This window comes from Paenibacillus sp. FSL P2-0173 (genome assembly GCF_038008045.1).
Taxonomy (GTDB): Bacteria; Bacillota; Bacilli; order Paenibacillales; family Paenibacillaceae; genus Paenibacillus; species Paenibacillus polymyxa_B.
Window position 1 is genome coordinate 173014 of sequence record NZ_JBBOYK010000007.1, and the last position, 51955, is coordinate 224968.

Below are 51955 nucleotides of genomic sequence, written 5' to 3' on the forward strand. Positions count from 1 at the left end.
GAACCTGATTCAGGGAGCATTGCAGCCTGATGAAGGTAGCGTCACTGTCGCAGGGATTCCCGTATATACAGGTGGAGCATACTCCAGTTTATTTGCGGTGCTAAACCAGCAGCCGTATTTATTCGATACAACGGTAGCGAACAATATTCGGCTGGGACGACCCGATGCTACGCTGGATGAGGTTCGTGCAGTAACAGAGCAGGTAGGGCTTGGAACTCTAATTGATTCTTTGCCGGAGGGCTACGATACCCGAATGCAGGAGACGGGGCTTCGTTTTTCCGGTGGAGAAAAACAGCGAATTGCACTGGCGCGGATTTTGCTGCAAAATCACCCGATTGTTTTGCTGGATGAGCCAACAGTGGGACTTGACCCACTGACAGAGCATGAACTCATGCAGACGATGTTTCGTGTGCTGAAAGGCAAAACATTGATCTGGATCACGCATCATCTGACAGGAATGGAGCATATGGACGAGGTGATTTTTATGGAAAAAGGGGTCATTTCCATGCGGGGCAGTCATGAAAAGCTTTGGCAGGAGCAGCCCCGATACCGCAACCTGTATGAGCTGGATCATCCGAGCCTGTGAACTAGGAATAGATTGACCTAAGCAAACAATAGCCCTCAACACATTTTGTGTTGGGGGCTATTGTTGTGTCTCGTTCATTTCAATGCTATAAATAATTCAATCTCATTGTCTGAACTTTCTGGATTATATTTCTCACCCCAAATTTCAAAATCGTAATCCTTCGGTTCATTTCCGGTATCTTTAATCCATTGGCCATATATGTAGTCATACGAATGATCAAGCTCCGATTCAAGCCCCTTATGTGTGAAAGTTACATACTTACTTTCATTTACAGTATGACTTATCATATTTAATGGAACCTCACCTAGTTTACTTATTTCATAACAGATTATATTTGTAAACTTATCTACCTGAGGATTAAAATCAGGCTTCATGGGATAAATTTGCATTAAAATTACATTCTCATTTTTCCTGTCCCGAATTTCATCTTTTCTTTCAATTAATGAATGATAGATGCTCTTGCCAAGACCAGACTCAAATTCATTAATATTGGCTTCGATTCTGTAACCTGCAACATGAAAAAGAGGTAATATTATTACGTTAGTTTCCATAAAGTCTCCTCCATCCAATAAGTTTGTCAAGTTTGATTATAATGTAAACCCCAATACAATTTTAGTCATCTTTCACTATAGGATCGATTTTGTTTGGAATCCGCAAAAAAGTTATGCTTGGAAGGCATAGAGACCCCTCATATATCTAATTTTGAACTGATTTTTCTCCTAATTCGTCGGGTACCCGCTTCCAAGCCAGCAAAGTATGATAATAGTATCTAGAGATGAGGAGGAGCTTGTTATGGAATCTTCAACTGAAACCGCTTCCAATAATGGTGCTGTGATTCCTGAATCCAACCGGGGAAGACCGCGCAAGGCTCGCGGACCGAAGCCTGAACGTGGTAGAAAAGGCTTGTGGGACAGTGTGAAGCAGCAAAAGTATCTTTATTTTATGTCCATTCCTTTCGTCATATGGGTGTTTGTTTTCAGCTATCTGCCGCTCTGGGGCTGGACGATGGCGTTTCAAAATTATAAGCCAGCTAAATCCTTTACGGACCAGAAATGGGTAGGGCTGAATAACTTTATTGAGTTATTTCAGGACGAACGATTTTATCTAGTATTACGTAATACACTGGCGATGAGCCTGATGGGGATTATATTTGGTTTTGTCGTACCGATCTTTTTTGCAATTCTGTTAAACGAGTTGCGGGGAATGCTGTTCAAACGGTTTGTGCAGACGATATCCTACCTCCCGCATTTTGTATCCTGGGTAGTTGTGGCTGGATTGGTCACGAAAATGCTGTCCATTGATGGAGGCATTGTCAACGATATATTGGTAGCGCTTCATATTGTGGATGAGCCGATTCAGTTCATGGCAAAGGGGAGCTGGTTCTGGTACATTGTAACCGCTTCCGACATATGGAAAGAGACAGGTTGGAATACGATTATTTATTTAGCTGCAATCACCGGAATTGATCAAGAACAGTATGAAGCATCGCGCGTGGATGGAGCGAGCCGCTGGAGACAGATGTGGCATATTACACTGCCGGGTATCCGCTCGACGATTGCCGTTCTGTTCATTATGGCGATTGGGCATCTGGTGAGCAATGGTTTTGAAAAGCAGTTCTTGCTTGGCAATAGTCTCGTGACGGATTATTCCGAGGTGTTGGATCTGTACGCGCTCAATTACGGGATTAATTTGGGTCGCTTCTCTTATGGGACGGCAATTGGTATTTTCAACTCACTGGTTAGCATTTTGCTGTTGTTTACGGCGAACGGTATATTCAAAAAACTGACCAAAGAAAGCATCATGTAGGGAGGGAGAAGCGAAATGACGAATAAGGCATTTAATGCTACCCGGTCTGAGAAGCTGTTTGACCTGTTCAATTATATCCTCATGGCTCTGATCGTGGTGTTGACGCTGTACCCGTTTCTGAACGTACTTGCGATTTCCCTGAACAATTCAACGGACACGGTTCGCGGTGGAATTTATATATGGCCCCGCCAATTTACGCTCGAAAATTACAAAACGATTTTCCAGTACGATGGCCTTCTTCAGGGACTGGAAATATCTATTCTTCGTACTTTGGTCGGAACAGTACTCGGATTGATTTGCGCGTCTATGCTTGCTTTTACATTGAGTCGGGTCGAGTTTCGCGCTCGTAAGTTTATTTCTACGTTTTTGGCGTTGACGATGTATTTTTCTGGCGGGATGGTGCCCGTGTTTATTTTGATGCGTGATCTGCATCTGCTGGGTTCGTTTTGGGTGTACATTTTTCCAGGCTTAATTAGCGCTTTTAACGTGTTTGTTATTCGTTCCTTTATGGATGGTTTGCCATATGCGCTACAGGAGTCTGCCAAACTCGATGGGGCGAATGATTTTACGATTTACTGGAGAATTATTTTGCCGCTATGCAAACCAGTATTGGCAACGATTGCTCTTTTTCTGGCAGTAGGTCAGTGGAATGCTTGGTTTGATACGTATTTGTATAATGGTGGGGCGCCGCAATGGACGACGCTACAGTATGAGCTGATGAAGATACTGCAAAGTACGCAGCAAGGTGGCTCCAGTATGACGAATAGTAACGATATGGCTAAGCAAATGGCTCAAATTTCACCAGAGTCGATAAAAATGGCAATTACAATTACGGTTACACTTCCCATTCTGATGGTATATCCGTTCCTGCAAAAGTATTTTGTAGGTGGTATGACACTGGGGGCAGTGAAATCATAAAAACCGGGATTCCGGTAGTGAAATAGCAGTTATTTGCAGGAGAAGTCATCATAGGAATATAGGAGGATTTATACATGAAAAAACACTGGTCCAGATTTGCACTGATTCCCTTGCTCGCGGTGTCCCTTACCGCACTCGCAGGTTGTGGGGGAAGCGATAAAGCAGCGAAGGAAGGCACATCCAGCGGCACAGACCCGATTACGTTTAGCTTTTTCGGAGCAGATACAAGCCCACAATGGAATGGAATGAAGGATGAAATAGGCAAGGAAATCACCAAGAAAACAGGTGTAACCTTGAATGCGGAATTTGATGTCAGCGGTGGAGGTGGAGATGACCGAATTGCTTTGATGGCAGCAAGTGGAGAATACCCGGACTTGGTTTCTCCTAAAGCGAATATTAACAAGCTTGTGGATGCGGGGGCCATGATTGATCTGACAGATCTGATCAACGATCATGCACCCAATCTCAAAAAGCTATATGGACCCTATATGGATCGTTTGAAATACAGTAATAAAGATCAATCCATCTATGTCCTTCCTACGTATGCAGGTGTGGGACAGGAGAGTTTTGACGCGACGGGGGGATTTGAAATTCAGCATAAGGTGCTCAAGGAGCTAGGATATCCAAAGGTAAGAACGCTACAGGATTATGAAAACGTACTCAAAACCTATGCAGCCAAACATCCGACGATCAATGGCAAAAAAACGATCCCACTCACGTTGGATGCAGACGACTGGAGAATTATGATTACCGTAACGAATCCTGCCTTCCAGACGACTGGAGCGCCGGATGATGGTGAATATTTTATTGATCCCAAAACATTTGAAGCGAAGCTTCATTACAAACGTCCGGAAGAAAAGGAATATTTCCGTTGGTTGAACCACATGTACAATGAAGGACTGCTCGATAAAGATTCATTTGTGCAAAAAAGTGATCAATACAAATCCAAAATTGCCAGCGGCCGTGTCCTCGGTCTGATCGACCAGGAGTGGGGTTATCAGGATGCCGAAAATGCGTTAAAAGCGTCAGGTAAATCCGAATCCAGCTACGCGCATTTTCCAGTTACACTTTCGGAGGAATACAAGGATCGTTCCTTTCAGGATACGGGCTTCACGTCCGGTTATGGAGTAGGTATTACAGAGAATTGCAAGGACCCGGTGCGGGCTATTAAATTCCTTGATTATTTAGCTTCCGATGAAGGACAGGTGCTAGTGAACTGGGGGATCGAAGGCAAGCATTATGAAATTAAAGACGGCAAACGTGTCATTCCTGCTGATGTACTGGAACAAAAAACGAACAATACAACCAACTTCAATAAATCTACGGGTATAGATTTGTACACGCTCATCAGCGGACACTATGGTGACGGCGTGAAGGACCCTACAGGTAACTACTATACTGCCAAATTCCCGGAACAAATTATCGCGGCTTATTCGAAGCCGGAGAAAGAATCACTTAAAGCGTATGGCGTAAAAACGTGGAAAGATCTGTTCCCGGACAAGAAAGAATTTGATGTAAAGCCTTGGGGCGCAGCCTATAACCTGACAACAGACAATGAATCCAGCTATAACGTTACATTCAAAAAAACGACAGACATTATCCGCAAACGTATACCGGAAGCTATTTTAGCACCGGCTTCCAATTTTGATACGGTATACGACAACATGATTAAAGAACTGGATGCCGCCGGAGCTGTCCAAATGGAACAGCAATACACGCAACTGGTGAAGGACAGAGTGGAGTTATGGAGTGGCAAGGCTTCTAAATAGCTGACTGCTTTTAACGAAATTTTGAATGCCGGAATGACAGAGCGCTTGTCCTTGTGGTCCATACGGGATTAGCGCTCTGTTTGATCTTGATAGGGGAGGGTTTGATGTGACGAAAAGCGAAAGACCACAGTCCCTGCGTTTATGGTATCGCCAGCCTGCTGAGGTATGGGAGGAAGCATTGCCAGTCGGCAATGGAAGACTGGGAGCTATGGTATTTGGCGGAATCAGAGAGGAGCATTTGCAATTAAACGAGGATACGCTCTGGTCCGGATTTCCCAGAGACGGCGTTCAGTATGATGCATTGCGATATTTGCAGCCTGTCAGAAAGCTGATTGCAGATGGAAAATACAAGGAAGCGGAACAACTGATTAATGCGAATATGCTAGGTCGCGATACGGAAGCCTATCAGCCTTTGGGAGATTTGTGGATTACGCAGGAGGGTCTAGGGGAAATAGCGCATTATGAACGGGAACTGGATTTGCTGACCGGAACGGCAGCGGTCACTTTTCAGAGTGATGGAGTCTGCTATACCCGTGAAGTTATCGCCAGTGCGCCAGATGGAGTCATGATGGTGTCACTGACTGCGAATAAGCTTGGGAAGATCCATGCATCCGTGCGCATCACTTCCCTCCATCCTTGTGAAGACGAGGTTGGAGAGGATATACATTTTGGTGATTCATCCAAATGGGATAGCGATAAGGAGGACGCTCCATCCGAGGAGCCGTCCGGGGACTTTATTACGTTGACTGGACGAGCGCCCAGTCATGTGGAATCTAATTATCACGGCGATCATCCACAGTCTGTTGTTTATGAAAATGATTTGGGGATGGCTTTTGCAGTTCAGGCGAGGGTTATTCCCGAGGGAGGAACCTTGACGAAGGGTGCTGATGGAGCACTGATCATCTCAGGCGCGGATAAAATCACGGTGTATTTGGCAGCAGCTACCGGATTTCAGGGATTTCATGCTATGCCGAATAGTGATGCAACGGAGTCAGCAGAAGCATGTCAAGTCATTTTAGACGGAGCAATTTCGCTGGGAAGTGAGCAGGTGCGGCAACGCCATGAACAGGATCACCGAAAGCTGTTTGACCGCGTTGTATTAGAACTGAGAGGTGATACTTTAACCGACGACTCCGTTCTACCGACCGATCTGCGATTAGAACGTTATCAGAAAGGTCAGGACGACCCGGGGCTGGAGGTGCTGTTATTTCAGTATGGCCGCTATTTGCTCATGGGCAGCTCGCGTCCGGGGAGTCAGCCTGCCAATCTTCAGGGCATCTGGAATGACCGGGTGCAGCCGCCATGGAACAGTAATTATACAACCAATATTAATACTCAGATGAACTATTGGCCCGCAGAGGTATGCAATCTTGCCGAGTGCCATGAACCATTGCTGCACATGATTGGAGAAGTTGCTCGCACGGGACGGAGGGTAGCCTCCATCCATTATGGTGCTCAAGGGTGGGCAGCTCATCACAATGTAGATGTGTGGAGATACGCTGGACCTTCAGGGGGCCATGCCAGTTGGGCGTTTTGGCCGCTTGGGGGTGTATGGCTGACCGCCCATCTATGGGAGCGCTATCTGTTTACCCTGGATACAGCCTATTTGGCAGAACAAGCTTATCCACTCATGAAGGGGGCGGCAGCCTTTTGCATGGACTGGCTCGTGGAAGGCCCGGAGGGTTGGCTTGTGACATCCCCATCCACATCACCTGAAAATAAATTCAAAACGCCGGACGGCGAGGAATGCAGTATATCTATGGGCTCCACCATGGATATGACGCTAATTCGGGAGCTGTTGGGTAACTGCATTCAAGCTGCGGACCTGCTGGAATTAGACGATGAGTTCCGCAACCGCTGCGAGGAGACACGGGACAGGTTAATGCCCTATCAAATTGGCCGTCACGGTCAGTTACAGGAATGGTTTGTCGATTTTGAGGAAGCGGAGCCTGGGCATCGGCATGTCTCGCATCTATATGGGTTGTACCCCGGTCGACAAATTCACATCCGTGATACCCCGGAGCTGGCTGAGGCGGCCCGTATATCGCTGCGTCGACGGCTTGATCACGGTGGTGGGCACACCGGATGGAGCTGTGCCTGGTTGATTAACCTGTATGCTCGACTGGAAGATGGCGATGCCGCACATCGGTATGTTCGCACGTTGCTGTCGCGATCGACCTATCCTAATTTATTCGACGCTCACCCGCCTTTTCAGATCGACGGTAATTTTGGTGCGGCGGCGGGGATCGCAGAAATGCTGCTACAAAGCCGTCCGGGAGAGCTGACGTTACTGCCTGCCCTGCCAACGGCATGGGCGGAGGGACGGGTCAGTGGATTGAAGGGACATGGCGGGATGACGGTCGGTATGGAATGGTCCGGTTCCCGGCTTGTCCGTGCTGAACTGGCCACATCCATCTCAGCAGGAAGCTGCACGATTCGCAGTGCACATCCGTTTAGCGCTGATGCCCGTCAGGCTCTGCCTGATCCTGAGCATGGAGGATTCATTTTGTCATGGATTTTTACCAAAGAGCAGGAAATAACGAACGGACATACGATTATAATTAAAGGAGAGGAAGAGACATTATGACCATTTTTCAATTTCCGCAGGACTTCATGTGGGGGACCGCGACGGCAGCCTATCAAATCGAGGGAGCTTATGAGGAGGATGGGAGAGGTTTGTCGATCTGGGATACCTTTGCCCATACGCCTGGCAAAGTATTCAACGGTGATAACGGCAATGTAGCTTGTGACAGCTATCATCGCTACGAGGAAGATATCCGCCTAATGAAGGAGCTGGGCATTCGTACATACCGTTTTTCAGTGTCCTGGCCGCGTATATTTCCCAATGGTGACGGTGAAGTCAATCAAGAAGGATTGGACTATTATCATCGCGTAGTCGATTTGTTGAACGAAAATGGGATTGAACCGTTTTGTACACTGTACCATTGGGATCTGCCTCAAGCGCTTCAGGATGCTGGAGGCTGGGAGAATCGTCGCACGATTCAAGCATTTGTCCAGTTTGCAGAAACGATGTTCCGCGAATTTCACGGTAAAATACACCATTGGCTAACATTCAATGAACCGTGGTGCATCGCCTTTTTATCCAATATGCTGGGTGTTCATGCCCCGGGTCTGACCAATCTTCAGACAGCCATTGATGTAGGACATCATTTGCTAGTTGCGCATGGTCTTTCTGTGCGCCGCTTCCGCGAGCTGGGCACCAGTGGCCAGATCGGTATCGCTCCCAATGTCTCCTGGGCTGTTCCTTACAGCACATCTGAGGAAGATAAAGCCGCTTGTGCGCGCACCATTTCCCTGCACAGTGACTGGTTTCTTCAACCTATTTATCAAGGCTCGTATCCTCAGTTTTTGGTAGACTGGTTTGCGGAGCAGGGAGCCACCGTGCCTATTCAGGATGGGGATATGGATATTATCGGCGAGTCTATTGATATGATCGGTATCAATTACTATGCTATGTCAGTTAATCGTTTTAATCCTGAAGCCGGGTTTCTTCAATCTGAAGAAATCAATATGGGGCTACCTGTAACGGATATCGGTTGGCCAGTGGAGTCGCGTGGGCTGTACGAGGTACTGCATTATTTGCAAAAATACGGTAACCTCGATATTTATATCACAGAGAATGGGGCTTGCATCAACGATGATGTCGTGAATGGCAAGGTTCAGGATGACCGTCGGATTTCGTATATGCAGCAGCATTTGGTGCAGGTACACCGGGCTATTCATGACGGCCTTCATGTCAAAGGATATATGGCATGGTCACTTATGGACAATTTTGAGTGGGCAGAGGGATATAATATGAGATTTGGCATGATTCATGTCGATTTCCGCACACAGGTCCGCACCCCGAAGGAAAGTTACTATTGGTATCGAAATGTAGTAAGTAATAACTGGTTGGAGACCAGACGTTAAACGAAGAGATGTTTTGAAAATAAAGCAGATTTACGCCTGTCTCTGCTCCCTTTTGTTTGAATAGGAGGCCCTCTGGGGTAATAATAACCAAGATGAATGCAGGTTGTTTCAAGTATGTAGAGACAGCAGGAATAAAAAAATAAGAAGTGTGCATACTGAAAAAAATACCTGACGAGGGCGTTTTAAACCATTTTAAACCAGAGGGAGTGGAGGGTATGGCTTCGAATGTTAGGAAATCAGGATCAAATGATAACCAAATGAGCCGCACGGTATCTGTTATCGCTTGGATCGCCTGTATTGCAGGAATTATCCTTATTTTGCTTGATATAGGTAATTTAACTGATCGAAATATATATTTAATGACAGGTATTGGCTGCGTTGTTGCCGGGATTTTTATTTTTCTAGTTGGGAAATCATTTGTCATTGCACGCAAGAAGGAAGACCAGGAAAACGGCCGCAGTTAATACAATTTAAAAATGATTTAAAGCAATATATACCGAAAACAACAATGTGGGGCTTCGAGCAGTGTAGGATGATAACTGTAAGGAGTCCCCTTTTTTCTTTAATATAACTTCTTTAAGATACACAAATAACGTTTTTATTATGTCATCTTTGTATTAATAAGAAATTTTGAATTTGCAAGAGAAATTTTATTTTTAGAGATGTTTTTCACAAAAAACGGACAAATAATCGACAATTCTGTTAACAATAAAAAAAGTGGCCGCTTTTCTGCTATCTTATATAAGGGCAACATTACAGGAGTTCGTAAGTTTTGAGTAATTTATTATTTAAGGAGAGGGGAACAACATGAACAAAAAACCAAAAGCGATTATTGCGTTGGTTTTGACCGTGCTCACGGTAGCATTGCTCATTTGGACGTGTTTTTATGCTGGCGGAAAATACGTTGTTTTCGATCCAAAAGGACCTATTGGGCAAGCACAAAAAGAGCTGATCATTCTTTCAACGTCTATGGCTGCACTGCTGATTGTACCGGTCATGATTTTGACTTTTTTCATCATTTGGCGATATCGCGACGCACCGGATAACAAAGCCAAGTACCAACCTCATTGGGATGACAGCAAAAAGCTGGAGACCGTATGGTGGGCTATTCCAATCATCGTTATCTGCATTCTTGCGGTTATAACTGCGAGATATACCTACTTGCTGGAGCCTTCCAAGCCGTTGGCAAGTACACAAAAGCCAGTAACCATTCAAGTGACTTCACTGGACTGGAAATGGCTCTTTATGTACCCTGAAGAAGGTATTGCTACAGTCAATGAAATTCACATTCCTAAAGGTGTTCCAGTCCGTTTTGAACTGACTGCCGACGCCCCGATGAACTCGTTCTGGATTCCGCAATTGGGCGGTCAGATCTACACCATGTCAGGCATGGCAATGAAACTGCATTTGCAGGCCGACCACGAAGGAACATACTTTGGTTCGGGTGCAAACTTTAGCGGTGAGCATTTTGGACAAATGCGTTTTGATGTAGAGGTTCAGTCGGATGAAGAGTACAAAAACTGGGTCGCTAACATCAAGAAGCAGTCTAAGCCGCTGACGAAAGACGGCTATTTGGCGCTTGCAAAACCAGGTTTGTCCCAACCTGATGAGTATTCTTCAATTCCAGATGGCTTGTTCCAAGACATTGTAAGCAAGTATGTAGTGGATGGTGCTTCTAACCCGCATGCTGGACATGGCGGACACACATCCACAGAAGGTTCTTCCAAGTCCGATACAGAAGATGAAGCTGCAATGGACATGAGTCATATGAATATGAGCGGACACCATTAAATGATTACAGGGAAGGAGGCCCCCAATGCTTGACAAAATAAAAGAGTTTGCATCCACTTTCTTCGTTACTGGAGACCCGATGATCTATGGAGCGGACGTTTCCATCGCACTAGCAACGATCGGGATCGTGTTTGTGCTCACTTATTTCAAAAAATGGGGCTGGCTTTGGAAAAACTGGTTGACTACCGTTGACCATAAAAAAGTCGGTATTATGTATATTCTTGCGGCCATCTTGATGTTATTCCGCGGAGGCGTGGATGCATTATTGATGCGTGTTCAACTTGCTACACCGGATGTTACACTACTGCATCCTGAGCATTACAACCAGATTTTCACAACACATGGCACGATCATGATCTTGTTTATGGCGATGCCGTTGATGTTTGGTTTGTTTAACATTGCCGTACCACTTCAAATTGGTGCGCGCGACGTTGCGTTCCCTTTCCTGAACGCATTGAGCTTCTGGCTTTTCTTTATGGGAGCGATGTTGTTCAACCTGTCCTTCGTTATCGGCGGTTCGCCAGATGCAGGTTGGTTGAGTTATCCACCGCTTTCAGAAATGCAATTTAGTCCCGGCGTTGGTCAGAACTTCTATATCTGGGGTATTCAGATTTCGGGTATAGGTTCATTGGCTACAGGGATCAACTTTATTGTTACTATCATTAAAATGCGTGCACCTGGTATGACTTGGATGAAGATTCCTGTCTTTACGTGGTCCGTATTTTCATCATGTGTTATTATCATTTTCGCGTTTCCAATTCTGACGGTTACTTTAGCCTTGCTATTCCTTGACCGCTTTGGAGGAGGACACTTCTTTACGCTTGATTTCGGCGGTAATCCGATGATGTATATCAACTTGATCTGGATGTGGGGTCACCCTGAGGTATACATTGTAGTTTTGCCGGCTTTCGGTATTTATTCCGAGGTCATCAGTGTATTCTCCAAAAAGAAATTGTTTGGATACAAGTCCATGGTTTACGCCATGTTCATTATTGCGATCTTGTCCTTCTTCACCTGGGCGCATCACTTCTTCACGATGGGATCAGGCGCAGATGTTAATGCATTCTTTGCGATTTCGACGATGGTTATCGCAATACCAACAGGGGTTAAAGTATTTAACTGGTTGTTCACGATGTATCGGGGTAAGATTACATTCAAGACCCCTATGATGTGGTCAATTGCTTTTATTCCTAACTTCTTGATTGCTGGTTTGACGGGCGTCATGTTGTCTGTAGCGCCTGCTGACTTCCAGTTCCATAACAGTTACTTCCTGATCGCTCACTTTCACTCCGCTCTGATTGGTGGTGTAGTGTTCGGTTACTTGGCAGGTCTGTACTATTGGTGGCCTAAAATGTTCGGTTTCACATTACCTGAAACGCCTGGTAAATGGGCTTTCTGGTTCTGGAACATCGGTTTCTATGTATGTTTTATTCCACAATATTCTCTGGGTCTGATGGGTATGACGCGTCGTCTGAGCACTTATGGCTGGGATACCGGCTGGCAGCCGCTTAACCTCGTTTCGACCGTTGGGGCATTCTTGATGGGGATTGGTTTCTTGTTCCAGGTTCTTCAAATTCTTCTGGGCATCAAGAATTACCGCAAGCTGAAGGATACAACAGGCGACCCTTGGGGTGGCCATACGTTGGAATGGTCGATTCCTTCACCTGCACCGGAGTACAATTTTGCTACCATTCCACAAGTAGAAGAACGGGATGACTGGTGGGCAGAAAAAGATAAACGTGCAAAAGGTATTTTCAGAAAGCAGCCGCCAATTGAAGCGATTCATATGCCGAAGAACTCGGCGATTCCATTCATTATGTCGGTATTCTTTTTCATTGCAGGTTTCGGGTTCGTATTCGGATGGTCGTTCTTCTATATTCCAGGGTTGATCGGTGTGGCAATTTGTATGATTTGCCGTTCGTTCTTCTCCTATGATGGCGACTACTATATCCCTGCGGATGAAGTAAAACGCACGGAAGCGGCAATAAGGGGGTCTGTATAATGGCACAAGCAGCAGCACACCAAAGCCATGATCATGACCACGGGCATCACGATCCGCAAGAATTGAAGATGCTTGGTTTTTGGATCTTCCTCGTAACGGACGTGATCCTGTTCAGTACCTTGTTCGCAACCTTCGTCGTCCTTCGGAACAACACAGCCGGAGGACCGGGTGGCGCAGAGCTGTTTAACATGACGGGCGTTATTATTGAAACGTTCCTCTTGCTCACGAGCAGCTTCACAAGTGGTCTGGCTGTGTTGGCCATGAACAAAGGAAGCATGAAGGGATTAATTAACTGGTTAATCGTGACGGCGATCCTGGGTCTTGGTTTTATCGGTTTTGAGGTTTACGAGTTTGTTGAGTTGGTACACGAAGGAGCCAATTTTGGAACCAGCGCGTTCTTGTCGGCATTCTTCACTTTAGTCGGAACGCATGGACTTCACGTTTCGTTAGGTCTGGTTTGGATGATTGGACTCATGTTCCAGTTGAAGAAACGCGGGCTTACACCAGAGACGAAGGGCAAAGTTTCGGCATTGAGCTTGTACTGGCACTTTTTGGACGCTGTCTGGATCTTCTTGCTGACAGTCGTCTATTTGATGGGGGTGATGTAGATGGCACAGCATCAAACAGGAGCGGGTTCGCATGGTCATGATGATTCTCACGGTTCAGTGAAATCCTATGTTATCGGGTTTATTCTGTCCATCGTACTGACCATCATTCCTCTCGGTGTGGTTATGAATCATATGTTGAGCCGCACTTCGACCATGGTTGTTATTTTAGCCGCGGCAGTGCTGCAATTTCTGGTTCAGCTTTTCTTCTTCATGCACATTCGTGAAAGCAATGGACCACGCTGGAATGTCATGACTTTGATTTTCGGGGTAGTTATCCTGTTGACCATTGTTGGTGGTTCTGTATGGATTATGGAATACAACATGGTAGCACACTAATAAGTCAGGATTTTTGCAAAATCACTCAAGTACAAACGAATTAGGAAAGAAGAAGCGGACTTAGAGCCGCTTCTTCTTTTTTTGTGTAGCTTATTAAAATTAAAACTGTGGCTTCTTGAACTCAAGTTTACATATGTGTAAAATGGAATTGTATAACAGTAGAGTGAAAACGATAATACTAGTGGAGAGCGGAGGAAAAATTAATGAACACAGAATTACTGTTTAAACCTTTTAAGGCAGGTAATTTATCTCTTCCCAATCGGATTGTTATGGCGCCTATGACACGGAATTTTTCTCCTCAAGGTATTCCAGGGCCTGAAGTGGCCGCGTATTATCGTCGCCGTGCGGAAAATGCAGTTGGATTGATTATTACGGAGGGCACTGCTATTAATCATCCTGCAGCTGTGGAGCACACAAGCATTCCTAATTTTTATGGAGAGGGATTAGAGGGATGGGCCAAGGTAGTTGAGGAGGTTCATGCGGTAGGTGGCAAGATTATACCGCAGCTCTGGCATGTGGGTACGGCCCGTAAAATAGGTGCAGATAATCAACCGAATCCCGAGGCATTGCCTGTCGGTCCGTCCGGTATTTCTCCCGCTGGTGAAAAGGTAGTCGAGCCATTGACGGAGGCTGAGATTGCGGATATTATCTCCGCTTATGCTCAGGCCGCTGCCGATGCCCAGCGAGTGGGGTTTGACGGTATTGAGCTTCATGGAGCACACGGCTATTTAATCGATCAATTTTTCTGGGACAAAACGAATAAGCGTACCGATCAATACGGAGGCAATTTGGTCCAGCGTACTCGGTTTGCGGTGGAGGTCATTGAGGCTTGCCGTCGTGCAGTGGGGCCGAATTTCCCAATAGTACTGCGATTCTCCCAGTGGAAGATGTATCACTATGAAGAAAAGCTGGCACAGACACCACAGGAACTTGAACAGTTTCTCACTCCATTAGTGAAGGCCGGGGTGGATATATTCCATTGCTCAAGCCGCCGTTTTTGGGAACCGGAATTTGAAGGGTCTGATCTAAACCTGGCAGCTTGGACCAAAAAGATAACAGGCAAGCCAGTGATTACTGTGGGCTCGATTGGTTTGGAGAAGGCCTTTTTGAGTGATTTGGAAAAAAATAATAATCGTCAAACCGATCAATCCAGTAGTGTAAAGGCAAGATTAGAACAACTCGTAGGGCAAGTAGAACGAGAGGAAGCTGATCTGGTTGCGGTTGGGCGTGCTTTGTTGGTTGATCCAGCGTTTGCGGTGAAGTTACGTGATCAACAGATAGAAGAAATTATCCCTTACAGTGATGAAGTATTAAAGACGTTGAATTAAGCTTTATGTCGTGTAAAGCTATAGTGTTAGGCAAGCATTGAAACTTGGAAGTTTTCTGTTACAGGGCAAGCTGTAATATAAGCTATTCGTAAACTCTACGAATTTGCTATAATAGAAGCATCAAGTCGAAATACACGGGGTGAAAAGGATGAATTCTGAAACGGAAGCTTTGGATTGCGAGCCGGCTTGTCACGGTTCAGATCAGGAAATCGAGCGCATAAAATCTTCCCTTGTCGAGGATTCCATCGCATACAAAATGTCGGAGCTGTTTAAAGCACTGGGTGACCCGACACGGATTAAGCTGATTTATGCCCTGGCACAAAAAGAATTGTGTGTTCATGATCTGACCCAGGTGTTGAACATGGGACAATCTGCGGTATCCCACCAGCTTCGCTATTTGCGCAACCTGCGTATTGTCAAACGACGCAAGGAAGGCAAGACGGTGTTTTATTCACTGGATGATAATCATGTGGAGCAGATCTTTTTGCAAACCCATCAGCACATATCACATCAATGATTTTTTGGAATAAAACAACAGTAGGGCGCCAAGTGATTGGCGCTCTTTTGGCGTTTGTCCGTTGAAGTCGATTTTTTTGTTAAAAAGGGGCTAGAGTCATTGACTTTTGACCCTGATCCTGAATATAATGGCCTTAACAAATAATATATGAACAGTTGCTCATATATAGTTAATTGGAGGCCGATGGATTATGGATGCTCTAAAAAGAACGGAACGGCATGAATGGATTTTGGAAGGTTTGGATTGCGCCAACTGTGCTCTAAAGATTGAAAATGGAGTCAGTAAAATAGAAGGGGTCCTGGATTGCTCGGTCAATTTTGTTACGAAAACGTTGACGATGACCACAAGTTCGGATCAAAAAGAAGAGGTTTTTCGCCAGACTGAACGGAAGGTTCACAGACTCGAGCCGCATGTTCGAATGGTTGTAAAAAATGCTCGTGGACGCTTGCGTGAAGACAGCCGAAGCAATGCTGGTGCAGTACAGTCAGACAGCACAGAGGATTGTGCATGCGGTCATGAGCATGATGGTGAAGGTGAAGGGCATACACACGAGGTCGGGCAACATGCGGCTCACAGCCACGCTGGTCATCATCATGGAGCACATGGCAAGCAAGCCCATACGCACGATGGACACAACCACGGCGATCATGGACACGAGCATCACAACCACCATGCAGAGCACGAACATGGTGAAGCCACCCACGCTCATTCACATTCGCATGGAGATGATGGCCACGCTGGACATACGCATGATCACGGTACGGACGGTATGCGCCGCATGATTGCGCGTTTGGCTATTGGTGCGGTCGTTGCGGCTGTTGCCTGGTGGTTACCTGTCGAAGGTGTAGGCAAGCTGGCCCTATTTTTACTGGCATATATCATCGTTGGCGGTGATGTTGTCTTGCAGGCTGCACGCAGTTTGGTGCGTGGAATGGCCTTTGACGAATACTTCCTGATGACGCTGGCTACTGTGGGTGCATTTGCGATTGGGGAATACCCGGAAGGCGTAGCTGTCATGTTCTTTTATCAAATCGGAGAGCTGTTTCAAGGCATTGCAGTTAACCGTTCACGTAAGTCCATCAGTGATCTGATGGATATTAGACCGGACTATGCCAACCTGAAGACGGCTGAGTCCGTACGGAGAGTGTCCCCAGAAGACGTTCGCATTGGGGATTTGATTGTAATTAAGCCGGGCGAGAAGATCCCGCTGGATGGTAAAGTTATAGATGGTAAATCGCATGTGGATACCTCTGCGTTGACTGGTGAATCGGTGCCTCGTACTGTAGAGCCGGGAAGCAGTGTGTTGAGTGGATTTATCAATACGAACGGACTTCTAACGGTAGAGGTTAGCAAAGAATTTAGTGAATCCGCGGTCTCTAAAATTTTGGAATTAGTGCAAAATGCGAGTGCCAAAAAAGCGCCGACTGAAAAGTTTATCACGAAATTTTCCAGATACTATACTCCAGTAGTGGTTATTGTAGCGCTGTTGTTGGCGGTTGTTCCACCGCTTGTTGTGCCAGGTGCACAATTTGCAGATTGGGTATACCGTGCGCTTGTTTTCCTCGTTATTTCTTGTCCTTGTGCGCTGGTAGTATCCATTCCACTGGGCTTCTTTGGGGGAATCGGGGCAGCCTCCCGTTCAGGTATTCTGATCAAGGGCGGGAACTATCTTGAAGCTCTGAATCATGTGAAATACGCTGTTTTCGATAAAACGGGCACACTCACCAAAGGTGTTTTCCGTGTAACAGGGATTTATCCTGCCGGAGATTTTACAAACGAAAGCTTGCTCGAAACCGCCGCTTTGGCGGAGCTGCATTCCACACACCCTATTGCTGCGTCTTTGCGTGAATCCTACGGTAAAGAACTCAGAGCAGAACGGGTTCAGCAATATAGTGAAATATCGGGTCACGGGATTCAGGCACAAATAGATGGTCGTCTGGTATCGGCCGGGAACGCCAAGCTGATGGAGCGGGAGCATGTGGCTTTTAACGCGGCGCAGCAAGCAGGGACGCTGGATGAAGGAACGGTCGTACATGTGGCTGTAGACGGAACGTATGCTGGGTGCATTCTGATTTCAGATGAGGTTAAGGAAGACGCAGCCCAAACGGTTGCTTCACTGAAAAAGTTGGGTGTGGTTAAAACCATCATGCTGACGGGTGACAATAGGACAGTTGCCGAGGCTGTAGGACGACAGCTCGGTTTGGATGAAGTACGGGCAGAGCTGTTACCTCAGCACAAAGCTGAAGCCATCGAGCAGTTGTCTACAAGTAAAAAAACGAGCGACAAAATTTTGTTCGTAGGCGATGGGATTAATGATACACCCGTACTGGCACTGGCAGATGTCGGTGTAGCGATGGGCGGTTTGGGATCGGATGCTGCGATTGAGGCGGCAGATATCGTAATCATGAACGACGAGCCTTCAAGGCTAGTTACGGCGATCCATATCGCTAAGCGCACACGTCGTATCGTATGGCAAAACATTATATTTGCGCTAGGCGTCAAAGCTGTGTTTCTTACGCTGGGAGCATTCGGTATTGCTACTATGTGGGAGGCTGTATTTTCCGATGTAGGTGTAACATTGCTAGCCGTATTGAATGTGATGCGTGTATTGAAGGTTCGTTCTTACGAATAAAAATAAACACCCCTGGGTTAGCATTGGATGTATAGGCATCCTGTGAAGACCGGGGGTGTTTATTTTATAGGTTCCTTTTTCGAGTGGTCTTGTGCCAGCAGTATAGAGATTTATTTTGGGATGTAGGGTGGTTGTGCCCAGATGTATAAATGTGTGGCGTGCCTAATACGTTAAGGTAGGGGCTTTACAGGTAAGGCCCATGTAAGATTCGGTTGCTCCATAATGAGTAAGCGTTTTCTTTGTTTGGAGGGGTACTCGAATTCGTGTGTGCCAACTTGCTGACGGAAGAAAGGATGGATTAATAGCATGGAGGCTAAACTGATGCATGTATTCGCAGAGCTGTTGGGTGGCAAAAACAGCCGGGATCTCAAAGTTCCAGAGTCGGGTACGGAGGCTGCTGCACAGAGGTTGGCTATGGAGACGCTAAGGGCAGGCAGCCATGAAGTATCTGCTACGCAGGAGGAAGATCCGTTGGGCTGGCTGGTTGGTTTAGCTGAGCAGGGCATAATCAGTCGAGCGGAGGCTTTGATGGCTGCGAATCCGGAATTACTTGGGAAAACGATGCTGAATAACAGCAACGATATTGGGCAAGCAATGGGCACACTCCTAAAATGGAGCGATGAATACAGGCGTACCTCCATACGGATTTATGCCGATGCTCCTGCAAGTTTGAGTCGCATCAGTACAGAGACAGCATCAGAAATAGGCAGTTTTGACGGTTATAGTCTTCTGCATGGTCCCTTGTCACAGGCATCTGGCCGCGTGGGGGAATTATGCTATGCCTATCTGGACGTAGCTGAGTCTGGACAGATGATTCATGCCCCTGACGGGGAGCCCGATCCCATCCTTATTCCCGGTTCTCGTGCATCTGACACGTACAAAACCTTTAACCAGGCATCTGGCCTGCCTGGATTGTGTGAGCATTTGTCCCGCCGAATTATCAGTTTGCTGGAAACAGAATATGAAGGCTTATTCGAGTCTTTGAACGGATCACCACTCACTATAGCTCTAATTGAGCAAAACAATGCAGTGGGTCTTGGAAGCCTGCAAGATATGCAGCTGGAGGCATTACTGCGTGCGGCGTTACGGAGCGTGCGGCAGGGGGGGGAACCCAAGCTGGAGATTATGGTGCGCAATCCGGCTGACGTGGACGAATTCCGGGCAACCCGAGACTGGATTGACGGCGTTGCGGAGCAGACCTTATGCGAACGTCTTCGGTGCATTCCATATCGGGTAGGCGTACTTTTGACAGTTGATCCGTCTTTGGTGCCTAACGTAAGCCAAACAGGGAACAGGCCAGCCGCACGGTCGGGGGAGTCAGCCAACCCCAATAACATGTCCGAAGTGGGCGCACGACAGATCAAGCAGGTGGCTCAAGCTGCAGATCTGGCACGCTTTGCCGATACGATCATTTTAGAAGTCATACCAACTCCATCCGATGACATTAGGGCTGAGAATCAGTTGATTCCATCCGGTGTCGATGGTCATGTGAATACTAGTGATACGATAAAATGCATAATGGAGGCTGTTCGGCGTGTAAAGCCCGAGCTTCCTTTATGGGTAGCAATAGATGAAATTAACCAGTCTCTGGAAGGGATTTCGATCTGGGAGAATGAGCTGACGGGGGTCATTTGCCCGGACACAGCAGTTCCCGCTGCACGCCTTGCGGCTGCGCGTTTGGAACTGCAACAGCCCGCAGATCGTCAGCACACTTCAGGAACTGCACACAACCATGCGTGGAAGTTTCCTTTAGCCTGAAGAAACCCCGAATTCATGTAATAGAGGATTTTGCAAAAATCCAATAAGCGACTTTCAATGAACAATATATAGATCGAAATGGTCTAGTTCGTCTATATATTGCACTTTGGAGCGACTGGAATCGAATTTTGCAAATCCTGAATAGGATGCTTTAAATAGGGAGGATACCTGCGGTGTTTGCGCGGGTATCTTTTTTTATTTAGGCCATTACTGGTTTACAAGTGGAAAAGAAAAGGTATATAATAAAACAAAAGTTTCACTAAACCAAAATAATTGTATAGATGCAAAAATGATTATCATTCTCATTGCCAAACATGCTGCTTCGGGCTTCCCGAAGCAGCATGTGCTATTTTAAGGCACTTAACAATGGATATCATTCTCAATGAGATGCTAGTACAAGGAACAAAATATGGAAAGGAACGTGACATGATGCAAGCTGCTCAACGATTACAAGATACATTGTCTTCCTCTAACCGAACCCTTTCAAAAAACAGTGGCAGCGGACGACCCGGTCCGAATCGCAAGCCGCAATTTCAGCTTAAAAGCATGCTGAAAAACAAGGAGATGCAAGCTGCTCTAGGTAGTGGATTGCTGATGCTAATGGCATGGGGGATTTCACATTGGTGGCAATGGCTATCGGTCATTCTGTATGTGGTGTCTTACGCCCTTGGGGGCTGGTCCAAAGCCAGAGAAGGGATCGAAACACTGATCCGAGAACATGATCTGGATGTTAATCTGCTCATGATCGCTGCCTCCCTAGGAGCTGCGGCCATTGGCTATTGGAATGAAGGAGCCATGCTGATCTTTATTTTTGCACTCAGCGGTGCGCTGGAGAGCTATACCACCGAGCGTAGTAGTAAGGATATTTCTGAGCTCATGGCGTTGAAGCCGGAAACGGCTTTGCGCTTGTCTCGCGAGGGGACGGAAACGGTCGGCATTGAGCAGCTGTTGCCAGGCGACCTGCTGCTGGTGAAGCCGGGCGAACTGATTCCGGCGGACGGGCGAATCTCCAAGGGCGTTTCGGCAGTGAATCAGGCATCTATTACCGGGGAATCTGTTCCGGTAAATAAGGTGGAAGGTGACGAAGTATATGCCGGCACCATTAATGGAGAAGGCGTGCTATATGTAGAGGTTAGTCAGTCCTCGGAGGACACTTTATTTTCAAAAATCATTCGTATGGTGGAAGAGGCTCAGACCGAAGTTCCTGATTCCCAGCGGTTTATTAAAACGTTCGAATCGGTGTACGCTCGAATTGTTGTTGCTGTCACGCTGATCGTCATTGCCGGTGCACCCATAGCATTAGGCTGGACGTGGGCAGCAGCGTTCTACAAGGCTATGGTGTTCCTCGTCGTGGCCTCACCCTGTGCGCTCGTGTCATCCATTATGCCAGTGATGCTATCGGCCATTTCCAACCGTGCCCGGCGGGGCATCCTGTTCAAAGGTGGCGCACATGTGGAGAATATGGCATTGACTTCTGTTGTTGCTTTTGACAAAACAGGCACGTTAACGATGGGGTCACCTGTCGTCACGGATTGGATTACCGCCGCAGAATACGATGCCGATGAGCTATTGCACATTGTCGCTACAATCGAAAGTTATTCTTTGCATCCGCTGGCGCGAGCGATTGTAGCCAAAGCCGAAGCTGAATGGGGACAGAGAGAGCTGCTCCCAACCGAGCAAGTGCAGGCACTCACCGGATGGGGGATGGAAGGCATCATAGGCGGGGTGAAGTGGAAAATCGGTCGTACAAATGTACTGGATGGACCTAGTCCTCTGGCAGAGCCACAGTGGATGGAGAGTCGGGCCCGGCTGGAAGCTGAGGGCAAAACCGTATCCATTATCCTCGCGGATGATCGGATTGCCGGGATGCTGGCACTACGCGACGAGCTGCGTCCGCAGGCCCAAGAGTCCGTGAAACGCCTGCAAGCGCAGGGGATCTGGGTCGTCATGCTGACCGGAGACCGCCCAGAAACGGCTGCTGTGATCGCGGAGCAGGCCGGAGTCGACGCCGTATATGCTGGCTTAATGCCGGAGGACAAAGTCAGCCATATTCGCATGCTGCGGGAGCAGTACGGGCATGTCGTCATGGTCGGCGACGGTGTGAATGACGCTCCAGCGTTGACTGCGGCAACCGTAGGACTAGGCATGGGGATGCATGGCAGCGGAGCAGCGCTAGAGGTCGCTGACGTGGTACTGATGAACGATGGAATCGAGGAGATTGCTCCGACGATAGCACTGGCGCGCAAGGCGCAGCGGGTGGTCAAACAAAATATGATCTTCGCGGTAAGTGTTATTTTGCTGCTTGTGATCAGCAACTTTGTGCAAGATATAGCCCTGCCATTTGGGGTTATTGGGCATGAAGGCAGCACATTACTTGTCATTTTGAATGGCCTGCGCTTATTGCGGTCATAGGACTAATAATTACAAGATGACAAACAGGAAGGAGCATTCATACCTCTTAAAATCCAGGGGGATGAATGCTCCTTCTTTTGCAGTGCCAGCCTATCTGTCTGAAAGGCAAGTTCATCTCATACCTCTAGTTCGCTAACGCTGTACGTCTATCTTCGTCGCGGTGTAGACCGTCGCAAGAACAGGGAAAACAATAGCCCTGCAAGTGCAATCCCTGTAGCAATGATGAAGGCATCATTAATGCCATGGATCGTCGATTCCGTAACGGCACTTCGGTACACCTGTTGTAGCGCCAATGCTGAACCACTTTCTGTTGAAACACCCGCCGTTTGCGCGAGGGTTTGTCCCAACTGTGCTACTCCTTCGGTTAAAGGAACATTGGCGGTGGTAGCGACATTCGCATAATCCGCTACATGAATCGTGGTCCGGCTGCTCATTACAGTAATGAGCCAAGCGGTACCGATAGACCCAGCGATTTGCCGTACTGTGTTGGACATGGCTGTACCGTGGCTACCGAGATGGGCAGGTAGCTGGTTTAGCCCTTCCGTCTGGACGGACATCATCAGCAATGACATTCCGAAGCTGCGAATCGTATAGATGATCATAATATGTCCGTAGGTGGTGGCATCGGTCAGCAGACTGAATTCCCATGTCGTGACTGCCGTAATGATCAGTCCAATGATCGCCAACGGCCTCGCGCCGATACGGTCAAATACTGCCCCTGATATCGGTGACATCACACCCATCAGCAGTGCACCCGGCAACAGCAGCAGACCGGATTGCAGCGGTGTAAAGCCGCGTATATTTTGCAAATAGATCGGCAGCAGCAGCATCCCGCCGAACATTGTCATGTTGACGGTAGCACCGACTAAGGTCGATACAGTGAAAATATCATATTTAAACACACGGAACTCCAGCATCGGTTGTATCATGTTCAGCTCACGTACGATAAACATTACAATAAACACAATCCCGGCAGCGAGTGTAAGTATTACCGTATTGCTACTCCAGCCTTTGTCTCCAGCTGAACTAAAGCCATACAGCAGAAAGCCAAAACCAAGGGTGGAAAAGATGGTTCCCAACAGGTCAAAGTTCGGTTTTGTTAGCTTGGATACATTTTTGAGCCAGCGTATGGCGAACAGAATATCAATGATCGCCAGCGGAATAACCAGCAAAAATAGCAGCCGCCAGCTGTAATGCTCCACAATCCAGCCAGATAAAGTCGGTCCAATCGCCGGGGCAAACATCATGGCGATCCCCATGGTACCCATGGCAGCGCCCCGTTTTTCCGGAGGAAACACAGTCAGGAACACGTTCATGACCACAGGCATGATGATGCCCGCTCCGCTGGCCTGGATAACGCGTCCAACCAGCATAGGCGCAAAGCCGGTACTGGCAGCACAGACGACAGACCCGGCAGTAAATAACCCCATCGCGGATATGAACAGCGCACGTGTTCCGAATGACTCAATCAGAAAAGCGGTGATTGGAATCAAAATCCCGTTGGTTAGCATATATCCGGTGGATAGCCATTGAACGGTCGTTGCAGATACATTGAAATCATTCATCAAGTGTGGAATGGCTACGTTAAGCAGCGTTTGATTCAAAATAGAAATGAAGGCGCCTAGCAGCAGCACGGACAGAATACGTCCGACGGACATTTTTTGATCCATGACAGCCTCCTACTTGTGAACTCTGATGGTCGCACTCATTCCCGGGATAATACCCAGCCCCTTGTAACCTTGAATGGAAATATTGACAGGCACGACCTGTGTTACCTTGGTATAGTTGGCAGTGGTATTGGAAGTGGGCAGTAGTGAAAAAGTCGATGCGGTCGCCAGGCCGATCTTTTCGAGTTTACCGCTCAGGGACGTATCCGGGTAAGCATCAATATATACATCTACGGTCTGTCCTACTTGAAGATCCTGTACAGCCGTTTCGTCTATATTGGCGGTAATCCATAAATTGTTTAGATCAAAAGCCTTCGCTAAAGGCGTGCCTGCCCCAACAATCGAGTTATTGACCGCAGATTGCTGCACGATGGTACCATCGGTTGGAATCGTAACGCTAATTCGACTTCCGCCTCCTTCTACATTCCCAAGCGTGCTTCCAGCGGTGTAGGTTTTACCAACTTCAGCATTCCAGCCTGTGAGCTTGCCCGCGCTTGGAGAGGCAACGGTAACCGCTTGTCCGCTCACTTGGGCATTATCGGTTTTTATGTAGTTGGCGGATTGATTATAGTAATAGGCGGCGGCTCCACCTCCTGCCAGAATAATGATAATAACTAGCAAGTTGACTAATATGGCGCGTGAATTCATGTGTAACATGCCTCCCTAGTTCTTGGATTTTCAAAGTATGCGTCAAACGATTCATAATATTCAGATGGATTTTGGGCAAGGTTAAGAGCGCATGCGAAAAGGATGATTTTGCTGACAAAGGATGATGCGCATAATGACGACCAGAATCATGATTGTATATGACAGTGAAAATGAGCATACCGAACGTCTCGCTCGCTCCATCGCAGAAGGCGCGCGCCTTGAGCACACGGAAGTGTTGCTAAAGCATGTGAACGAGGCCGATGTGAACGAGCTAGTGAATGTGGACGCGATCATATGGGGTTGCCCGGGCCATTTTGGTACCATTAGTAGCGGTCTGAAAAGCTGGATTGATAAGCTGGGGTATCTGTGGGCACAGGGCAAGCTGGTGGATAAAATCGGCGCTGTGTTTTGCACAACCGCTACTGTTCATGGTGGATTAGAATCCACACTTCTGAATTTGATTACTCCGATGCTTCATCAAGGCATGATTGTTGTAGGACTGCCAGCTAATATTACGGAAAATGCGTTATACGGCTCCTATTACGGCGTAGGGATAACATGTCCGGTGGAGACAGACCCCAATGGACCGCCTAATCTTCCAACGGGTGATGATCTTGCACTAGGTCGCTCTTTGGGCAAACGGGTCGCTGAGATAGCGAGACGGTACCGTAGCGCTGAAAGAGAATAGGAGGCCGCCGATGACCATTGCTTTTATCGTAGTAGCTGCGGTTGCCTTTATTTTTTTGCTGGTATTTAATACGAAGATGACGCGCAAGTCCTCTCCCAAGACTCACCCCACCGAAGAGGATACACGGCAAAGAAGCAAACGTCCTTATCCTGTGCAGGTGGAACCCGAGGTGCGTGAATTGACAGATCATACGCGAGAGATGCAGCATAAAAATCTCGACGTCGAAGAACACCATGCCGAGGAGCATCGCAATATGCCGGATATCCAGACGGATAAGAAGGTGGAAAAGGATCGCGAGAACATCAAAGGTGCTTACGGGGATCAGGATTATCGTGCGGCTTTACGTGGTTTTGCTGGAAAAGACGAAGAAAAGGATGAACGTTCCCAAATATCTGATAGAGAGAAGGAGACTCACAAAAGTGAGGATGAGCAGTACCGTGAAGCACTGCGCTCCATGAACCAAAAAAAATGAGGTACCTTCATGTGAACATGCCAAAAAGGCTGCTTATCTGTCTGGATTACAGGCAGAAGGCAGCTTTTTTGTGTTGCTCGGCTATAGCCATTCGGTTAGCCCAATCATCGTAATTAAGCCGAGAATAAAAGAGAATGTGGCGATCCGCTGGTTGCCATCCCCGTGACTCTCGGGAATCAGTTCCTTGTAGACGATAAACATCATGGCTCCGGCGGCAAAAGCAAGCCCGTAAGGTACCAGTCCGTTCACCCAGCTACTCAAATAAAACCCGATCAGACTCGTTATGATTTCCACGGCTCCGGTGAGGGTAGCAATGCCCAATGCCTTGAAACGGCCAATGTTTTGATTCACAAGGAATAATGCTACGATAAAGCCTTCCGGGGCATTTTGCAGGCCGATAGAGAAGGCGATCAGATTGCCGAGATTGTGAGTCTCACTTGCATAGCTGACTCCAACGGAAAGCCCTTCTGGCAAATTGTGCAATGTAATAGCTGCGATAATGAGAAAAGATTTGGACTCCAGATGAAAGGTCTTGGAGTCCGGGTCCTCCAAATCCGCATGGGGAATGTACATTTCCATCACCAGTAATACGAGACAGCCGAGCAGGATTCCCGCAGTCAACACGAACCAATTGGAATGCTCGATCGCTTCGGGAATGAGGTTATACACGGATGCAGAGGTCATAATTCCTGCGGCATAAGCCAACAAAACATCGCGAAGCCGATGCGTGATATTACGCATAAATAGTATGGGCACGGCGCCGAGTCCAGTGGACAGGGCAGAAATAAAGCTACCTACAAAAACGTCATTCATAATCGGGATAATCCCTCCATACCTAATTTATCTTTAAGCTTCGCTTCATGAAAACTTCATTTGACTGTTTACAGCTATTTCCGCATAATGAAATTAGGATTTAGAATCAGTCTAAGTCATAAGAACCTACAAAACAAGTGATTCGTTTTTGCAATATCCGGGTGTCCACATTTTGGGATAAGCTTCTGGTGGAATTACTTTTAGAGTATATGCAGCTGCCCAGCGCCCGGTGTCGAAAACTCGTTATATAATACTTATGATATTTTAGGAGGAACCAAGATATGTACAAGTCCATTATTATAGGTACCGGCCCTGCCGGTTTGACCGCTGCAATTTATCTGGCACGCGCTAACATGAGCCCACTGGTGATCGAAGGACCACAGCCAGGCGGACAATTAACCACGACTACGGAAGTCGAAAATTTCCCAGGTTTTCCTGAAGGAATCATGGGGCCCGATTTGATGGATAATATGCGTAAGCAAGCAGAGCGTTTTGGCGCTGAATTCCGCACAGGTTGGGTAAACAAGGTAGACACAACTGCTCGTCCATTTACATTGGATGTAGAAGGTTTGGGTGAACTGGTTACCGATACACTGATTATTTCCACAGGGGCGACTGCCAAATATCTGGGTATTCCCGGTGAACAGGATAATATCGGACGTGGCGTAAGCACTTGCGCAACATGCGACGGCTTCTTTTTCCGTGGCAAAGAAATTGTTGTCATCGGCGGTGGAGACTCTGCACTGGAGGAAGCCAATTTCCTGACTCGTTTTGCCTCCAAAGTAACGTTGGTGCATCGTCGTGAAGAAATGCGCGCCTCCAAAATTATGCAGGATCGTGCTCGTGCGAACAACAAAATTGAATGGGCGCTTAATCGTACTCCTGTAGAAGTGATCGCTGACGAGAACGGAGTCACTGGCTTGAAAGTGCTGAATAATGCAACAGGCGAAGAGGAGATCATTACAGTTAGCGGCGTATTCGTGGCGATTGGTCACCATCCGAATACAGGCTTCCTCGAGGGGCAAATTACAACGGATGCGAACGGTTATATCGTCGTAAATCCGGGGACTTCCGAAACAAACGTGCCAGGCGTATTCGCTTGTGGCGACGTACAGGATACACGCTACAGACAAGCAATTACCGCAGCAGGTAGTGGCTGCATGGCTGCTATGGACAGCGAGAAATACATCGAAAGCTTGGAGCACAGCGCACTGGCCCTGTAATGATCTTCGCAAGGTTGAATAAATATGATGTAACAAAATAAATGATGAGGTGATATTCATGGAAAAAGCAATTGTATACACATCTACAAACTGCCCGCATTGCCGTCAAGTAAAAAGCTATTTGAGTGAAAAAGGCGTGGAGTACGAAGAACGCAACATTGAAACCAATGAAGCTTTTGCTCAAGAGGTTTGGGATATGGGCATTCGTGCCGTTCCATTGACTTTGATCGGGGAAGAACGTATTTCCGGTATGAACAAAACCAAGTTTGAAAAAGTGTTGAACGCTTAATCCAACCTAACAGCAGATGACGGTCCTATGATCGTAATATGGTTTAAATAAGGCCCCCATTGCAGTTACAGCTGCGATGGAGGTCTTTTTACTTCTTTTTACAAAGAGAGAATTTTGTCGAAAAGTATTGCATCTGTAGATAATAGGTGCTATATTTTAATTGTAAGCGCTTAAAACCCGGGTTGCTTCTATGTAACAATTCATCAATGCACCATCAATTATGACTTCTAATTAACTAAATAGCACAATATCCAATAAAGGCGTGTTACTGTTCGGCAGGCAAGACCTAGATTGGGTAGGATATTTTTCCCTACCCTTTTTAGGTCTTTTTTTGTTCCTTATTTTAAGAAGGTAGGTGTAACTCATGAATTACAAAGATATCGCACAAGCCATTTTTAACAAAGTGGGCGGGAACGATAATATTAACAGTGTTATTCATTGCTCTACTCGATTACGGATGACGCTTCGTAAGCCGGAATTGGCACAAACAGATGAAATTAAAGCTTTGGACGGAGTTATGGGAGCCGTGAATAGCGGTGGACAATATCAGGTCATTATAGGAAATGATGTAGGCTATGTCTACAAAGAGCTAGTCAAATTGCTGGACCCGAATCAATCGTCTTCCGATGAAGCCGAAAAAGTGAAGATGGATCGAAGCTTTAAGGGATTGTTCAATAGTTTTGCGAGCATGATTGCAGGTATTTTCCAGCCCATTATTCCGGCCATTGCTGCATCAGGGATGTTAAAAGCACTGCTCTTGCTATGCACAGTAACCGGAATCATGAGCAAGGAAAGCCAAACGTATATGATCCTAAGTGTAATCTCGGATGCGGCATTTTATTTTCTGCCTATGCTGCTGGCTTTCTCCAGCGCGCAGAAATTCAAGACTAATCCATTCGTTTCCGTACTCCTAGGGGGTGTGCTACTTCATCCGAACTTAATCAGTTTGCTAGGAGGTGAGAAAGCTGTCACATTTGCGGGCCTGCCCGTAGCATCGGTACAATACGCTACCTCCGTTATTCCTATTATTTTGACCATATGGCTCATGTCATATATTGAGAAATTTGCTGATAAAATCTCTCCCGGACCTGTGAAAATATTTCTAAAACCATTAATCGTCATTCTGATTGTCGCACCTGTTTCTCTCATTGCCTTAGGACCTCTAGGTACGTATTTGGGCTTAGGTATGTCCAACGGTGTATTCTGGATTCAGGAACGAATCGGCTGGCTTACAGTCGTATTGATGTCTATCGTGATGCCGCTAATCGTCATGTTCGGCATGCACAAAGTATTCTATCCTATTATTTTTGCTGCGCTGGCTTCACCAGGATATGAAACATTGGTACTGGTTGCCATGTTGGCTTCCAATATGGCCCAAGGCGCGGGTGCATTTGCCGTCTCGCTGAAAACGAAAGATCCCAAGTTCAAACAAATTGCTTTGTCCGCAGGTATTTCAGGGGTATTCGGCATTACGGAACCCGCTTTGTATGGCGTACATTTACGCCTGAAAAAAACACTGTTCGCCTGTATGATTGGAGCCGGGGTTGCCGGATTGTTTGCAGGTCTTATGAATTTAAAAGCTTATGCAGCTGTGGGTCCAGGTTTTGCATCACTGCCGATGTTTATCAGTGAAGATCACTCTAACCTGGTATATGCGCTTATTACGATGGCCATTTCGATCATTGTGACGTTTATTGCAGTTTATATGATCGGCTTTCAAGATACGGTTACCGAACCGGCTAAAAAAGAAGCTCGTCCCGAGCCTGCTAAAGCACAAAGTATAAGTAAAAGCTTCAAATCTAAAACCGTTATTTTCGCACCTATGGAGGGCACCGTAATTCCCTTACAGCAGGTCAAAGATGAAGCATTCTCTCAGGAAGCAATGGGTAAAGGGATGGCTATTCAACCAAGTAGCGGAAAAGTGGTCGCACCTTTTGACGGCATCGTAGCAAATGTATTCCGCACCAAGCATTCCATAGCCTTAAAATCAGTTGAAGGCGTAGAACTGCTCATTCACATCGGTTTGGATACCGTTAAGCTGAAAGGCCAGCATTTTACTGTGCATGTACAGGAAGGGGACGAAATTAAGCATGGGCAACTTCTGATTGAATTTGAACTTGAAGCCATACAAAGGGCGGGGTATGATACGATAACTCCGATTATTGTGACCAACACGGCGGACTATCTGGAAATCATGGGTCATGAAAGTTCAGAAAAGACAGGGCCGGAGAAGCCTCTAATTACTGTACTTTAACAGTGTGTTTGTTGGGGGAATCAAGCCTGGAAAGTGAGATGTCGTTGGATATGAAAGTAATTAAAGTTCTCAATACGAGTATTGTTCTTGCCAAACGTGAGGATCACAAAGAAATTATCGTGATGGGGAAAGGGATCGGCTTTAAAAGCAAACCTGGTGACTTCGTCGATGAGAACGAGATTGAAAAGATATATGTTCTTGAAAATGAAAGCATGTCTTCTGATCTGACGGCGCTAATGAAGGAAACACCCAAAGAGTATTTGATTCTGGCAGACGAAATCATATCTTATGCCAAAAATACACTATCCAGTCACTTGAATGAGCATTTATATGTATCCCTGACAGACCATCTGTACATGGCAACCAAACGATTTAAAGAAAATATGAAGATTCAGAATCGGATGTTGTGGGAGGTCAAAAAGTTTTATCCGGAAGAGTTCGGTATTGGCTTGTATGCGCTCTCCTTGATTGAAAAGCGTATCGGTCTAGAACTGCCTGAAGAGGAAGCGGCGAATATCGCCTTTCATTTGGTTAATGCTCAACAAACCGATAACAATATGAACCAGGTTTTATTGATGACCAATACGGTCAAAGACATTTTGAACATCATTAAACTGCATTACCAAATCGAACTGGATACCCACAGCATCAACTATTCGCGTTTTCTAACGCACCTTCAATTTTTTGTTCAGAGATTACTTGAGCATAAAATGTTAGATTCTCAAGATCCAGAATTAATGAGCCAAATTGTGAACAAGTATCCTGAAGAAGAGAAGTGTGCATTATCGATTCAACAATATATTGAAGCCAAATTCGAACTTTTGATCCCGGATGAAGAACTCATGTATCTGATCATTCACTTAAAACGAGTCATAAGCAGAAATTAAGAGGAGGAGCTAGAGATGACAGAAATAAAAAGAACATTTCCGAAAGGCTTTTTATGGGGAGGAGCGATAGCCGCAAATCAGGTAGAGGGCGCCTGGAATGTCGATGGTAAAGGGATATCTACAGCAGATATGGCTATTTACAAAAAGAATGTGAGCAAAGCTGATTATAAAAAACACAATTCAATGACTGAGGAGCATATCCAAAAGGCGATGCAGGACACGTCAGATCATGATTATCCCAAACGTCAGGGAATTGATTTTTATCACCGCTATCCCGAAGATTTAGCATTGTTTGGTGAAATGGGATTTAAAACGTTGCGAGTTTCTATTGCTTGGACGCGTATTTTCCCCAACGGAGATGAGGACAAGCCCAACGAGGCTGGACTGCAATTTTATGATCGGCTGTTTGATGAAATGCATAAAAACGGGATAGAGCCACTTGTCACCCTGTCCCATTACGAAATGCCGATGTATCTTGTAAACCATTACGGGGGCTGGACCCAACGGAAAGTTGTAGATTTCTTTATCCATTTTTGTAAGACTGTATTTAAAAGATACCAAAATAAAGTAAAGCACTGGATCACTTTTAATGAAATAGATAGTATCGTGCGCCATCCGTTTACGAGCGGTGGTATTTTACCGGAGCGCTTTGAAAATGTAGAGCTAGCGGTTTATCAGGGTCTGCATCATCAATTTATAGCTAGTGCTCTAGCCGTAAAATACTGTCACGAAATCATTCCAGATTCTAAAATCGGCTGTATGTTAACCCGGCTAACGACGTATCCGCACACCTGTAATCCACAGGATATTCTGGCAGCGTTTAAAGATAATCAGTTCAACTATTTTTTCACGGATGTACAGGTTCGTGGAGCGTATCCCCATTATATGAAACGCTTCTTCCGTGAAAAGGAAATCGTGATTGAAAAGCTCGAGGGTGACGATGAAATTTTGAAGACGCATCCGGTGGATTTCATTTCCTTTAGTTACTATATGTCGTTGGTTGCTAGTGCGGATAGTGAAGGCATGGAAAAAGTCAGTGGGAATACGATTGGCGGCGTTAAAAATCCTTATCTGGAAACGAGTGATTGGGGCTGGCAGGTTGACCCAGTCGGCTTGAGACTCTCTCTGAATGAGCTGTACAGCCGCTATGAAGTACCATTGTTCATTGTAGAAAATGGTTTGGGGGCATACGACAAGGTGGAGGAAGATAGTAGTATTCAGGATGATTACCGTATTGATTACTTCCGTGCACATTTTGAACAAATGCATGAAGCGATTCTAGACGGGGTTGAACTCATGGGCTACACCAGCTGGGGAGCGATCGACTTGGTCAGTTATTCCTCATCTGAAATGGAAAAAAGATACGGATTTATATATGTGGACAAAGACAATGACGGTAATGGGACACTTGAAAGAAAACGAAAAAAGAGTTTCTACTGGTATAAGGATGTTATCTCCAATAACGGGTTGTAAGAAGAGGATTTTGCAAAATCCCGAGAAAAGTGGGCGTACAGGAACTTGAGTGTTCCCGTACGCTTTTTTTCTTATAAAGATACGCGCACACGCCCGAGAAAAGGAGCTGTTGCTGCATAGGCGGCACCTAGCATCGTCGAACGGCTGCCAAGCGTGGAGAAACGGATCTGTAGTTGCCGACGGTGATAGGGCAGAGCACGTTCGTCAATCACTTCACGCATACTTTGCTCCAACCAAGGTCTGGCTTCCGCCAGTGGACCGCCGATGATAAGCATTCCGGGGTTGAGGCTGTTCACAATGTTGGTAATACCCACACCCAAATATCGCCCAATATCACTAAGGACGCTTAATGTACTCGCTTCACCTTGCTGAGCAAACGGCAGTAATTCCGCTGTATTATGTGCAGGCAGTTTCAATGTGGATGCTACATACGCCTTCTCCGAAGCATACAGCTCCCAGCAGCCGCGACTACCGCAGGAGCAGAGCCGTCCGTTCCAATCAATGGTCATATGACCCGTCTCTCCGGCGTACCCCCAAGCTCCTTGATACGGTTTGCCGTCAATGATAATCCCGGCCCCGATCCCGGACCCTGCACTGATGTAGACCAGATCCCGCACCAGCTGTCGGTGATCACCGTCCATACCATAGTACAATTCGCCCTGCGCGCCGACGTTGGCTTCGTTATCCACTACGACGGGCAAACCTAGCTCAGCCTCAAGCTGCTGCCGCAGCGGAACCTCTTCCCAGCCCAGATTGGGTGCGAACAAAACGGTTCCGGTTTCATCCACCATACCCGGTACCCCCAGCCCAATGCCGACGATACCATGAGGGGAGGGAGGAGTGACCTGCATGAGCTCCTGAACGAGCTTTCGAATCTGTTCCATGATAAAGGCAGGATCATGCTGGGTTAGGGAAAAGGTAAGCTCTGTTTCAATGGTACCTGCCAGATCGGTTAGAGCGCCCTTGATGTACTGTACACTCACCTCAATACCGAGTACAAAGCCTGCACGGCTGTTGAACAGTAGCATCAAAGGCTTACGCCCGCCGCTGGATTCCCCTAATCCCGTCTCATACACAAGTCCATCGGTGATGAGCTCTGCCACCAGATTGGAAACGGTGGCCTTGTTTAATCCAGTTTGACTGGATAACTGTGCGCGGGATAGCGGAGCATGAAGGCGAATACGCTCCAGCACAATGGATTTATTCAGCTTTTTGACAAGCGCCTGATCGCCAGTGACATTCATGTTAATTCACTTCCTGTTGGTGTAATTCCTGATATTATATCATAAAAACAAACTTAGTTTAAGCAATAGACAAAGTCTTTTAGCTGTGCTAGAATCGTTTTTGTAAACGTTTACTATAAAGGAGGAACTTATAATGGCTTATTTCGAACAGGTATCTAAAATTAACTTTGAGGGCAAGCAATCCGACAATCCTTTTGCGTTCAAATTTTATAATCCACAGGAAATTGTAGCGGGAAAAACGATGGAGGAGCATTTGCGTTTTAGCATGGCCTATTGGCATACACTGGTTGCAGGCGGCTCTGATCCTTTTGGTGTAGAAACAGCGGAACGTCCATGGTCCAAGTTTACCGGGCTGGATTTGGCGAAGGCACGTGTAGAAGCTGCCTTTGAGCTACTGGATAAGCTGAATTTACCTTATTTTGCTTTCCACGATGTGGATATTGCACCAGAAGGCGCGTCATTGAAGGAATTTTACAGCAATTTGGATACCATCGTGGATCTGATTGAGGAACATATGAAAGCTACGGGGAAAAAACTGCTGTGGAATACGGCGAACATGTTTAGCCATCCACGTTATTTGCATGGAGCTGCCTCGACTTGCAATGCAGATGTATACGCACACGCAGCTGCTCAGATTAAAAAAGGGTTGGAAGTGGGCAAACGTCTGGGCGCGGATAACTATGTTTTCTGGGGAGGCCGTGAAGGCTACGAAACACTGCTGAACACGGATTTGAAGCTGGAGCAGGACAATTTGGGACGAATGTTCCATATGGCCGTAGACTATGCGCGTGAAATCGGCTTTGACGCTCAGTTCCTGATTGAGCCAAAACCGAAGGAGCCAACTAAGCATCAGTATGATTTTGATGCGGCGACGACGATTGCCTTCCTGCAAAAATATGATCTGGATCAGCATTTCAAGCTTAATCTGGAAGCTAATCATGCAACTTTGGCGGGGCATACTTTTGATCATGAAGTACGTGTAGCACGGATTAACGGCATGCTGGGATCACTGGATGCAAATCAGGGAGATTTGCTGCTGGGCTGGGATACGGACGAATTCCCGGTTGATCTGTATGATGCCACACTGACCATGTATGAAGTGCTGCAAAATGAAGGCTTGGGCCGTGGCGGTATCAACTTTGATGCCAAGGTGCGCAGAGCATCATTTGAGCCAGAAGACTTGTTCCTTGCGCACATCGCAGGTATGGATACGTATGCGAAGGGACTGAAGGTAGCCGCCAAACTGATCGAAGATCGTGTGTTTGAAAACTTTATTGAGAAGCGCTACAGCAGCTTTAAAGAAGGTATTGGAGCAGACATCGTATCCGGAAAGGCAACGCTTGCTTCTCTTGCTGAATATGCTTTGGCGAACGAAACACCACGCAAAAACGTATCCGGTCGTCAGGAATATCTGAAAGCAACATTAAATCAATACATTTTAGCTGACTAATGCCAGAACTTATAAGGGCAGTACGATAACAGGGAAGGAGGAACTCCAATGCAGGAGAAGCTAAATCAGGAGCAGGAACGCTATGTCATCGGCGTAGATTTGGGTACCAGCGCGGTCAAAACGGTGCTGGTTAACCGCAAGGGGCAGGTGTCTTATGAAACCTCCCAGTCTTATCCGCTCCATCAGCCGAAGGCGGGGTATAGCGAACAGCACCCTGAGGACTGGGTCAGTGGCACGTTAGCATCACTAAAACAGCTTGTGGAGAAGGCCGGAATCGGCGGCACAGATGCCGTGGACGGTATTAGCTTTTCGGGACAGATGCACGGGCTTGTGCTGACTGACAAGGAAGGCCAAGTGCTTCGTCCGGCTATTCTGTGGAATGACACGCGTACAACAGCACAATGCCGTCGTATTGAAGAAAAGCTCGGATCGGAGCTGCTGAACATCGCACGTAATCGCGCGCTGGAAGGCTTCACGCTGCCCAAGCTGCTGTGGGTGCAGGAGCATGAGCCAGACGTGCTGGCCCGTGCGGCACATTTTATGCTGCCCAAGGATTATGTGCGCTACTGTCTGACAGGAGAGCTGGCGACGGAGTATTCGGATGCGGCGGGCACGCTGCTGCTGGATATTGCGAACAAGCAGTGGAGCGAAGAGATCGCTGCCGCGTTTGACCTACCGTTGTCGCTGTTCCCGCCGCTAGTGGAATCCTTTGATCAGACGGGTACGCTACTGCCGGAGATTGCGGAGCAGAGCGGGCTTTCGCCTGAAACGAAGGTCTTTGCAGGTGGTGCGGACAACGCATGTGGCGCGATTGGCGCCGGCATTTTGAGCGAAGGCCGCACCCTGTGCAGTATCGGCACCTCAGGGGTTGTACTTTCTTATGAGGAACGCAAGGATATTGATGTGCAGGGGAGGGCGCATTTTTTTAATCATAGTGAGCAGGATGCTTATTATATTATGGGGGTTACGCTCGCGGCCGGATACAGCTTGACTTGGTTTAAGGATACCTTTGCACCAGAGCATTCTTTTGATGCACTGTTGACAGATGTGAACTCTATTGAGCCGGGCAGCCAAGGGCTGCTGTTCACGCCTTATATCGTCGGCGAACGTACACCTCATCCAGATGCAACCATTCGAGGCAGCTTTATCGGGATGGATGCGGGGCATAAGCTTGCGCATTTTACACGGGCGGTACTGGAGGGAATTACGTTTTCGCTCAAGGAATCCATTGATATTCTCAGAGGAACGGGCAAAACGGTGAACGAAGTCATTTCCATCGGTGGCGGTGCACGTAATGAAGCATGGCTGCAAATGCAGGCAGATATTTTTAACGCGGATATCATCAAGCTGGAAAGCGAGCAGGGACCTGCCTTGGGGGCGGCCATGCTGGCTGCTTATGGTAGTGGCTGGTTTGAATCTCTGCAAGCGTGTGCTGAAGCTTTTTTGCGTGAAGCAGCGAGATATTCGCCAAACCCGGAACATGTGGCACGGTATGAAGGCCTATACGAACTGTACCGTGAAGTTTACCTGCATACGCGAGAGCTAAGTGAGCATTTGGCAGTATATCGCTGAATACGGTGAGTTTTGAGCGTAAATGAAAAGCGGCTTCGGGTGTAAGAAACCCCCGGAGCCGCTTTTTTTTCATGTGATGATGAGTTTGAATTAAATACTTTTCTCGATTTTCGCATGATCTTCATTCATAGAACTCCCGGCACAGCCAGGACATGACTTGCTCGACGAACACCCCGCACAGGCGCCTTGACGGCTTTTTCGCAAAAATCGTACCAGCACCCACGCACTATAACCGAGGATCGCCAATAAAATGATGATATTGATCATGGAATCCACTTCCTTTTATTTACTGTAGGGCCTGACTTAACCCCAACCTAATAATCTGCCACATTGATAGATCAAGACGGCGATGATATATGCGACGGTCAAAGGATAGATCACAGAAAATGCGGTCCAACGCCACGAAAGGGTTTCTTTACGAATGACCGCTACCGTAGCCAGACACGGAACATACAACAGAATGAACACCATAAAGCTAAAAGAGGCAAGCGGTGTAAAGGCCTGTCTGACTTGTAGTTCAAGTCCCTGCATATCAGGAACGTGGTAAATAATATTCATCGTTGATACGACAACTTCCTTGGCCATAAAGCCCGTGAGCAGAGAAGCACCTGCTTGCCAGGTGCCAAAACCGAGAGGGGCCAGTAATGGAGCGAACCAACCTCCAACGGTGGCAAGCAGGCTGTCATCCATGTCTGCCCCGAAGCCCTGCGGACCGAAATTGGACAAGAGCCAGATGCCAACGGAACCTGCAAGGATAATGGTTCCGGCTTTACGGACGAAGCCTTTGACCTTCTCCCATGTGCTGCGGAATAGTGTAAGAGCCTGCGGCACTCGATAGGGAGGAAGTTCCACGATGAAGAGGGAGGGCTCACCCGACAAAATGGATACTTTGGAAAAAATTTTGGCAAGTATAAGTGAAACGATGATTCCTAACACATACATCAGCATGATGATGCTTGCCGCATGTGTTGGGAAAAACACACCCGCAAACAACGCATATACCGGCAGGCGGGCCGAACATGACATAAAGGGCACCAACAATGTTGTAATGAGACGTTCTCTGGGCTGTTCAATGGTGCGTGCTGCCATAATCGCAGGGACATTGCAGCCAAATCCGATGATGAAGGGAATGAAGCTTTTCCCGTTCAAGCCAACGGCTTGCATCAGGCGATCCATTAGTATCGTGACCCGTGCCATATACCCGGAGTCTTCGATCACTGAAATTATCAGAAATAAAATAGCAATTTGAGGCAGAAAAACAAGCACACCCCCGACTCCAGCCACGATGCCGTCCACGACTAGGCTTTGCGTAAAAGCGGACGCGTTCAAGTGAACGAGTAACTCAGAAATCCAAGTGCTGAGTGTCCCTGAAAAAAATCCATCCAGCATATCTGAAAGGATCGTACCCGCCCAATCGAAGGTGAACTTGAAGGTAGCGTACATCAGCAGCAAAAAGATCGGAATCCCCAGATACCGGTGAGTTAATAGTGCATCCAGCCTATCCGTCAGGCTGTGCGGTCTGAGTTTGGAGGTGTCGAGTGCCTTGGTGCACAGATCAGCAATCCATGCTGTTCGTACAGAACGAATATGCTGAGCAGGGGTGATGGCATGGCCTTCACCGAGAAGTTCTTCCTCGCAACGGTGGATGCGCACAGTTACTTGTTCACGCTGTACCTCATTCGTCATCCATTCCATGACGACAGGATTACCTTCCAGACATTGCAGTGCGGCCCACCGCAGTTGCGGCACAGGTGCATTTGGCAGCAAGTCGCAAATATCGGTAATAGCAGCTTCAACGGCAGGGCCGTAGTCCAATTGAAAAGCATTGGATGTACGTCTTACCTCCCGAAGAGAAGCGAGCATTTGCTTACTTCCACTGCCTGTACGCGCCACCATAGGAATGATGGGAACGTTCAACTGATCGGCTAACAATTCCTTGTTTACACGAAGACCCGTGGCATCGGCTACGTCAGTCATGTTTAAGCCAAGTACAAGCGGACGGCCATACTCCAGTAGTTGTACGGTTAGATAGAGATTACGCTGGAGCTGGGAGGCATCCACAATGTTGATCAGGGCCGTAGGAGGTTCTTCCAGCAAATATCGGGTTGCGACACCTTCATCCAGCGAAAGAGGGAGTAAAGAGTAGGCGCCCGGCAAATCCACCAATACGGCAGACTTGTCACGCAGGATTCCTGTTTTCTTTTCCACTGTGACGCCGGACCAGTTTCCTACTTCTGCATACGTACGAGTCAGCTTGTTGAATAATGAGGTTTTTCCTGTGTTGGGATTACCGAATAGAGCGATCATGTCCATGTTGGAACAACCTCCAGTTGCTTCACTTGATTTTGACGGAGGCCAACCAGCTGGCCGTTGCATTCAATGACGATAGGACCGCCCAATAAACTGATTTTCTTTAATCGTATGATGGAACCTTCGTTGATACCCATATCTGTTAAGCGACGGCGCAATGAGGGATGAAGAGGGGCAAGAGATTGCAAACGCACAGTTTGACCTAATGGTGTACGAAGGAGTGAGATACATTCTGGCATGGTGCTCAGCCTTTCTGATCTAGAATGAGAATCAATATCATTTACTTCCGATGCCAGTACCATATCATGAGGAAACCTAGATTGCTGTGATAAAACTCTCTGTGAACGACAAGTCTGCTCGTTGTCCCATCTGTTATATAGGCGTGTATAATGTCACAACCTGTCTTGAACTACTCCCTTACTCGTCTGCAACCGACAAAACTAGAGCGTTTGGGGCAACTGTTTTTATGGTAAGATATAGCTGTTTACAACTATGCTAAGAAGGGCAGGAACGCTCTGTATGAACAGAAAAATCGGGGTTAGGCTTGTAAAATGTCTGGTTGCGGGTGCAGCGCTGGCTGTGTTGCTGCCGCAGGCTGTGGAGTGGGGTAGCAATGTGTATGCGGCATCGACCAAGCCGGCTCCATCCGTATCATCGCAGCAGCTTCAGAACAAGCTTTTACAGGCAATGGCTACGCGGAGTGAAACGCTGACCTTTACATATCAAGGGCGAGTGAACGGTCTCAAGCAACAATTACAGACGGCCATCCAACAGGCCATGGAGAGCGATCCGTATGTGAATTATACGATCAAAAGCTACGCATTCAGCTATACAGGCACAACGACCTCCGCTCAGGTTACGATTCGTCTAAGCTACCGGGAGACGAAGGAACAGACAGCATATGTGGATAGCACAGTTAAAGCAGTGCTGGGGGATATTATTACGAAGGGAATGACGGATCATGAGAAGGTAAAGGCCATTCATGATTGGATCGTCGTTCGCCTGAAGTATGATGAATCACAGCAAAAGTACACAGCCTATGATGGCCTGAAAACGGGAAGCACAGTCTGTCAGGGTTATTCACTGCTGGCCTATAAAATGCTGGAACGTGCAGGCATTACGAACCGGATTGTGGAAGGAAGAGCAGGGGGCCAGCTGCATGCCTGGAATCTTGTTTTATTAGATGGTCGATGGTATCACATGGATACGACATGGGATGATCCAACCCCGGATCGCGCGAACGAGGTAAGCACTTCATATTATCTGTTGACGGATACCGAAATGCGACGGGATCACTCATGGGTTAAGCCGTATCCTCAGGCGAATACATCGTATCGGGAAACCTTATCAGCACTGGTAGCTACCGGAGGATCAAAGGCTGCTGTGTATCAAAAACTGTACAATACCCTCGAATATCCGCTGCAAGACGGCAAGGGTCTGGTTAAAACATCCGCCGACATTAAGGAACAGGTGCGTAAGATTGTAAATAAGGGAGGGACGACACTTACCTTTGCCTATCAGGGAACGGAGCGAAGTCTCAAGGAGGATTTACAATCCTTATATCAACTCGGTTTAAAATCCATTTCCTATCAGATTACGGATCTAGGAAGTACCGGCAATCTTCGTGTAACCCTGAAATGGACCTAATCATCTTGCTGTAAAAAGCTACATTAACAAAGGAGTATTCTATTTATATGCACAAGCGTTCCTTTACCTACTTGCTTGGCACGCAGACTATGTCCAATGCGGCCGACATTCTTTACATTATGGCACTTGTGTCTCTGGTTTTTCATGAAACGGACTCGATCTTCTCTTCGGTACTCGTCCCGTTGCTGCGAATGGGGGCACAGATGATCAGCGGCTTTTTAGCACCGCTCATTTTGGTCCGATTCCAGCTTCCTTTTATTTTATTCGTTTCTCAGTTCGGGCAATTGGCTTTCTTTGCTGTTCTGCTGGGCCACTTGTGGTCAGCGGGTACGGAGCCGATATGGGTGATGGTGTTTACGTTGGTGGCAGCCATGTCCTTTCTGGACGGATGGACCACGCCTGCGCGTAATGCGCTGATTCCCCGCCTTGCGTCTGGGGAAGGACTCATGCGGGCAAACAGTCTGGTATCGGTCAGCGATCAGACGGTGCAATTAGCGGGGTGGGGGCTTAGTGGTGTGCTCGTAGCCATGCTAGGCTCAGAAAAAACACTACTGGTGGCCGGCGGGCTGTATATGGTAGCAATGATCTTCACCAGCCTGATTCGAGATCCACTAGAGGGCAAAGCCCATTATTTGCTGCAACCTGGAACAAGGGTGCGAGGTGGAGATGTCTCAGTTTCCGAAGCTGTAACTGAGTCCGGGCAAGGGCATCATGACTTGCCTCCTGCACGGTTGGAAGATACACTGTATGGCCCGGAATCAGAGAGCACCGCACTACCTCCCAAACGTAAAAAGGAAATACTCCGTGAAGGCTGGAGCCTCATCGGAGCCAGTCGCAGACTGAAAGCTCTTATTTTTATGGATATGATTGACCTTCTAGGGGGTTCGGTTTGGGTAGGCGCGTTCACGCTTGCTTTCGCTCAGCAGGTTTTGCACAAGAGCGAGGCATGGTGGGGATACATCAATGCAGCGTATTTTGCAGGAGCGATTGGCGGCGGCATCGTTGTTCTCGCCTGCGTCAAGCATTTGCAGCGCAGACTGCTGCCCGCCATGTTGGCGGGGATGGCAGGCTACGGGCTGCTGACAGCGTGGTATGCACTGAACACATTACCGCCACTGACGCTACTTATCGTGTTGTTGATGGGACTACCTGCGGAAATGTCCGTCGTATCCCGCCGCACGATGATGCAAATGAGTGTGTCCGTACATGATTTGCCCAAGGTGCTGTCTGCCCAGGCCACACTGACAAGTTTGACCTTTTGTATATCGCTGCTGTTAATGGGCTGGATTGCAGATCATCTGGGCATCGTTAATTTGTATTTGTTTTCTGCAGTGCTGACGCTGATTGCTGTTATATACGGTATTTTTAGTCGTCGTGCCTTATCCATGTCTTTGTCAGCTTCATTGGAACCTTCCTCCAAATAAACAGAAAAAGCCCGTCTCCGGGCATATACAGGTGAAAATGCGGATAAACGGTCTTGGACCAGGTTTACCAGCGTGTTTTTCCTGATATGTGGAGACGGGCTTTTTTTACTGTTTTCTATTATTTATCCGAAGAAGCATCTGGACTCAAATCACATTCTTTTAACGGAACGATTTTAGTACGTTTGGTCCATTTGTAGCCGAGCCACAGCAAAAGGAACAGCGGCACACTCATATACGTAGCGATCATCGTTTTCCAGTCAATCTCCTGTCCGGTGAAGGCATCCGCCCCTTGCCCGATAATGACAATGATACACAGAGCGAAGGCGAACAACGGCCCAAACGGGAACCAGCGGGCTTTGTATGGCAGCTCACTTAGACTGTGACCTTGTGCAGTAAAGGCACGGCGGAAACGATAATGGCTGACCGCAATCCCGACCCACGTAATAAATCCACACATTCCGGAGGCATTCAGCAGCCAGTTATAGACTACACCGTCTCCATACAGAGAGGCGAGAAAGGCCAGCATACCGACAGCGGTCGTGATCAGCAGCGCGTTCATAGGAATGCCGCGTCTATTGATATGTCCGAGGAAACGCGGGGCTTTACCTTCCCGTGCCAAAGCGTACAGTACCCGAGTTGCCGCGTACATACCCGAGTTACCTGCCGACAATACGGAAGTCAAAATAACGGCGTTCATAACAGAAGCAGCAATCGCAAGCCCTGCTTTTTCAAATACGAGCGTGAACGGGCTGACCCCGATGTCACTGATGTCTCCCCGCAGCAGATTCGGATTGGTGTACGGAATGATCAATCCAATCACGAGAATCGCGAGAATATAAAAGAACAGGATGCGCCAAAAGATTTGACGGATGGCGCGCGGCACATTTTCACGCGGATTTTCGCTCTCTCCAGCGGCTACCCCAATCAGCTCCGTTCCCTGAAAGGAAAAGCCCGCTGCCATGAATACGCCCAATACAGCAAAGAATCCGCCATGGAACGGGGCGTCTCCTACCGTGAAGTTGGCAAAGCCGATCGCAGGGCCACCCATAATGCCAAAGATCATCAGCACACCTACAGTCAAAAAGATGACGACGGTCACAATTTTAATCATGGCGAACCAGTATTCAGACTCACCGTAGCCTTTGACGGTCAACGCGTTGAGCGCGAAGATTACGGCTAGGAATAACAGGCTCCACCAGGCAGAGTGGCTTTCCGGGAACCAGTATTTGATGAGCACGGTCGCTGCTGCCAATTCGGCAGCAATCGTCACTGCCCAGTTGTACCAGAAGTTCCATCCCATGGCGAAACCAAAAGCCGGATCGACGAAGCGACCTGCATAGGTGTTAAAAGAGCCAGATTCAGGCATAAATGTAGCCAACTCACCGAGGCTGGTCATAAGGAAGTAGACCATGAGACCAACTGCTGCATAAGCCAGCAGGGCACCACCGGGTCCAGCTTCGGCAACCGCGCCTCCACTGGCGAGGAACAGGCCTGTTCCGATAGAGCCGCCGAGGGCGATCATCGTCATATGGCGGGCTTTGAGACTTTTACGCAAGGTTGCGTCAGGTGTTGCTTTGTGTTGCACGTTCAAACACTCCTTCATGAAATTGTATTTCATGTCAGGGCAAGAGCCAGAAGGAGGGGGAGTATATAAATCAAAAAACCGCAGGGAATACGCCTGCGGTCTTGTCTATGCATTCCGCACCATACCTTCTTCTATAACAAGATAGCTCAACACACGTGTCTGTGTTAGGACAGCGTGTGACAGTTCTGCTCCTTTCGGTTAGCAGCCCCAGCATTCGGAGTATTTACAAAGAGTCAGCTCCGCATACTTCGGCGGGTGTACCTTTCCACTGGAATCTCAGACGGCTCTTATCGTCTCCTCCGGTGTACTGATTACATCCGCGACCTCTACCTCATCATAAAACAGGGTTGATGAGGTGTATGACATGATATTTTATTGTATAGCGAACTACAGTATATCGTACCTGTACATCTTCTGACAATCTACAATTTTTTGAAAATCACTCGTAGAATCTTAAATTAAGAGTTCCGCTTGGCCATCTGCTGCCAAACCGTTCCCGCGGCTTGTTCGCCTGATTCGATGCGCTCCAGCGCCATTTTAGCCTGTAGACTAACCTCGAATTCGGGATCATCGACGGCCTTCTCCAGCGCATCACGCGCATCCTCGGTTCCAACCTCGTATAAAAAACGTGCCGCCCGCCAGCGCACCAACTTGCTGCTATCCGACAGGGCTCCGATCATTGCGCTGGTAGCGACCGGGTCGCCGATGTCCGACAACGTGTCGCCTGCGGTGCGGCGTACTGCCGCTGAAGGATCGCGCAGTGCCTCGGCTAGCAGATCCATCGCCTCCGGTGAGCGAATATCGCCCAGATAGACGACGCCCAGCCGCCGCAGCTGCATTTTGTCGTCATGCAGCGCTTGCCGGATAAGCGGCAAATGCTCGGGCGTCGGTTCCAGCCGATCCAGCGCAGCGTAGCGTGTGCGCCAATCCTCGTGCTGCAGGGCCTGCCCCAACTCGGCATCGCTCCACTCGCGGCGTTCCTCCACGAATTCGCTGTTGTTTGCGCCGTGGGCAATCGCCTGTTGGATAATCTGCTCCAGCCGCTCTTGCGGAAAGGCAGCTTCCAGTTCCTGCTCGACCTCGCGTGCAATGTCCGGCAGTTCACCATAGCGGACGCCGTAATCACTCAGCTTGCGTTCCTTAATCAGCGTTGCACTCGCTACACGGGTAACGGCTTGCACAAAGCGGTCGGACAAGGAAATTCGTTCCTCCTGCTGCCCCGCCTTGACTCGAATTTGCATAGGAATGCCGCGAAAAAATTGCACAAAGACCTGTGCCTCGCCAAATGCTTCTCCAGAGGTTTCCTCTGGCAAATCCCAATTGGCGTCAGCGCCTTCCTCGCCTAGCCGATCCCGGACTTGACCCAAAATAGTGGACCAGTCTGCATTCCCTTTGCGGTCAAGGGCTACAAAGTCGGTCGTGTGAAACACGCTTTTGACCCCTTCAATGCCCAGCATGCGCCGGATAAATGGAGGAGCGGAACGCTCATTGTCCCGTGTATATGTTCTGCGGATACCCGCTTCCAGTCGCTCATCCAGATGCAGCATCATGGTGTTCGGACTGGGAGTTGGCTCAATAGATGTTATTTTCATAGCTCAGTACAGCCTCCTGTCAAAAGTTCTCCCTATATAGCTTATCTGTATTGTAACTCATTCTGCGAATGTCTCCAAAGAGAAGTTCGTGTTTATGAGGAAAACACAATGACATATCTCACACTAACTCACGTAAACATGGCTGATGAATATGGAGGTTTTTTTAATAAAAACAGGATGCTATATAAGCCGAACTCGAAAAATTAACATGAAAACGGAGTAGGTGGAATGGTGCTGTACAAGCGTAGCGGTGGCGATGGGAAGCACCATCCGACTGCGCAGTGGCGCTATAGGTAGCTTTTAAGTTTGGTTTATAGTTTGATGCTGTCTATGCATTCCGCTTCAGCGGATCGTTCTGGTGGCTGCGAATGAGCAGGGAGGCGATAAAGCCTAGAGACAGAACAGCTGCCAGCAGCATAAATGTAGTTGTCTGATTACCGCCATTATCCATCAAGCGAATGGAAAGCACAGGAGCTAGACTTGTACCGGCAAACAGGATGAAGGTATATAGTGAGACAGCTATAGCCCTCGCTGCACCGCCGAGCTGACCGACGATTGCTATGAGTGAAGGAACACTCAGGGCAATGCCGCTGACAAAGCATACACTCAATACCACGATAGTCATAAGAGAGTGTGTCATTCCCATCAGCGCCAAACTCAGAATGGAAAGAATAAGAGCTGTACGTAATATAAGGTGCACACCGTATTTCTGGGCTAGCTTTCCGGCGAATGGTGAAAGGAGCATGCCGATGATACCAGCGGATCTGACATAAAGCATCTGTCGGCTATTCAGGCCAAATTCAGGGCCGCCAAGATAGCTACCCAAAACCGTATACATGCTCACAAAGGACATCAGGAGAACAAAAGCAACTATGTAGCTTAACCATAAAGGATACGAGCGCAGAACGGCCCCCAACTGACTGAAAGCTGACCAAATGCGAACACCTCGTTGAGGGGAGGGGGTTTTAGGCAGGAAAAAAAGGACAATTAGGAAGGTAATTGCATATAAAATGCCTAGCATCCGAAATACCGTATTCCACCCCATTTGCTCGCTAATGACAATACTAAATACCTGACCAGCGATACCTGCTACTAGAAAACCGGTGCTGATAAAGCCGATAGCCGTTACCCGTTTTTCGGTCGGGAACATATCGACAGCGTATGCAAGAGCAACGGGAGAAAAGGTGGCCGCAGCTAAACCCTGAAGCAAGCGCAGTGTAACTAATACAGAATACTGACTGGTTAAGCTGAGGGATAACGAAATAATCGTTAATGCGAGCAGTCCGGTGACGATAACCTGCTTTCGTCCAAAGCGGTCAGACAATCCACCATAAACAAGACATCCCGCCGCAAAGCCTAAGGAAAAGATACTGCCCGGCAGGGCTGCTTCAGCAAGTGTTTTTCCAAACACTTTAGCAAAAAGAGGGACCAAAGGGATCGTCACATACAGGCTGGACATAACGGCAACCGCTGACCAGCATAGGATTACAGTCATCCATGCATAAGGGAGAGCCACATTTTCTTTCTGTATAACGGTATGATTGGTTCGTAATTTACTCATCAATTGAACACTCCTTGATCATAAAATAAGCAGCTTGTTGATACGCGCAATTAAATATATTAGACAACCTAATTATATGTTTAAAAAAATTTATCTGCCCACCCCCAATCTGCCTTCCATATGATGATGGATTTTTTCTATAATCCGCGAAAAAACGACCTGCTCCTCTGGCTCCAAAATACTCGCTAGAGAAGCACAGGAAGACCAAAATACAGGGAGCACCTGCTGTACAAGATGAGTCCCCGCTTCTGTAATGCGTACATGAATTTTGCGTCGATCTGTAGAATTATGTTCTCTGATAATCCATCCTCGTTGCTCTGTCCAGTCCAAGATCGATGTAACAGATGCACGACGGATTCCCAGACGGTCGGCAATCATAGAGGGGCTCATCTGAGCCTGAGATTGGTGCAGTGTCAACAGCAACAACAGATCTAGCTTACTCTCTGTGAGGCCGTAGGCAGATAGATCTAGATCGATCGCGTCCAGCACGTTATCACCCGTCCACAGCAAGAAGAGACCAATGCGGGCAAGTTGTCGGTCCGTTCCTGCAAGGGCAGTTTGATCCATTAACTCCAGATAAGGTTCTGGACCCAGACGGGGAAGGGGTTGCTGGATGGTGTCCCGCTTACTTTGTTTTGGTGGCATAAGTTCACTCTTTTCATATAATTAGGTTATCTAACTATATATCAATATAACGTATTGAAATGCATAAGACAATATCTAAAAAGAAATACGGCTACATTCAATGTATAAGCAGGGTTAAAACTCGGAAGAATGAACCAAACTGTGAATAGGTTACCAAAATGCGCCAATAGATAAGTGAAGGAGGCGTTCCTATGTTCCGCAAGCAGGAAAGAACGCTCATTATTGTATGTATAGTAATTGCGGCCATTATGCTATATGCCGTAATTAAAAGCATAGCTCGCTTGACTCCTTAGTTGGTAATCCAGAGTGATCCGCGATGTTTAAAATGTGAAATGAAGGAGTGAAACCCATTTGTCTTCATTGGACCCTGTATTGCTAAGCCGGATGCTGACCGGAATTACCCTGTTTGTTCATATCGTATTTGCATCCATCGGCGTTGGCGTACCCTTAATGATTGCACTAGCAGAATGGCGTGGGCTGCGAACCGGTGATCCGCATTATACACTGCTGGCCCGACGGTGGGCGCGAGGGTTTGTCATTACTGTTGCCGTGGGTGTCGTTACAGGCACCTCCATTGGTCTACAGCTCAGCTTGCTTTGGCCCACCTTTATGCGGGTGGCTGGACAAGCGATTGCGCTGCCTCTGTTTTTGGAGACGTTTGCTTTTTTCATCGAAGCTATATTCCTGGGCATCTACTTGTATACCTGGGATCGGTTTAAAAGCAAATATTTTCACCTGATGCTGCTCATCCCGGTAGCGATTGCCTCATCTGCATCAGCGGTTTTTATTACGACTGTGAACTCGTTCATGAACCAACCTCAAGGCTTTACACTCAAAAATGGAGTCATGACTGATATTCATCCCATCCAGGCCATGCTAAATCCGGCTACCCCGACTAAAGTTTCTCATGTACTGGCTTCTTCGTATACATTGAGCGCTGGGGTGCTGATGGGACTGGCGGCTTACAGCATGCTGAGGGGACGTAATCACCCTTATTTCAAAAAGGCGCTGAAGCTGACTGCCACCTGTACCATTGTGTTTGCCATCAGTACCGTGATGATTGGAGACGCATCCGGTAAATTTCTGGCCAAATATCAGCCAGAGAAGCTGGCCGCCGCCGAATGGCATTTTGATACGATGACGCACGCGCCCTTCGTATATGGCGGATATATGGATAAGAACGGTGAAATCAAGTATGCGCTGAAAGTGCCTTATGCACTTAGTGTATTGGCCGGGAACCTGCCCAGTACGGAGGTCAAGGGCTTAAATGATTATCCCGTAGATGAGCGTCCGCCACTGTCTATCCATTATATGTTTGACCTCAAAATCACTACAGGGGTGCTGATTCTCGTCATTCCACTGTTATATCTGATCCGCAAGCGTTTGCCAGGTCGCAAACCATACCCCAGATGGCTGCTGTTGGCGCTCATTTTGGTGGGGCCGATGGCGATGGTAGCTATTGAACTCGGATGGATGTTTGCGGAGGTCGGTAGACAGCCGTGGATTTTACGCGGATATATGAAAGTCTCCGAAGCAGCGACCACTTCTACGAGTGTCGGGTGGATGCTGGTGCTGTTTGTTATTTTGTATCTGGTGTTGTGTTTCTCGGCCATTAAGGTACTCAGCAAGCTATTCCGCAATAAGGATGCGGTAGAAGAGATAAGGCAGCTGGGCCTGGAAGGGGCTGAAGGCAAGTGAGCTATGAGATTGTAGGTATCGCCATTTTGTGGACGTTCCTGTTCGGATATTTGCTTGTGGCATCCATTGATTTTGGTGCAGGGTTTTTCAGCTTTTACAGTGTGTTAACAGGCCACCAGAACAAAATCCACAATATCATTCAACGGTATCTGTCCCCGGTGTGGGAGGTAACAAACGTATTTCTCATCTTTTTTGTGGTGGGATTAAACGGGTTCTTCCCGGATGCGGCATATTACTATGGTACGGCGTTACTCGTTCCCGGCAGTATTGCGATTGTGCTTCTTGCCATCCGAGGAGTGTATTATGCATACAATACGTATGGGCATTCCGGTAAAAATAATATCGTCTACATGGCGTTATACGGTGCGACAGGGTTGCTGATTCCGGCGGCACTATCCACGGTTCTTGCCATTTCGGAAGGCGGCATTATTGTAGAAAACAGCACAGGTGTTCATCTGCAATGGGGCCAGCTATTAAGAAACCCCTACACGTGGGCGGTTATTATTCTGGCGCTGGTGAGTGTATTGTATATCTCGGCGATGTTTTTGTCCTTTTATGCCAAAAGGGCAGGGGACAAGGTTGCTTTCGAAATCGTACGAGGGTACGCGTTGCTCTGGAGTGCTCCTACGATTTTGGCGAGTCTGCTCGCATTTTTTCAGATTAACAAACAAAATCCAGATCATTTTACCAATATGCTGAACATAGCCTGGATGTTTGTTGCATCCTTCATATGCTTTGCGGGAGCAGTTTATCTGGTATGGCAGCGGCGGCATCTAGGGGTTTCATTCATATTGGTGATGCTGCAATTTGCATTTGCCTGGTATGGCTACGGCCGCTCGCATCTCCCGTATGTTCTGTATCCCTACATTAATGTCTACGACAGCTTTACAAATTCTACGATGGCGTATGCATTGATTACGGCGTTTGTTGCGGGTCTGCTGGTGCTGATCCCTTCGCTAATCCTGATATTAAGATTGTTTCTGTTCGATGCAAAATATGTGCGCGGACATGAAGGGAAGAAAGGGTGAGTTAGAGTGGCTGCTTTCGAGCATTTTACGATTATGTACGAGTCACCTATCATTATTGTCGTGGCGATTGTGTTTTTGTTTATTTATTCGGCACGCTTTAAAAATCCACAAGACTGACAACAACAGGTGGAACAGGCCTTCCTGATTGATTCGGGAGGTCTGTTTTTGCTGTTTATCGCAGAATTTCCTTTACAGACGTGATTGAATTATACTTTACATATATCAGGATGTTGCATCATTTTATGTTCACACTCGAGTGACAATATATAGTTAAATTGAACCGCTGCGTTTCTTGGAGAACGGGTTCATCAGGGAGGGAGCTGCATCATGCCCAAAGTTCGTTTTAACAATATGGATCATGTAAATACCGATAAAACAATCAAGCAATTCAGACAATGGCGGCAGGAGCGACGCAGCAAAATAAAGGATTATACGTTCGTTGTGCCGAACCATCCCCCGGAGCTGGAATTTCTGCATAGCAATCGGGAGATGGCGACAGCGACCTGGGTGGGACATTCCACCTTTTTCATCCAGTATCTTGGGCTGAATATCGTCACCGATCCGGTATGGGCAGAGCGTATGGCTTTTGATAAAAGGTTGGCTCCGCCCGGCATTCGTATTCAGGATGTACCACCACTGGACATCATTCTGCTGTCTCATTCACATTATGATCATTTACATTTAGAATCGTTGCGGAAATTATATCGTGCAGATACGCTGATGCTCGTACCCACGGGGTTAAAGGCGAAAATGATCCGCAAAGGTTTTCGTAACTGTCATGAGCTGCAATGGTGGGAGCATTTTACGGTAGGAGGGGTGCGATTTACGTTTGTTCCAGCCCAGCATTGGACACGACGCACGCCGTTTGATACGAACACTTCGCATTGGGGGGGATACGTTCTGCAAAATGAGCAGCAGGTGATTGGCTCTGCCACGTCCGTCACGGAACCTCATCCTCATTCGAATACAGATTCAGAGCATACACCGACGTTGTATTTTGTGGGAGACACTGGATATTTTCGTGGGTTTAAGGAGATTGGCGAGCGCTTTGCCATTGACCTGACCTTTATGCCGATTGGTGCGTATGAACCGGAATGGTTCATGACCTCGCAGCATGTGACACCGGAGGAGGCATTGCAAGGGTTTGTAGATTGCGGCGCAGATCAGATGATTCCGATGCACTACGGAGCCTTCAAGCTAGCGGATGATACGCCAAGAGAGGCGCTGGATCGGCTCGAAGCGGAGCGTGAGCGTAGGGGTATTGCGAAGGAACGCATTCATGTTCTGGGGCACGGAGAGACGCTGAAAATTGGACGTCGCTGCTCCACTACAATTTGAGGAATTCGACATAATCCTTATAGAAAAAGCGACTCTGCGGACAATTGATGTTGT

General features: G+C 47.5%; 43 protein-coding genes and 1 riboswitch (1 of these 44 cut by a window edge). Of the genes, 31 read left to right on the top strand and 12 right to left on the bottom strand.

Translation table 11 applies throughout. From position 1 onward, the window contains the following. Positions 1 to 586, top strand: the final stretch of a protein-coding gene (gene cydC, locus MKX30_RS25840; protein WP_341063848.1) for a thiol reductant ABC exporter subunit CydC. The gene continues 1181 nt to the left of window position 1, outside the view; only the last 586 of its 1767 coding nucleotides appear in the window; its start codon lies beyond the left edge, outside the window; the stop codon is at positions 584 to 586. Between the two features lie 74 nt (positions 587 to 660). Here the strand turns inward: cydC and MKX30_RS25845 are convergent, their stop codons facing one another. Further along, complete coding sequence (locus tag MKX30_RS25845) at positions 661 to 1137, bottom strand: GyrI-like domain-containing protein (RefSeq protein ID WP_341063849.1); 477 nt, start codon at positions 1135 to 1137, stop codon at positions 661 to 663. Between the two features lie 241 nt (positions 1138 to 1378). Between MKX30_RS25845 and MKX30_RS25850 the strand changes: the two genes are divergently transcribed. From MKX30_RS25850 to MKX30_RS25920, 15 genes are all read left to right on the top strand, one after another. Then, on the top strand, positions 1379 to 2392 hold the full coding sequence (locus tag MKX30_RS25850) for an ABC transporter permease (protein ID WP_023990334.1): 1014 nt from the start codon (positions 1379 to 1381) through the stop codon (positions 2390 to 2392). A gap of 15 nt (positions 2393 to 2407) precedes the next feature. Then, complete coding sequence (locus MKX30_RS25855; protein WP_341063851.1) at positions 2408 to 3310, top strand: carbohydrate ABC transporter permease; 903 nt, start codon at positions 2408 to 2410, stop codon at positions 3308 to 3310. Between the two features lie 74 nt (positions 3311 to 3384). Further along, on the top strand, positions 3385 to 5079 hold the full coding sequence (locus MKX30_RS25860; protein ID WP_023990332.1) for an ABC transporter substrate-binding protein: 1695 nt from the start codon (positions 3385 to 3387) through the stop codon (positions 5077 to 5079). 106 nt (positions 5080 to 5185) lie between these two features. Then, on the top strand, positions 5186 to 7666 hold the full coding sequence (locus tag MKX30_RS25865; protein WP_341063852.1) for a glycoside hydrolase family 95 protein: 2481 nt from the start codon (positions 5186 to 5188) through the stop codon (positions 7664 to 7666). Further along, positions 7663 to 9009: a GH1 family beta-glucosidase gene (locus MKX30_RS25870; RefSeq protein ID WP_341063853.1), complete on the top strand. Its 1347-nt coding sequence runs from the start codon at positions 7663 to 7665 to the stop codon at positions 9007 to 9009. The genes MKX30_RS25865 and MKX30_RS25870 overlap by 4 nt, the downstream gene beginning before the upstream one ends. A 215-nt stretch (positions 9010 to 9224) precedes the next feature. After that, positions 9225 to 9473: a hypothetical protein gene (locus tag MKX30_RS25875; protein WP_013311984.1), complete on the top strand. Its 249-nt coding sequence runs from the start codon at positions 9225 to 9227 to the stop codon at positions 9471 to 9473. A 343-nt stretch (positions 9474 to 9816) separates the two neighbouring features. After that, a complete protein-coding gene (cyoA, locus tag MKX30_RS25880; RefSeq protein ID WP_023990329.1) occupies positions 9817 to 10800 on the top strand; it encodes a ubiquinol oxidase subunit II in 984 nt (327 codons plus the stop codon). 25 nt (positions 10801 to 10825) lie between these two features. Continuing rightward, positions 10826 to 12802: a cbb3-type cytochrome c oxidase subunit I gene (locus MKX30_RS25885; RefSeq protein WP_023990328.1), complete on the top strand. Its 1977-nt coding sequence runs from the start codon at positions 10826 to 10828 to the stop codon at positions 12800 to 12802. Continuing rightward, positions 12802 to 13410, top strand: coding sequence for a cytochrome o ubiquinol oxidase subunit III (cyoC, locus tag MKX30_RS25890; RefSeq protein WP_023990327.1), 609 nt, complete (start codon positions 12802 to 12804; stop codon positions 13408 to 13410). Before MKX30_RS25885 ends, cyoC begins: the two co-directional genes overlap by 1 nt. Continuing rightward, on the top strand, positions 13411 to 13746 hold the full coding sequence (gene cyoD / locus MKX30_RS25895) for a cytochrome o ubiquinol oxidase subunit IV (protein WP_023990326.1): 336 nt from the start codon (positions 13411 to 13413) through the stop codon (positions 13744 to 13746). A gap of 203 nt (positions 13747 to 13949) precedes the next feature. Next, a complete protein-coding gene (locus MKX30_RS25900) occupies positions 13950 to 15074 on the top strand; it encodes an NADH:flavin oxidoreductase (RefSeq protein WP_316244212.1) in 1125 nt (374 codons plus the stop codon). A gap of 148 nt (positions 15075 to 15222) precedes the next feature. Then, positions 15223 to 15591, top strand: a complete 369-nt coding sequence (locus MKX30_RS25905) for an ArsR/SmtB family transcription factor (protein ID WP_007432172.1) — start codon at positions 15223 to 15225, stop codon at positions 15589 to 15591. A 190-nt stretch (positions 15592 to 15781) separates the two neighbouring features. Next, a complete protein-coding gene (locus MKX30_RS25910; RefSeq protein ID WP_340857723.1) occupies positions 15782 to 18223 on the top strand; it encodes a heavy metal translocating P-type ATPase in 2442 nt (813 codons plus the stop codon). 306 nt (positions 18224 to 18529) lie between these two features. Next, positions 18530 to 19981 (top strand): PEP-utilizing protein, encoded by a 1452-nt coding sequence (locus MKX30_RS25915; RefSeq protein WP_341063855.1) that lies wholly within the window; start codon positions 18530 to 18532, stop codon positions 19979 to 19981. Between the two features lie 429 nt (positions 19982 to 20410). Continuing rightward, positions 20411 to 22393: a heavy metal translocating P-type ATPase gene (locus MKX30_RS25920; protein ID WP_305728700.1), complete on the top strand. Its 1983-nt coding sequence runs from the start codon at positions 20411 to 20413 to the stop codon at positions 22391 to 22393. Between the two features lie 146 nt (positions 22394 to 22539). Here MKX30_RS25920 and MKX30_RS25925 read toward each other — a convergent pair whose 3' ends face one another. Next, complete coding sequence (locus MKX30_RS25925; RefSeq protein ID WP_023990320.1) at positions 22540 to 24063, bottom strand: DHA2 family efflux MFS transporter permease subunit; 1524 nt, start codon at positions 24061 to 24063, stop codon at positions 22540 to 22542. 9 nt (positions 24064 to 24072) lie between these two features. After that, a complete protein-coding gene (locus MKX30_RS25930) occupies positions 24073 to 24708 on the bottom strand; it encodes an HlyD family efflux transporter periplasmic adaptor subunit (RefSeq protein ID WP_028541823.1) in 636 nt (211 codons plus the stop codon). A gap of 133 nt (positions 24709 to 24841) precedes the next feature. Here MKX30_RS25930 and MKX30_RS25935 point away from each other — a divergent pair, with 133 nt between their 5' ends. Together MKX30_RS25935 and MKX30_RS25940 are read left to right on the top strand one after the other, a co-directional pair. Further along, on the top strand, positions 24842 to 25396 hold the full coding sequence (locus tag MKX30_RS25935; RefSeq protein ID WP_028541824.1) for an NAD(P)H-dependent oxidoreductase: 555 nt from the start codon (positions 24842 to 24844) through the stop codon (positions 25394 to 25396). A 10-nt stretch (positions 25397 to 25406) separates the two neighbouring features. Beyond that, positions 25407 to 25868, top strand: a complete 462-nt coding sequence (locus MKX30_RS25940; protein WP_068938252.1) for a hypothetical protein — start codon at positions 25407 to 25409, stop codon at positions 25866 to 25868. A gap of 81 nt (positions 25869 to 25949) precedes the next feature. On the opposite strand, the gene MKX30_RS25945 is transcribed toward MKX30_RS25940, so the two are convergent. Further along, on the bottom strand, positions 25950 to 26681 hold the full coding sequence (locus tag MKX30_RS25945; protein ID WP_053326102.1) for a ZIP family metal transporter: 732 nt from the start codon (positions 26679 to 26681) through the stop codon (positions 25950 to 25952). 281 nt (positions 26682 to 26962) lie between these two features. Here MKX30_RS25945 and trxB point away from each other — a divergent pair, with 281 nt between their 5' ends. From trxB to MKX30_RS25970, 5 genes are all read left to right on the top strand, one after another. Then, entirely contained in the window at positions 26963 to 27904 is a 942-nt protein-coding gene (gene trxB, locus MKX30_RS25950) for a thioredoxin-disulfide reductase (RefSeq protein WP_023990316.1), read from the top strand. A 58-nt stretch (positions 27905 to 27962) separates the two neighbouring features. Next, a complete protein-coding gene (locus tag MKX30_RS25955; protein WP_007432162.1) occupies positions 27963 to 28193 on the top strand; it encodes a glutaredoxin family protein in 231 nt (76 codons plus the stop codon). Between the two features lie 364 nt (positions 28194 to 28557). Beyond that, the gene (locus MKX30_RS25960; RefSeq protein ID WP_341063856.1) at positions 28558 to 30447 is read left to right on the top strand and encodes a beta-glucoside-specific PTS transporter subunit IIABC; all 1890 of its coding nucleotides are present in this window, start codon (positions 28558 to 28560) and stop codon (positions 30445 to 30447) included. A gap of 50 nt (positions 30448 to 30497) precedes the next feature. Beyond that, positions 30498 to 31334 (top strand): BglG family transcription antiterminator LicT, encoded by an 837-nt coding sequence (licT, locus tag MKX30_RS25965; RefSeq protein ID WP_028541828.1) that lies wholly within the window; start codon positions 30498 to 30500, stop codon positions 31332 to 31334. Positions 31335 to 31349: 15 nt separating this feature from the next. Beyond that, positions 31350 to 32807: a glycoside hydrolase family 1 protein gene (locus MKX30_RS25970; protein WP_341063857.1), complete on the top strand. Its 1458-nt coding sequence runs from the start codon at positions 31350 to 31352 to the stop codon at positions 32805 to 32807. A gap of 71 nt (positions 32808 to 32878) precedes the next feature. On the opposite strand, the gene MKX30_RS25975 is transcribed toward MKX30_RS25970, so the two are convergent. Continuing rightward, positions 32879 to 34051, bottom strand: a complete 1173-nt coding sequence (locus tag MKX30_RS25975; protein WP_339200907.1) for an ROK family transcriptional regulator — start codon at positions 34049 to 34051, stop codon at positions 32879 to 32881. A gap of 133 nt (positions 34052 to 34184) precedes the next feature. On the opposite strand from MKX30_RS25975, the gene xylA reads away from it, so the two are divergent. Together xylA and xylB are read left to right on the top strand one after the other, a co-directional pair. Beyond that, positions 34185 to 35501 carry a xylose isomerase gene (xylA, locus tag MKX30_RS25980; protein WP_068938249.1) on the top strand — a complete coding sequence of 439 codons (1317 nt, stop codon included), beginning with the start codon at positions 34185 to 34187 and terminating at the stop codon, positions 35499 to 35501. A gap of 48 nt (positions 35502 to 35549) precedes the next feature. Continuing rightward, positions 35550 to 37073, top strand: coding sequence for a xylulokinase (gene xylB / locus MKX30_RS25985; protein WP_264454533.1), 1524 nt, complete (start codon positions 35550 to 35552; stop codon positions 37071 to 37073). 90 nt (positions 37074 to 37163) lie between these two features. Here xylB and MKX30_RS25990 read toward each other — a convergent pair whose 3' ends face one another. The 3 genes from MKX30_RS25990 to MKX30_RS26000 are packed head-to-tail and all read right to left on the bottom strand — an operon-like array spanning position 37164 to position 39622. Next, the gene (locus tag MKX30_RS25990) at positions 37164 to 37340 is read right to left on the bottom strand and encodes a FeoB-associated Cys-rich membrane protein (RefSeq protein WP_023990309.1); all 177 of its coding nucleotides are present in this window, start codon (positions 37338 to 37340) and stop codon (positions 37164 to 37166) included. A gap of 36 nt (positions 37341 to 37376) precedes the next feature. Beyond that, positions 37377 to 39386: a ferrous iron transport protein B gene (gene feoB / locus MKX30_RS25995; protein ID WP_341056696.1), complete on the bottom strand. Its 2010-nt coding sequence runs from the start codon at positions 39384 to 39386 to the stop codon at positions 37377 to 37379. Then, positions 39377 to 39622: a FeoA family protein gene (locus tag MKX30_RS26000; RefSeq protein ID WP_016820309.1), complete on the bottom strand. Its 246-nt coding sequence runs from the start codon at positions 39620 to 39622 to the stop codon at positions 39377 to 39379. Before MKX30_RS26000 ends, feoB begins: the two co-directional genes overlap by 10 nt. Before the next feature lie 280 nt (positions 39623 to 39902). Here MKX30_RS26000 and MKX30_RS26005 point away from each other — a divergent pair, with 280 nt between their 5' ends. Next, the gene (locus MKX30_RS26005) at positions 39903 to 41030 is read left to right on the top strand and encodes a transglutaminase domain-containing protein (RefSeq protein ID WP_028541832.1); all 1128 of its coding nucleotides are present in this window, start codon (positions 39903 to 39905) and stop codon (positions 41028 to 41030) included. 47 nt (positions 41031 to 41077) lie between these two features. Then, positions 41078 to 42454, top strand: coding sequence for an MFS transporter (locus MKX30_RS26010; protein WP_023990306.1), 1377 nt, complete (start codon positions 41078 to 41080; stop codon positions 42452 to 42454). A 118-nt stretch (positions 42455 to 42572) separates the two neighbouring features. Here MKX30_RS26010 and MKX30_RS26015 read toward each other — a convergent pair whose 3' ends face one another. From MKX30_RS26015 to MKX30_RS26030, 4 genes are all read right to left on the bottom strand, one after another. Beyond that, entirely contained in the window at positions 42573 to 44039 is a 1467-nt protein-coding gene (locus MKX30_RS26015) for an amino acid permease (protein ID WP_023990305.1), read from the bottom strand. Between the two features lie 134 nt (positions 44040 to 44173). Beyond that, a riboswitch (Lysine riboswitch) is annotated at positions 44174 to 44376 on the bottom strand. Between the two features lie 121 nt (positions 44377 to 44497). Beyond that, positions 44498 to 45631 (bottom strand): virulence factor, encoded by a 1134-nt coding sequence (locus MKX30_RS26020; protein ID WP_023990304.1) that lies wholly within the window; start codon positions 45629 to 45631, stop codon positions 44498 to 44500. Between the two features lie 328 nt (positions 45632 to 45959). Beyond that, positions 45960 to 47192, bottom strand: coding sequence for an MFS transporter (locus MKX30_RS26025; RefSeq protein WP_341063860.1), 1233 nt, complete (start codon positions 47190 to 47192; stop codon positions 45960 to 45962). A 90-nt stretch (positions 47193 to 47282) separates the two neighbouring features. Further along, positions 47283 to 47837: a MarR family winged helix-turn-helix transcriptional regulator gene (locus MKX30_RS26030; protein WP_341063862.1), complete on the bottom strand. Its 555-nt coding sequence runs from the start codon at positions 47835 to 47837 to the stop codon at positions 47283 to 47285. A 351-nt stretch (positions 47838 to 48188) separates the two neighbouring features. On the opposite strand from MKX30_RS26030, the gene MKX30_RS26035 reads away from it, so the two are divergent. From MKX30_RS26035 to MKX30_RS26045, 4 genes are all read left to right on the top strand, one after another. Next, the gene (locus MKX30_RS26035) at positions 48189 to 49535 is read left to right on the top strand and encodes a cytochrome ubiquinol oxidase subunit I (RefSeq protein ID WP_023990301.1); all 1347 of its coding nucleotides are present in this window, start codon (positions 48189 to 48191) and stop codon (positions 49533 to 49535) included. Beyond that, positions 49532 to 50563, top strand: a complete 1032-nt coding sequence (locus MKX30_RS26040; RefSeq protein ID WP_341063864.1) for a cytochrome d ubiquinol oxidase subunit II — start codon at positions 49532 to 49534, stop codon at positions 50561 to 50563. The genes MKX30_RS26035 and MKX30_RS26040 overlap by 4 nt, the downstream gene beginning before the upstream one ends. A 6-nt stretch (positions 50564 to 50569) precedes the next feature. Then, positions 50570 to 50680, top strand: a complete 111-nt coding sequence (cydS, locus tag MKX30_RS27445; protein ID WP_007432143.1) for a cytochrome bd oxidase small subunit CydS — start codon at positions 50570 to 50572, stop codon at positions 50678 to 50680. Between the two features lie 210 nt (positions 50681 to 50890). Beyond that, on the top strand, positions 50891 to 51901 hold the full coding sequence (locus tag MKX30_RS26045) for an MBL fold metallo-hydrolase (RefSeq protein ID WP_279835137.1): 1011 nt from the start codon (positions 50891 to 50893) through the stop codon (positions 51899 to 51901). Positions 51902 to 51955: the final 54 nt, after the last annotated feature.

Coding starts and splice junctions, on each gene's coding strand:
- MKX30_RS25920 (WP_305728700.1), top strand. CDS start 20,411: ATGCAAGCTGCTCAACGATTACAAGATACATTGTCTTCCTCTAACCGA.
- cyoC (WP_023990327.1), top strand. CDS start 12,802: ATGGCACAAGCAGCAGCACACCAAAGCCATGATCATGACCACGGGCAT.
- MKX30_RS25930 (WP_028541823.1), bottom strand. CDS start 24,708: ATGAATTCACGCGCCATATTAGTCAACTTGCTAGTTATTATCATTATT.
- MKX30_RS25850 (WP_023990334.1), top strand. CDS start 1,379: ATGGAATCTTCAACTGAAACCGCTTCCAATAATGGTGCTGTGATTCCT.
- MKX30_RS25940 (WP_068938252.1), top strand. CDS start 25,407: ATGACCATTGCTTTTATCGTAGTAGCTGCGGTTGCCTTTATTTTTTTG.
- MKX30_RS25990 (WP_023990309.1), bottom strand. CDS start 37,340: ATGATCAATATCATCATTTTATTGGCGATCCTCGGTTATAGTGCGTGG.
- MKX30_RS25900 (WP_316244212.1), top strand. CDS start 13,950: ATGAACACAGAATTACTGTTTAAACCTTTTAAGGCAGGTAATTTATCT.
- cyoD (WP_023990326.1), top strand. CDS start 13,411: ATGGCACAGCATCAAACAGGAGCGGGTTCGCATGGTCATGATGATTCT.
- MKX30_RS26020 (WP_023990304.1), bottom strand. CDS start 45,631: ATGAAAATAACATCTATTGAGCCAACTCCCAGTCCGAACACCATGATG.
- MKX30_RS25855 (WP_341063851.1), top strand. CDS start 2,408: ATGACGAATAAGGCATTTAATGCTACCCGGTCTGAGAAGCTGTTTGAC.
- MKX30_RS25975 (WP_339200907.1), bottom strand. CDS start 34,051: ATGAATGTCACTGGCGATCAGGCGCTTGTCAAAAAGCTGAATAAATCC.
- MKX30_RS26010 (WP_023990306.1), top strand. CDS start 41,078: ATGCACAAGCGTTCCTTTACCTACTTGCTTGGCACGCAGACTATGTCC.
- MKX30_RS25915 (WP_341063855.1), top strand. CDS start 18,530: ATGGAGGCTAAACTGATGCATGTATTCGCAGAGCTGTTGGGTGGCAAA.
- xylB (WP_264454533.1), top strand. CDS start 35,550: ATGCAGGAGAAGCTAAATCAGGAGCAGGAACGCTATGTCATCGGCGTA.
- MKX30_RS25970 (WP_341063857.1), top strand. CDS start 31,350: ATGACAGAAATAAAAAGAACATTTCCGAAAGGCTTTTTATGGGGAGGA.
- MKX30_RS25905 (WP_007432172.1), top strand. CDS start 15,223: ATGAATTCTGAAACGGAAGCTTTGGATTGCGAGCCGGCTTGTCACGGT.
- MKX30_RS25945 (WP_053326102.1), bottom strand. CDS start 26,681: ATGAATGACGTTTTTGTAGGTAGCTTTATTTCTGCCCTGTCCACTGGA.
- feoB (WP_341056696.1), bottom strand. CDS start 39,386: ATGGACATGATCGCTCTATTCGGTAATCCCAACACAGGAAAAACCTCA.
- MKX30_RS25955 (WP_007432162.1), top strand. CDS start 27,963: ATGGAAAAAGCAATTGTATACACATCTACAAACTGCCCGCATTGCCGT.
- MKX30_RS26045 (WP_279835137.1), top strand. CDS start 50,891: ATGCCCAAAGTTCGTTTTAACAATATGGATCATGTAAATACCGATAAA.
- MKX30_RS25870 (WP_341063853.1), top strand. CDS start 7,663: ATGACCATTTTTCAATTTCCGCAGGACTTCATGTGGGGGACCGCGACG.
- MKX30_RS25875 (WP_013311984.1), top strand. CDS start 9,225: ATGGCTTCGAATGTTAGGAAATCAGGATCAAATGATAACCAAATGAGC.
- MKX30_RS26030 (WP_341063862.1), bottom strand. CDS start 47,837: ATGCCACCAAAACAAAGTAAGCGGGACACCATCCAGCAACCCCTTCCC.
- MKX30_RS25925 (WP_023990320.1), bottom strand. CDS start 24,063: ATGGATCAAAAAATGTCCGTCGGACGTATTCTGTCCGTGCTGCTGCTA.
- MKX30_RS25910 (WP_340857723.1), top strand. CDS start 15,782: ATGGATGCTCTAAAAAGAACGGAACGGCATGAATGGATTTTGGAAGGT.
- MKX30_RS25845 (WP_341063849.1), bottom strand. CDS start 1,137: ATGGAAACTAACGTAATAATATTACCTCTTTTTCATGTTGCAGGTTAC.
- MKX30_RS25960 (WP_341063856.1), top strand. CDS start 28,558: ATGAATTACAAAGATATCGCACAAGCCATTTTTAACAAAGTGGGCGGG.
- MKX30_RS26000 (WP_016820309.1), bottom strand. CDS start 39,622: ATGCCAGAATGTATCTCACTCCTTCGTACACCATTAGGTCAAACTGTG.
- trxB (WP_023990316.1), top strand. CDS start 26,963: ATGTACAAGTCCATTATTATAGGTACCGGCCCTGCCGGTTTGACCGCT.
- MKX30_RS25860 (WP_023990332.1), top strand. CDS start 3,385: ATGAAAAAACACTGGTCCAGATTTGCACTGATTCCCTTGCTCGCGGTG.
- licT (WP_028541828.1), top strand. CDS start 30,498: ATGAAAGTAATTAAAGTTCTCAATACGAGTATTGTTCTTGCCAAACGT.
- cyoA (WP_023990329.1), top strand. CDS start 9,817: ATGAACAAAAAACCAAAAGCGATTATTGCGTTGGTTTTGACCGTGCTC.
- MKX30_RS25935 (WP_028541824.1), top strand. CDS start 24,842: ATGACGACCAGAATCATGATTGTATATGACAGTGAAAATGAGCATACC.
- xylA (WP_068938249.1), top strand. CDS start 34,185: ATGGCTTATTTCGAACAGGTATCTAAAATTAACTTTGAGGGCAAGCAA.
- MKX30_RS25885 (WP_023990328.1), top strand. CDS start 10,826: ATGCTTGACAAAATAAAAGAGTTTGCATCCACTTTCTTCGTTACTGGA.
- MKX30_RS26005 (WP_028541832.1), top strand. CDS start 39,903: ATGAACAGAAAAATCGGGGTTAGGCTTGTAAAATGTCTGGTTGCGGGT.
- MKX30_RS26025 (WP_341063860.1), bottom strand. CDS start 47,192: ATGAGTAAATTACGAACCAATCATACCGTTATACAGAAAGAAAATGTG.